The 54,966-nt window shown below is 69.6% G+C and carries 57 protein-coding genes (1 of these 57 only partly in view); 27 read left to right on the forward strand and 30 right to left on the reverse strand.

The features are described 5' to 3' along the window. Positions 1-119: 119 nt before the first annotated feature. Positions 120-1,133 carry an IS110 family transposase gene (locus ASG30_RS02175; RefSeq protein ID WP_055891975.1) on the forward strand — a complete coding sequence of 338 codons (1,014 nt, stop codon included), beginning with the start codon at positions 120-122 and terminating at the stop codon, positions 1,131-1,133. A 599-nt stretch (positions 1,134-1,732) separates the two neighbouring features. Here the strand turns inward: ASG30_RS02175 and rpoN are convergent. After that, positions 1,733-3,124, reverse strand: a complete 1,392-nt coding sequence (gene rpoN / locus ASG30_RS02180) for an RNA polymerase factor sigma-54 (protein ID WP_055891978.1) — start codon at positions 3,122-3,124, stop codon at positions 1,733-1,735. A gap of 323 nt (positions 3,125-3,447) precedes the next feature. Here rpoN and ASG30_RS02185 point away from each other — a divergent pair, with 323 nt between their 5' ends. The 6 genes from ASG30_RS02185 (at position 3,448) to ASG30_RS02210 (ending at position 10,065) form a co-directional block, all read left to right on the forward strand. Beyond that, positions 3,448-6,084, forward strand: coding sequence for a hybrid sensor histidine kinase/response regulator (locus tag ASG30_RS02185; protein ID WP_156385384.1), 2,637 nt, complete (start codon positions 3,448-3,450; stop codon positions 6,082-6,084). Positions 6,085-6,181: 97 nt separating this feature from the next. Further along, positions 6,182-7,609 carry a sigma-54-dependent transcriptional regulator gene (locus ASG30_RS02190; protein ID WP_055891984.1) on the forward strand — a complete coding sequence of 476 codons (1,428 nt, stop codon included), beginning with the start codon at positions 6,182-6,184 and terminating at the stop codon, positions 7,607-7,609. Positions 7,610-7,780: 171 nt separating this feature from the next. Next, positions 7,781-8,014, forward strand: a complete 234-nt coding sequence (locus tag ASG30_RS02195) for a KGG domain-containing protein (RefSeq protein ID WP_200947224.1) — start codon at positions 7,781-7,783, stop codon at positions 8,012-8,014. 113 nt (positions 8,015-8,127) lie between these two features. Continuing rightward, a complete protein-coding gene (locus ASG30_RS02200) occupies positions 8,128-8,430 on the forward strand; it encodes a hypothetical protein (protein ID WP_055891990.1) in 303 nt (100 codons plus the stop codon). Positions 8,431-8,527: 97 nt separating this feature from the next. Then, the gene (gene ku, locus ASG30_RS02205) at positions 8,528-9,574 is read left to right on the forward strand and encodes a non-homologous end joining protein Ku (protein WP_055891992.1); all 1,047 of its coding nucleotides are present in this window, start codon (positions 8,528-8,530) and stop codon (positions 9,572-9,574) included. Positions 9,575-9,576: 2 nt separating this feature from the next. Beyond that, positions 9,577-10,065: a hypothetical protein gene (locus tag ASG30_RS02210; protein WP_055891996.1), complete on the forward strand. Its 489-nt coding sequence runs from the start codon at positions 9,577-9,579 to the stop codon at positions 10,063-10,065. Between the two features lie 62 nt (positions 10,066-10,127). Here the strand turns inward: ASG30_RS02210 and ASG30_RS02215 are convergent, their stop codons facing one another. Beyond that, the gene (locus ASG30_RS02215; RefSeq protein WP_055891999.1) at positions 10,128-10,358 is read right to left on the reverse strand and encodes a hypothetical protein; all 231 of its coding nucleotides are present in this window, start codon (positions 10,356-10,358) and stop codon (positions 10,128-10,130) included. Between the two features lie 239 nt (positions 10,359-10,597). Here ASG30_RS02215 and ASG30_RS02220 point away from each other — a divergent pair, with 239 nt between their 5' ends. Further along, on the forward strand, positions 10,598-10,993 hold the full coding sequence (locus ASG30_RS02220; protein WP_055892003.1) for a TraR/DksA family transcriptional regulator: 396 nt from the start codon (positions 10,598-10,600) through the stop codon (positions 10,991-10,993). Positions 10,994-11,225: 232 nt separating this feature from the next. On the opposite strand, the gene ASG30_RS02225 is transcribed toward ASG30_RS02220, so the two are convergent. From ASG30_RS02225 to ASG30_RS02265, 9 genes are all read right to left on the reverse strand, one after another. Beyond that, complete coding sequence (locus ASG30_RS02225) at positions 11,226-12,128, reverse strand: sugar phosphate isomerase/epimerase family protein (protein ID WP_055892006.1); 903 nt, start codon at positions 12,126-12,128, stop codon at positions 11,226-11,228. Between the two features lie 46 nt (positions 12,129-12,174). Continuing rightward, on the reverse strand, positions 12,175-13,098 hold the full coding sequence (locus ASG30_RS02230; protein WP_055892009.1) for a 4-hydroxyphenylpyruvate dioxygenase: 924 nt from the start codon (positions 13,096-13,098) through the stop codon (positions 12,175-12,177). Between the two features lie 25 nt (positions 13,099-13,123). Then, on the reverse strand, positions 13,124-13,957 hold the full coding sequence (locus ASG30_RS02235) for a shikimate dehydrogenase family protein (protein ID WP_055892011.1): 834 nt from the start codon (positions 13,955-13,957) through the stop codon (positions 13,124-13,126). A gap of 43 nt (positions 13,958-14,000) precedes the next feature. Beyond that, positions 14,001-15,002, reverse strand: a complete 1,002-nt coding sequence (locus ASG30_RS02240; protein WP_055892014.1) for a TRAP transporter substrate-binding protein — start codon at positions 15,000-15,002, stop codon at positions 14,001-14,003. 37 nt (positions 15,003-15,039) lie between these two features. Beyond that, positions 15,040-16,320 (reverse strand): TRAP transporter large permease subunit, encoded by a 1,281-nt coding sequence (locus ASG30_RS02245; RefSeq protein ID WP_055892017.1) that lies wholly within the window; start codon positions 16,318-16,320, stop codon positions 15,040-15,042. Further along, on the reverse strand, positions 16,317-16,868 hold the full coding sequence (locus ASG30_RS02250) for a TRAP transporter small permease (protein ID WP_055892019.1): 552 nt from the start codon (positions 16,866-16,868) through the stop codon (positions 16,317-16,319). Before ASG30_RS02250 ends, ASG30_RS02245 begins: the two co-directional genes overlap by 4 nt. Before the next feature lie 101 nt (positions 16,869-16,969). After that, positions 16,970-17,680, reverse strand: coding sequence for a TetR/AcrR family transcriptional regulator (locus ASG30_RS02255; RefSeq protein WP_055892022.1), 711 nt, complete (start codon positions 17,678-17,680; stop codon positions 16,970-16,972). A 42-nt stretch (positions 17,681-17,722) separates the two neighbouring features. Further along, positions 17,723-18,166: a type II 3-dehydroquinate dehydratase gene (locus ASG30_RS02260; protein WP_055892024.1), complete on the reverse strand. Its 444-nt coding sequence runs from the start codon at positions 18,164-18,166 to the stop codon at positions 17,723-17,725. Continuing rightward, entirely contained in the window at positions 18,163-19,164 is a 1,002-nt protein-coding gene (locus tag ASG30_RS02265; protein WP_055892027.1) for a TRAP transporter substrate-binding protein, read from the reverse strand. The genes ASG30_RS02260 and ASG30_RS02265 overlap by 4 nt, the downstream gene beginning before the upstream one ends. A gap of 101 nt (positions 19,165-19,265) precedes the next feature. Between ASG30_RS02265 and ASG30_RS02270 the strand changes: the two genes are divergently transcribed. Genes ASG30_RS02270 through ASG30_RS02280 form a run of 3 tightly spaced genes read left to right on the forward strand, consistent with a single transcriptional unit; the run spans position 19,266 to position 22,022 of the window. Beyond that, positions 19,266-20,084, forward strand: a complete 819-nt coding sequence (locus ASG30_RS02270) for an IclR family transcriptional regulator (RefSeq protein ID WP_055892029.1) — start codon at positions 19,266-19,268, stop codon at positions 20,082-20,084. A gap of 13 nt (positions 20,085-20,097) precedes the next feature. Continuing rightward, a complete protein-coding gene (gene otnK, locus ASG30_RS02275; protein WP_055892032.1) occupies positions 20,098-21,372 on the forward strand; it encodes a 3-oxo-tetronate kinase in 1,275 nt (424 codons plus the stop codon). Next, positions 21,369-22,022: a class II aldolase/adducin family protein gene (locus ASG30_RS02280; protein ID WP_055892034.1), complete on the forward strand. Its 654-nt coding sequence runs from the start codon at positions 21,369-21,371 to the stop codon at positions 22,020-22,022. Before otnK ends, ASG30_RS02280 begins: the two co-directional genes overlap by 4 nt. Positions 22,023-22,130: 108 nt before the next feature. Here the strand turns inward: ASG30_RS02280 and ASG30_RS02285 are convergent, their stop codons facing one another. The 3 genes from ASG30_RS02285 to ASG30_RS02295 all read right to left on the reverse strand — a co-directional run bounded on the left by ASG30_RS02285 (position 22,131) and on the right by ASG30_RS02295 (position 23,246). Continuing rightward, positions 22,131-22,553 carry a hypothetical protein gene (locus ASG30_RS02285; protein WP_055892037.1) on the reverse strand — a complete coding sequence of 141 codons (423 nt, stop codon included), beginning with the start codon at positions 22,551-22,553 and terminating at the stop codon, positions 22,131-22,133. Then, positions 22,550-22,834 carry a hypothetical protein gene (locus ASG30_RS02290; protein WP_055892039.1) on the reverse strand — a complete coding sequence of 95 codons (285 nt, stop codon included), beginning with the start codon at positions 22,832-22,834 and terminating at the stop codon, positions 22,550-22,552. The genes ASG30_RS02285 and ASG30_RS02290 overlap by 4 nt, the downstream gene beginning before the upstream one ends. A gap of 100 nt (positions 22,835-22,934) precedes the next feature. Further along, entirely contained in the window at positions 22,935-23,246 is a 312-nt protein-coding gene (locus ASG30_RS02295; protein ID WP_055892041.1) for a hypothetical protein, read from the reverse strand. A 108-nt stretch (positions 23,247-23,354) separates the two neighbouring features. On the opposite strand from ASG30_RS02295, the gene ASG30_RS22330 reads away from it, so the two are divergent. Further along, positions 23,355-23,513: a hypothetical protein gene (locus tag ASG30_RS22330; protein ID WP_156385385.1), complete on the forward strand. Its 159-nt coding sequence runs from the start codon at positions 23,355-23,357 to the stop codon at positions 23,511-23,513. A gap of 118 nt (positions 23,514-23,631) precedes the next feature. Here ASG30_RS22330 and ASG30_RS22335 read toward each other — a convergent pair whose 3' ends face one another. The 3 genes from ASG30_RS22335 to ASG30_RS02305 all read right to left on the reverse strand — a co-directional run bounded on the left by ASG30_RS22335 (position 23,632) and on the right by ASG30_RS02305 (position 27,133). Continuing rightward, positions 23,632-23,805, reverse strand: coding sequence for a hypothetical protein (locus tag ASG30_RS22335; protein ID WP_156385386.1), 174 nt, complete (start codon positions 23,803-23,805; stop codon positions 23,632-23,634). Positions 23,806-24,188: 383 nt separating this feature from the next. Then, entirely contained in the window at positions 24,189-25,907 is a 1,719-nt protein-coding gene (locus tag ASG30_RS22340) for a hypothetical protein (protein WP_055892044.1), read from the reverse strand. Between the two features lie 380 nt (positions 25,908-26,287). Next, positions 26,288-27,133 carry an alpha/beta fold hydrolase gene (locus tag ASG30_RS02305; RefSeq protein WP_156385387.1) on the reverse strand — a complete coding sequence of 282 codons (846 nt, stop codon included), beginning with the start codon at positions 27,131-27,133 and terminating at the stop codon, positions 26,288-26,290. Between the two features lie 37 nt (positions 27,134-27,170). Here ASG30_RS02305 and ASG30_RS02310 point away from each other — a divergent pair, with 37 nt between their 5' ends. The 5 genes from ASG30_RS02310 to ASG30_RS02330 are packed head-to-tail and all read left to right on the forward strand — an operon-like array spanning position 27,171 to position 31,940. Beyond that, positions 27,171-27,977, forward strand: coding sequence for an IclR family transcriptional regulator (locus tag ASG30_RS02310; protein WP_055892047.1), 807 nt, complete (start codon positions 27,171-27,173; stop codon positions 27,975-27,977). Between the two features lie 56 nt (positions 27,978-28,033). Continuing rightward, positions 28,034-29,266: an alpha-hydroxy acid oxidase gene (locus tag ASG30_RS02315; RefSeq protein ID WP_055892050.1), complete on the forward strand. Its 1,233-nt coding sequence runs from the start codon at positions 28,034-28,036 to the stop codon at positions 29,264-29,266. Between the two features lie 51 nt (positions 29,267-29,317). Beyond that, positions 29,318-30,292: a Bug family tripartite tricarboxylate transporter substrate binding protein gene (locus tag ASG30_RS02320; protein WP_055892053.1), complete on the forward strand. Its 975-nt coding sequence runs from the start codon at positions 29,318-29,320 to the stop codon at positions 30,290-30,292. 8 nt (positions 30,293-30,300) lie between these two features. Beyond that, the gene (locus tag ASG30_RS02325) at positions 30,301-31,179 is read left to right on the forward strand and encodes a TauD/TfdA dioxygenase family protein (protein ID WP_055892056.1); all 879 of its coding nucleotides are present in this window, start codon (positions 30,301-30,303) and stop codon (positions 31,177-31,179) included. Then, positions 31,176-31,940 (forward strand): class II aldolase/adducin family protein, encoded by a 765-nt coding sequence (locus tag ASG30_RS02330; RefSeq protein WP_055892058.1) that lies wholly within the window; start codon positions 31,176-31,178, stop codon positions 31,938-31,940. The genes ASG30_RS02325 and ASG30_RS02330 overlap by 4 nt, the downstream gene beginning before the upstream one ends. Positions 31,941-32,083: 143 nt before the next feature. Here ASG30_RS02330 and ASG30_RS02335 read toward each other — a convergent pair whose 3' ends face one another. Beyond that, positions 32,084-32,836, reverse strand: coding sequence for an IclR family transcriptional regulator (locus ASG30_RS02335; RefSeq protein WP_055892059.1), 753 nt, complete (start codon positions 32,834-32,836; stop codon positions 32,084-32,086). Positions 32,837-32,967: 131 nt separating this feature from the next. Here ASG30_RS02335 and ASG30_RS02340 point away from each other — a divergent pair, with 131 nt between their 5' ends. The 8 genes from ASG30_RS02340 to ASG30_RS02375 are packed head-to-tail and all read left to right on the forward strand — an operon-like array spanning position 32,968 to position 40,791. Then, the gene (locus ASG30_RS02340; protein ID WP_235579723.1) at positions 32,968-33,762 is read left to right on the forward strand and encodes an enoyl-CoA hydratase/isomerase family protein; all 795 of its coding nucleotides are present in this window, start codon (positions 32,968-32,970) and stop codon (positions 33,760-33,762) included. Continuing rightward, a complete protein-coding gene (locus ASG30_RS02345; RefSeq protein ID WP_082521835.1) occupies positions 33,762-35,390 on the forward strand; it encodes an acyl-CoA mutase large subunit family protein in 1,629 nt (542 codons plus the stop codon). Before ASG30_RS02340 ends, ASG30_RS02345 begins: the two co-directional genes overlap by 1 nt. Continuing rightward, the gene (locus ASG30_RS02350; RefSeq protein ID WP_055892060.1) at positions 35,387-35,803 is read left to right on the forward strand and encodes a cobalamin B12-binding domain-containing protein; all 417 of its coding nucleotides are present in this window, start codon (positions 35,387-35,389) and stop codon (positions 35,801-35,803) included. Before ASG30_RS02345 ends, ASG30_RS02350 begins: the two co-directional genes overlap by 4 nt. After that, entirely contained in the window at positions 35,800-36,927 is a 1,128-nt protein-coding gene (locus ASG30_RS02355) for a CaiB/BaiF CoA transferase family protein (RefSeq protein WP_055892063.1), read from the forward strand. The genes ASG30_RS02350 and ASG30_RS02355 overlap by 4 nt, the downstream gene beginning before the upstream one ends. Positions 36,928-36,985: 58 nt before the next feature. Beyond that, positions 36,986-37,882, forward strand: a complete 897-nt coding sequence (locus tag ASG30_RS02360; RefSeq protein WP_055892066.1) for an ArgK/MeaB family GTPase — start codon at positions 36,986-36,988, stop codon at positions 37,880-37,882. 25 nt (positions 37,883-37,907) lie between these two features. After that, positions 37,908-38,873, forward strand: coding sequence for a Bug family tripartite tricarboxylate transporter substrate binding protein (locus ASG30_RS02365; protein ID WP_055892069.1), 966 nt, complete (start codon positions 37,908-37,910; stop codon positions 38,871-38,873). A gap of 10 nt (positions 38,874-38,883) precedes the next feature. Beyond that, positions 38,884-39,588, forward strand: coding sequence for a 4-carboxy-4-hydroxy-2-oxoadipate aldolase/oxaloacetate decarboxylase (locus ASG30_RS02370; RefSeq protein WP_055892071.1), 705 nt, complete (start codon positions 38,884-38,886; stop codon positions 39,586-39,588). Continuing rightward, complete coding sequence (locus ASG30_RS02375) at positions 39,589-40,791, forward strand: MFS transporter (RefSeq protein WP_055892074.1); 1,203 nt, start codon at positions 39,589-39,591, stop codon at positions 40,789-40,791. Positions 40,792-40,840: 49 nt separating this feature from the next. On the opposite strand, the gene ASG30_RS02380 is transcribed toward ASG30_RS02375, so the two are convergent. From ASG30_RS02380 to ASG30_RS02405, 6 genes are all read right to left on the reverse strand, one after another. Next, positions 40,841-43,315 carry a DUF4962 domain-containing protein gene (locus ASG30_RS02380; protein WP_156385388.1) on the reverse strand — a complete coding sequence of 825 codons (2,475 nt, stop codon included), beginning with the start codon at positions 43,313-43,315 and terminating at the stop codon, positions 40,841-40,843. A 111-nt stretch (positions 43,316-43,426) separates the two neighbouring features. After that, positions 43,427-44,332, reverse strand: coding sequence for a hypothetical protein (locus ASG30_RS22345; RefSeq protein WP_156385389.1), 906 nt, complete (start codon positions 44,330-44,332; stop codon positions 43,427-43,429). A 139-nt stretch (positions 44,333-44,471) separates the two neighbouring features. Further along, the gene (locus ASG30_RS02390) at positions 44,472-45,008 is read right to left on the reverse strand and encodes a hypothetical protein (protein ID WP_156385390.1); all 537 of its coding nucleotides are present in this window, start codon (positions 45,006-45,008) and stop codon (positions 44,472-44,474) included. A 118-nt stretch (positions 45,009-45,126) separates the two neighbouring features. Further along, positions 45,127-45,690: a GspH/FimT family pseudopilin gene (locus ASG30_RS02395; RefSeq protein ID WP_082521837.1), complete on the reverse strand. Its 564-nt coding sequence runs from the start codon at positions 45,688-45,690 to the stop codon at positions 45,127-45,129. Between the two features lie 18 nt (positions 45,691-45,708). Then, positions 45,709-46,092: a hypothetical protein gene (locus ASG30_RS02400; RefSeq protein ID WP_055892085.1), complete on the reverse strand. Its 384-nt coding sequence runs from the start codon at positions 46,090-46,092 to the stop codon at positions 45,709-45,711. Between the two features lie 114 nt (positions 46,093-46,206). Next, positions 46,207-46,725, reverse strand: coding sequence for a response regulator (locus ASG30_RS02405; RefSeq protein ID WP_235579724.1), 519 nt, complete (start codon positions 46,723-46,725; stop codon positions 46,207-46,209). 215 nt (positions 46,726-46,940) lie between these two features. Here ASG30_RS02405 and ASG30_RS02410 point away from each other — a divergent pair, with 215 nt between their 5' ends. After that, positions 46,941-47,879: a hypothetical protein gene (locus ASG30_RS02410; protein WP_055892092.1), complete on the forward strand. Its 939-nt coding sequence runs from the start codon at positions 46,941-46,943 to the stop codon at positions 47,877-47,879. Positions 47,880-47,947: 68 nt separating this feature from the next. Here ASG30_RS02410 and ASG30_RS02415 read toward each other — a convergent pair whose 3' ends face one another. Then, positions 47,948-49,765 carry a multicopper oxidase family protein gene (locus ASG30_RS02415; RefSeq protein ID WP_055892095.1) on the reverse strand — a complete coding sequence of 606 codons (1,818 nt, stop codon included), beginning with the start codon at positions 49,763-49,765 and terminating at the stop codon, positions 47,948-47,950. A gap of 70 nt (positions 49,766-49,835) precedes the next feature. Beyond that, positions 49,836-50,297 carry an SCO family protein gene (locus ASG30_RS02420; protein WP_235579725.1) on the reverse strand — a complete coding sequence of 154 codons (462 nt, stop codon included), beginning with the start codon at positions 50,295-50,297 and terminating at the stop codon, positions 49,836-49,838. Positions 50,298-50,718: 421 nt separating this feature from the next. On the opposite strand from ASG30_RS02420, the gene ASG30_RS02425 reads away from it, so the two are divergent. Next, positions 50,719-51,087, forward strand: coding sequence for a PA2779 family protein (locus ASG30_RS02425; protein WP_082521839.1), 369 nt, complete (start codon positions 50,719-50,721; stop codon positions 51,085-51,087). Positions 51,088-51,089: 2 nt separating this feature from the next. On the opposite strand, the gene ASG30_RS02430 is transcribed toward ASG30_RS02425, so the two are convergent. The 4 genes from ASG30_RS02430 to gdhA form a co-directional block, all read right to left on the reverse strand. Then, positions 51,090-51,392, reverse strand: a complete 303-nt coding sequence (locus ASG30_RS02430; protein WP_055892102.1) for a hypothetical protein — start codon at positions 51,390-51,392, stop codon at positions 51,090-51,092. Positions 51,393-51,676: 284 nt separating this feature from the next. Next, positions 51,677-53,083 carry a sigma-54-dependent transcriptional regulator gene (locus ASG30_RS02435; protein WP_055892105.1) on the reverse strand — a complete coding sequence of 469 codons (1,407 nt, stop codon included), beginning with the start codon at positions 53,081-53,083 and terminating at the stop codon, positions 51,677-51,679. Further along, on the reverse strand, positions 53,080-54,399 hold the full coding sequence (locus ASG30_RS02440) for a sensor histidine kinase (RefSeq protein WP_055892107.1): 1,320 nt from the start codon (positions 54,397-54,399) through the stop codon (positions 53,080-53,082). Before ASG30_RS02440 ends, ASG30_RS02435 begins: the two co-directional genes overlap by 4 nt. A gap of 140 nt (positions 54,400-54,539) precedes the next feature. Next, on the reverse strand, positions 54,540-54,966 hold the 3' portion of the coding sequence (gene gdhA, locus ASG30_RS02445) for an NADP-specific glutamate dehydrogenase (protein ID WP_055892111.1). The gene runs 917 nt beyond the window's last position; only the last 427 of its 1,344 coding nucleotides appear in the window; its start codon lies beyond the right edge, outside the window — the gene reads right to left on this strand; the stop codon is at positions 54,540-54,542.

A 54,966-nucleotide genomic window follows, 5' to 3' on the forward strand; every position in this document is an offset into this window, starting at 1 on the left:
GAGATGGCATGGACGCCTCCCGTCTTCGGCGCCGGTGCGACGAGGGGGGCCTCGCATCTGACGGCATCGAGTGCCAAAGTGGAATTCTGTTCGACCCACTTGCGAAGGAGGCCCCCGAGATGAATGCTACGACGTACGGTATGGATATTGCAAAGAATGTCTTCCAGCTTCACTGGGTCGATCCGGGCTCGGGCGAGATTCACCGCAAGAAGCTCGGCCGCGGCAAGGTCGTGGAGTTTTTTGCGCAGCGCGAGCCCGGCGTGGTGGCCATGGAGGCGTGCGCCGGTGCGCACCACTGGGCCCGGCAACTGCTCAGCCTGGGCCACCGCGTGGAGCTGCTGCCAGCTCACCAGGTGCGCGCCTTCGTCAGCCGCAACAAGGACGACGCTTGCGATGCCCGGGGAATCTGGCTGGCCACTCAACACCACGATGTGCGCAGGGTCCCGGTCAAGAGCGTCGAGCAGCAAGCTCAGCTGAGCGCGCACCGTGTGCGTTCGCATTGGGTCAGCGTGCGCACCGCCAGCGTGAACATGCTGCGCGGGCTGCTTTACGAGTTCGGCATCGCGCTGCCCAAGGGCAGGCCGGCAGGACTGCGGTGGATCGCCGACAACCGCGCCCACATCGAGGCACAGCTGCCGCCGGCGATGGTGCGGCTGCTGGACGATCAGTTGCAGGCGCTGCGCGAGCTCGAGCAGCACGCGCAGGCGATGGAGCAGCAGATCCGGCTGGACCGAAACAGCAACGAGACGGCCAGGAGGCTGGGCGCCGTGCCCGGCATCGGTCTGCTCGGCGCCACCGCTCTGGCCGCCACGCTGGGGGACGGCTCGGGTTGGCGCAACGCCCGCGAGTTCGCCTGTTGCCTGGGCCTGACTCCCCGCCACACGGGCACCGGCGGCAAGGTGCGCATGGGACCGATCAGCAAGCGCGGAGACGCCTACTTGCGCACGCTGCTGATCCACGGGGCGCGCAACCTCGTGCGGCTGGCCAATCCGCCGGACTGGATCGCCAAGCTGCTGCAGCGCCGACCCCACAACGTCGTGGCCACCGCCGTGGCGCACAAACTGGCGCGCATTGCCTGGGCCATGAGCGCCCACGGCACGCCCTACCAGTCGCGCTGGGCAAAAGCCAATTGATCGATCGACCACACGGACTGCCGCGTGGTCCCACTTGAGTGTGCAGGCGAGTCGATGAGGTGATGGCAACAGCGGTCAGACCGTGGGCCGGCCAAGCTGCGAAAAACTCAGGGCTTGCAGCCCGCCAGAGAGTAGAGCACCGGCCTCGCGAATGTCCATCAGGGCCCCGCAGCGGATCGGAAGGTCCGGACTGCATGACAGGCCGGATATAAGTCCGCAGTGAATCCGCCGAGTCAAAGCTTCGAAGAACCGCTTGCCACACGGGAGGCGTCCATATAAGTTTTTCCGCGAGGGCCCGCNGTGCTCTTCCGATCTCAGGGCCCCGCAGCGGATCGGAAGGTCCGGACTGCATGACAGGCCGGATATAAGTCCGCAGTGAATCCGCCGAGTCAAAGCTTCGAAGAACCGCTTGCCACACGGGAGGCGTCCATATAAGTTTTTCCGCGAGGGCCCGCACCACTCAAGCGATGCGCGCAGCACTGCGAGCGCCAGCGAAGCAGGCGAAGAGGCACAGCATGAGCCCCCCCGCCGGGGACCCCCTGCCGCAGGCCACGGACAGCAATAAGCAAAGAGACAAAGAGCCCGGAAAGCCGAGGGCCTCAGGCCCCCACCCCCGCCCGCCTCCGCTCCGCCGGCTCGATCTTCATCTGCTGCCGATACTTCGTCACCGTCCGCCGCGCCACCTTCAGCCCCTGGAAAGCCAGCTGCCTGGCGATCTCCACATCCGACATCGGCTGCACGCGGGATTCCGCCGCGAACATCTCCTGCATCAACCCGCGGATCGCCGTCGGCGAACACTCGCCGCCATTGGCCGTGGCCAGCCCGCGCGAGAAGAAGTACTTCAGCTCGTACACCCCCACCGGCGTGGCCATGAACTTGTTGTTGGTGACGCGCGAGACGGTGGACTCGTGCACGCCGACCTCCTGCGCGATCTCGCGCAAGGCCAGCGGCTTCATCGCCATCGCGCCATAGGCCAGGAAGCGGTGCTGGCGCTTGAGGATGGCCTGCGCCACCGCCAGGATGGTGGAAAAGCGCTGCTCCACGTTGCGCACCGTCCAGCGCGCTTCCTGCAGGTGGGCGCCCAGCTCGGTGTTCTCCGCGCTGCGGTGGCGCCGGAACATCTCGGCGTAGCTGCGGTTGAGCCGCACGCGCGGCACCACCGCTTCGTTGAGCATCGCCGTCCACTGCCCGCGCACCTTGCGCACGATCACGTCCGGCGTCACGTACTGCACCGAGGGCGCACCGAAGCGCCAGCCCGGCCGCGGGTCGAGCCGGCGGATCGCGGCGCAGGCGGCTTCCGCCTCCGCGACCGACACGGCCAGCCGGCGCGCCACCGCGGGCATGTCGCGGCTGGCCAGGCACTGCACGCAGTCGCGCAGGATGCGCGAGGCCACCGCGCGCTTGCGCTCGCAGTCGATCGCGGGCAGTTGCAGCCGCAGGCACTCGATCACGTCGCGCGCCGCCACGCCGGCCGGGTCCAGCGCCTGCACGCGGCGCAGGGCGACCACCAGCTCTTCGGGCTCCACCGGCGGCTCCATCGGCACCAGCGCGCCGATCTCCTGCAGCGGGGTGCGCAGGTAGCCGTCGTCCTCCAGCGATTCGATGAGCGCGGCGGCCAGCGTCCAGTCGCGCTCGGACAGCGTCAGCAGGTTGAGCTGGCCCAGCAGGTGGTCGGCCAGCGAGGTCTGCGCGGCCAGCGTGTCGAACACGCCGTCGCCGTCGACCATGCGCGCGCGCGAGATCGGCTCGGCGCCCCACCCGGCCGATTCGCCGCTGGCGTCCATGGCGCCCACGGGCTCGTCCCCCGCCGGCGACGGCAGGTCCGCCACCGCGGACTCGTCGGGCTCCAGGAAGGGGTTGTTGTCCAGGGCGTCGCGCACGACCTGCGAGAAATCGAGCGAGGACATCTGCAGCAGACGGACCGCGCGCTGCAGCCGCGGCGAGAGCGTCGTCTGCAACGTCGAACCGATCTGCAAGCTCAGCGTATGCATCGGGTTCATTCCTTGATGAGTCCAGGCCAGGTCGGCCGGTGCGCCACGGCAGCGCAAGTCGCATGCCGTCCCGTGCCCGCACCGCCGGCTGGTCACGTCTGAGACGCGCCGTCACGTCTGCTCGGCCGCCCCTGGCGACAGGGTAGGCAGGCGGCCCGGCGCCGTGTCCGGCTTTTCTGTAAATGTTGCGCAGCACCGTGCCCGACAGGCCGGCACCCGGTAGCGTTTGCTGCAAGGCAGCGGATACAAGCTGTTGCCGCACACTGCGCCAAAGGCTGAGCCGTACTACGCTGGGCCGTTGCGCTCCCCCCATCGCCGCCCCCATGTCCCCGGACCCACCACCCCCGACCGAACCGCAGCGGTACTGGCCGCGCGCGACGCTTCGGCGCTACCTGGTGGCGATGATCCTGCTGGCCACGCTGCCGCTGGCGGCGCTGGTGTGCTGGCAGATCCTGGCCGACGTGCGGGCCGAGCAGGGCCAGATCGAGGCCAACCTCTCGCGCTCCGCCTCCGCCCTTGCGCACGCTGTCGAGAGCGAGGTGCATGCATCGTTCGACGCGCTCGCCACGCTGTCCCATGCCGACCTGCTGCAGTCGCCGCAGCAATCGCTGGCCCGCCTGCTGCGCGAGCGGCCGCCGCGGCGCGACTGGCACAGCGTGTTCGTGCTGGACGCCGAAGGGCAGCTGCTGTTCGACTCCGGCGACTTGCAGGCCGGTGGGCCGGTCGCGGGCGAACTCGGGCAGCTGCATGAACGCGTGATGCGCGAGGGCCAGCCCGCCGTCTCGGGCCTGGTGCCGACACGCGCGCCCGAGGGACAGGCCGTGATGCTGGCGGTGCCGGTGGTGCGCGGCGGCGAAACCCGGCTGGTGCTGGGCGCACGCGTGGCCGGCAACGCCTGGCAGCGGCTGGCGGCCACGGCCAACAAGCCCGAGGCCGGCTACGCGCTGCTGCACGACGCGCGCCGGCAGCTGATCGGCTGGACGCTGTCGCCCGGGCCGCCGCTGGGCATGAGCCTGGGCGCGGACACCGTCGCCACGATCGAGGGCCGCTGGTCCGGCGTGCAGCGGCTCACGGGCGTCGACGGCCGCACGGTGTACGCCGCGTGGCAGCAGGTGCCGGCCTCGGGCTGGGGCGTGCAGGTGGCGATGCCGGCGCGGCCGATCGACGCGGCGCACCGCCAGGCCATCCTGGCCGCGCTCTCCACCAGCGGCGCCAGCCTGCTGCTCGGGGTGCTGCTGGCGGTGCTGGTCGCGCAGCGCGTCGCCGACCCGCTGCAGGCGCTGGCCCTGCGCGGCGCGGCGGGCCTGCTGGGGCGGGTCGCGGTGCGCGAAGTGGCCATGCTGCGCGATGCGCTGGAGGCCGCCGCGCGCCAGGACCGGCACGCGCGCCAGGCGCTGGAAGAAGACATCGCCAAGCGCAAGCTGGTCGAGGCGCAGCTGCTGGCCGCCCACGAGCAGTTGCAGGCCAGCCAGCGCCTGATCGACCTGGCGCAGGAAGCCGGGCGCGTGGGCTTCTTCCACTACCGCTTCGAGGCCGACCACCTCACCTGGACCCCGGCGCACTGCCAGCTGTTCGGCATCGCGTCACTGGAGCCGCCGCACCTGGCGCGCTGGTTCGAGCTGATGGCACCGTCCGAGCGCGAGGCGAACGAGCGCGACTTCTGGACCGCGTGCGCGCTGCGGCGGCAGACGCAGACGCTGGAGTACGACGTGCTGCGGCCCGGCGGCGACCGCCGCTGGCTGTCCAGCCGGGTGCTGCTGCGCTACGGCTCGGACGGCAAGCCGGAGCAGATGACCGGCTTCACGGTCGACATGACGGACCAGCGCGAGGCCGAACTGCACCGCGCCGAACTCACCGAGCAGGCCGTCGCCGCGCGGCAGGCGGCGGAGGCGGCCAGCCGCGCCAAGGACGAGTTCCTGTCCATGCTCGGCCATGAGTTGCGCAACCCGCTGGGCGCGATCTCGGCCGCCATCGACGTGCTGGACGCGGCCCCGGCCGGCAGCGACAGCGCCGGCGAGGCGCGCGCCATCATCGCCCGCCAGACCCGCAACCTGGCGCACATGATGGGCGACCTGCTCGACGTGGGCCGGGTGATCGCCGGCAAGATCCTGCTGGCGCGCCAGCCGGTCAACCTGGCGGCGGTGCTCGAGCGCGTGCGGCGCACGCTGCACCTCACCGGCGAGGCCGCCAGCCACGACCTGCGGCTGGACGTGGGCGACGCGTGGATCGACGGCGACGCGGTGCGCATGGAACAGGTGATGACCAACCTGGTGACCAACGCGATCAAGTACACGCCGGCCGGTCGCCGCATCGAGGTCACCGTCGGGCTGCGCGGCGATCGCGCGGTCTTCGAGGTGAAGGACTCCGGCATGGGCATCCCGGCCACGCTGCTGCCGCATGTCTTCGACCTGTTCGTGCAGGGCGAGCGCACCCTGGATCGCCGCGCCGGCGGCCTGGGCATCGGCCTCACGCTGGTCAAGCGGCTGGTGGAACTGCATGGCGGCACGGTGGTCGCCGAGAGCTCGGACGACGGCAGCCGCTTCACGGTGGAGCTGCCCGCCATCGCGCCGCCCACCCGGGCCGAGGGCGACACGCTGCCGCCGTCGCGCCGGCGCCGCGTGCTGGTGATCGAGGACAACGCCGACGTGCTGGCCGCGCTGCGGTCCAAGCTCGAGCTGGACGGCCACACGGTCAGCACGGCGGCCGACGGCGTGGAAGGGCTCACGCGCCTGCTGAGGCAGCAGCCGGAGGTTTCCATCGTCGACATCGGCCTGCCGGGGCTCACCGGCTACGAGGTGGCGCGGCACGCGCGGGCCGCGGGCTACGCGGGCCGGCTGATCGCCCTGTCGGGCTACGGGCAGGAGCGCGACCGCAGCGATGCGCTGGTGGCGGGGTTCGACGGCTACCTGATCAAGCCGGTGGACCGGGCCCAGTTGCGTGCGAGCCTGAGCGCGGAGTGAGATTTCGCCGAGCGTTACACCGGCGCCGGCCCCCGCGGGAGAATAATCAGCCCGGCATTCGCTGCAACGGCGGAGCAAGGTCGCCAGAGGGAGTTCGATGGGCCATGCATTGATCGTCGAGGACGATGCCGACGCGGCACGCATGATGGCGCAGCTGGTGGCCAACGAAGGCTTCTCGGCGGCCACCGCGCAGTCGCTGCGCGAGGCGCGCAAGCAGATGGCGCTGCAGCAGCCGGACGTGGTGCTGCTCGACCTGCGCCTTCCCGACGGCAACGGCATGACGCTGCTGGACGAGACCGACCTGATCGGCAATTCCGAAGTCGTGCTGATGACGGGCCACGCCAGCCTGGAGACCTCGATCCAGGCCCTGCGCTACGGCGCGGCCGACTACCTCATCAAGCCCGTCAGCGCCAAGCAGCTGCACAGCATCCTGTCGCGCGTGATGAAGCCCTCGATCCTGCAGGACGAGGTGCGCAGCCTGCACGACGACCTGGTGCGCACCGGCCGCTTCGGCCACCTGGTGGGCACTTCAGCGGCGATGGCGCTGATCTACGAGCAGGTGGCGCGCGTGGCCGGCACCTCGGTCACCGTGTTCGTCACCGGCGAGAGCGGCACCGGCAAGGAGCTGGTGGCGCGCACCGTCCACGACCTGAGCCGGCGCCGCGCCAAGCCTTTCCTGGCGGTGAACTGCGGCGCGATCTCGCCCAACCTGATCGAGAGCGAGATCTTCGGCCACGAGAAGGGCAGCTTCACCGGCGCCGAGCGCCAGCACCAGGGCTTCTTCGAGCGCGCCCACGGCGGCACGCTGTTCCTGGACGAGATCACCGAGATGCCGCTGGAGCTGCAGGTCAAGCTGCTGCGCGTGCTGGAGACCGGCACCTTCATGCGCGTGGGCTCCACCACGCCGCTGGAGACCGACGTGCGCGTGGTCGCGGCCGCCAACCGCGACCCGGCGCAGGCGGTGGCGCAGGGCAGGTTCCGCGAAGACCTGCTCTACCGGCTGAACGTCTTCCCGCTGGACCTGCCGCCGCTGCGCGACCGGCTGGAGGACCTGCCGCTGCTGGTCAAGCATTTCCTGCAGGAGATCGGCCAGCGCGAAGGCATGGTCAAGCGCGCCACGCCGCCGGCGCTGGAGCGCCTGGCGCAGTACCGCTGGCCCGGCAACGTGCGCGAGCTGCGCAACGTGCTGCAGCGGGCCTATGTGATGTCCACCGGGCCGGAGATCACCGAGCAGTGGCTGCCGCGCGACCCCGCGCAGGTGGCGGCAGCGCCGCTCACCGCTTCGCCGGCGCCGCGCCTGGCCACGATGCCGGAGGCGCCCGCCGCGGGCGCCCTGGACGGTGCGCAGGCGCACACACCCCGCCCCACCATCGAGGTCGCCGTGGGCACGCCGCTTTCCGCCATCGAGAAACAGGTGATCCTGGCCACGCTGGACCACTATGGCCACCACAAGGAACGGACCGCGGCGGCCCTGGGCGTGAGCCTCAAGACCCTCTACAACCGGCTGAAGGAATACGGCCTGTAAGCGGCCTTCGTTCCGCTGGCGCGCCCACGCCGCGCCAGCCTTTCTCTTCCCACCGATCAGCAGGCCGGATGAAGCGGGATTTCGCGGCGACGCCCACGGCCCGGGCACGCCCGTTGCCGGACAAGCGATGCCTGACGGCAACCAAACTCCATGACTGAAAGGACGGGCAACATGGCTTCCCTCGATTCTTCTCCCCAGAAGCAGGACCCCAGCACCGGATCGCGCCGCAGCCTGCGCGGTTTCGCGGCGATGGATCCCCAGCGCCAGCGCGAGATCGCCAGCCTCGGAGGCCGGGCCGCCCACCAGAGCGGGCACGCGCACGAATTCACCACCGAGGAAGCGCGCGCCGCCGGTAAGAAGCGGCATGCCGCGCGCGCCAACGGCGGCGCCCAGGGCACGCGTTGACGTGTTGGCGCCCGCCTGCGCGCGGGTAGGAATCCGCGGCACGCGCGAAGCCCCCTGCGCTGACAGGGAGGCGGTGGACCGCGGCCTAGCATGGCCGCAGCCACTGTCCTTCCATGACCACCACCACCACGCCCGCGACCCCTGAACTGCAAGAGGCCAGCCGCGCGTTGTGGCTGGCGACGCTGTCGCTGATGACGGCCTTCATGCAGACGCAGGCGCCGGCGCACCGGCTGCTGATGGCGCGCCGCATCGCGCGCAACTTCAAGACGCTGCGTTCGCAGGACTGCTTCTCGCCGGACTGCCGCCATCGTTTCGCGCGGCTCGAGTCGCGCTGGCAGGCGCAGGCCGAGCGGCTGGAAGGCCGGCCGCCGGCGTCGCCCGTGCGGCGCGTGCTGGGCCTGCTCGGTCTCGGCTGAGCCAGGCCGCGCCGTCGCGTGTACGCACGCGCTGACACCAGGCGGTGCGTGGTGCCGACAGCGCGCGTGCGTTCGCGTTCCCAGACTGCCTGATCAGATGGCCACTGCCAAGCGCTCCTCCTCGTCCACGCCCAAGGGCATGGCGCCCACCTCCACGCGTGCGCTGTGGAAGGGCGCGATCACGTTCGGGCTGGTGCACATCCCGATCGGCCTGTACTCGGCCACGGCCGAGAGCGGCGTCGACTTCGACTGGCTCGACAAGCGCAGCATGGACCCGGTGGGCTACAAGCGCGTCAACAAGAAGACCGGCAAGGAAATCGCCCGTGACGACATCGTCAAGGGCGTCAAGTGGCACGGCGGCGACTACGTAGTGCTCAGCCCGCAGGAGATCCAGGCCGCCTACCCACGCACCACCCAGACCATCGAGATCGAAGCCTTCGTCGATGCCGACGAGGTGCCGTTCGTGTACCTGGAGCGGCCCTACTACGTCGGGCCGGTCAACAAGGGCGACAAGGTCTACGCGCTGCTGCGCGAGGCGCTCAAGCAGACGAACAAGGTGGGCATCGCCCGCGTGGTGATCCAGACCAGGCAGCACCTGGCCGTGGTGATCCCCAACGGCCCGGCGCTGGTGCTCAACCTGCTGCGCTGGGGCGGCGAGATCCGCTCGTGGGAGGACCTGAAGCTGCCGCCCTCCGACGCCAAGTCCGCCGGCGTGAAGGAGTCCGAGCTCAAGATGGCCAGGCAGCTGATCGAGGGCATGACCGCGCACTGGAGCGCCGACCAGTTCCGCGATTCATTCAAGGAAGAGATCATGAAGCTGGTCGAGGCCAAGGCCGAAGCCGGCGACACCGAGCACGTCACGCCGGTGGAGGAAGCGCCCAGCGGCGGGTCCAACGTCATCGACCTGACCGACCTGCTCAAGCGCAGCCTGGCGGGCGGCGGGCGAGCCCCGCGCGAAGCCCCGGCGCCGGCAGCTGCACCGGCGGCCCGCAAGGGCGCCCGCAGCGCCGGGAAGACGGCGGCCAAGGCCGGCACCGACAAGCGCAAGCCGGCCGGCAAGTCCGCCACTGCCAAGTCCGCGAGCGCCAAGTCCGCGAGCGCCAAGTCCACGGCCGCCAAGACCCGCTCGCGCAAGGCGGCCTAGCCATGACCCTGATGCAGTACCACGCGCTGTGGGTCGCGCTCGCGCTGACCGGCATCGCCGTGGCCAGCGGCCTCCTGACCCGCCACCTGCGCCGACGCGACCTGCGGCGCCGGCAGGCCGAGGAAGCGCTGGAGGCGCTGGCCCGGTACTCGGAATGGCTGGCGGCTCAGCGCCGCGCCGTGTTCCAGGGCGAGCGGCCGCAGTCGCCCCTGGCCCAGCTGTGCCGAATCCAGCAGGCCGCCTTCCCCGAACTCGCCGGGGCCCTGGTCGCGCTGCTGCAGGTGCACGTGCTCATGCTGGACTTCCTGTGGCGGCAACAGGCGCTGCGCGACCGCGATCCCGAGGCCTGGCTGGTGTCGGACCACGACGGCCGCTTCCTGGCCTTGTGGCGCGAGCACGGCGTGGCGGTGCATGGGCTGGCCGAGCGGCTGCGCAGCGTGGCTGGCGGGCTGCTGGTCGACGCCGAGCCGGAGACCGTGTTCCCGGCCTGAGCCGCCGATCGGGCAAAAAAAAGCCCCGGCACGCGCCAGGGCTTGATTCGCGGGAGACGCGATCAGGCGTTGGGGCCGGAGCTGTCCGTGCCGGCCGGGCGCGTTTCGGCGGCACGGCGGGTGCGCACCTCGACGCTGCGGCGGGCGGCCGCGCGGGCCTCCTCGCGGGAGAACTGATGGGCCCGGCCCGCGGCGTGGGCCGTGCGGCCGCCGAGGGCGGCCACCTGGCGCATCTTCTCGGGGTCGAGCAGAGCGAAACCGCGCTTGCGAGGGGTATCCGTGGGCTGGGTCATTCGAGGCTCCTGGGTGGGGGGTGAAAGGTGCCCATCCTTGGCCAAGCTCAGCGGGGTCTGTGTAGGACAAAGCCTCACATGACCGTCGGCCCCCTTCGCGAGGCTGTCGGACGGCGTTGGAGAGGCTGTCGGCGGTCAACCATCCGACGCCACCGTGGGCGCCCCGGCGGGTCGCAAACGGACGTAACAGGCCGGCGCCGCGGCCCCCGCGCGCCGGGCTTCCTCCCCAAAATGGGCCGATGGACGGCAAGGCACTCACCCCGGCGCAGCGCTCCGAGCTGCAGCAGCTGATGGCGGGCCGCGAACAGGAGCTGGAGCAGTCGATGGCCGGCCTGCGCCAGGAACTCGCCACGCCCTCCTCCAGCGGCGGGGGCGAGGTGCGCGACTCCGTCGAGGACGGCGACGCCCGCATGGCGGTCAGCGTGGACCTGGTGCAGCTGCGCCGCCAGGAGGACGAGTTGCGCGACATCCGCCATGCCCGCGACCGAATGCGCGCCGGCGACTATGGCCGCTGCGAGGAATGCGACGAGCCGATCCCCTTCGAGCGGCTCAAGGCGCGCCCCGCCGCGCGGTTCTGCATCCGGCATGAAGAGGCCTGGGAGAAGGCGCATCCGGGGCCGACGGTGGCGGGTTGAGGGGCCGGCGCGCCGCTCCCTCCGCGCTCTCCCGTTCTCTCCTGTCATTCCCGCGGAGGCGGGAATCCAGTGCGTCCGCCTTCAGCGGACTGCCGGAAGCACTGGATCCCCGCCTTCTCGGGGATGACGGTGCCAAAAAATTTCGAACACCGCCGAGGGCAGGGCCCACCATGAGCCCGGGCCAGGCACCGCCTGCCGCGCGGGCGCACTGCCCAACGCAACACTGCCCAAATCAAGTCCGCAACCGCAACTGCCCCGGCAACGGCATCGACCGCCGCAGCACATCCTCCGCCAGCCACAGCGCCGACCGCCGCGCGCGCTCGGCCACCATCGGCAGCGGCATCTGCACGTAGTCGTCGTTGAACACCTCGAAGCTGTAGTCGCCCGCGTAGCCGAGCGCGTCGAGCTTCTGCACCAGCGACACGATCTGCGCCGTGTGCACGCCCTCGCCGGGGAACACGCGGTAGGTGCGCGCCGTGGCCATGCGCTCCTCGAAGGTGCGGGTCTCCTGCCACATGAAGTCCGACAGCTGCACCAGGAACACCTTGCCCGGGTCCACCTCGTCCAGCGCATCGAAAGACGTCCCCGCGGCCAGGATGTGGAAGGAATCCAGGCCCAGGCCGAGGTTGGGGCAGTCGGCGCGGCAGACCACGTCCCAGGCGGTGGTGAACTCGTTGACCGTGCGGCCCCAGGACAGGCCCTCGTAGGCGATGCGGATGCCGTGCGGCACGGCCAGCAGCGCCAGCTTGCGCAGGTCGCGCGCCAGGTGGTCCAGGTCCTGGCTGGCGTGCGTGCTGGTCGAGGAGCAGGCCAGCAGCACCTTGCAGCCGAGCGCGGCGCACATCTCCAGCATGGTCTTGGCGATGTCCACCTTGTACTGGTGCAGGTGCCCCGACAGCCCCTCGAAGTCGCGCAGCACCTGGAAGCCGGTGCCGCGCAGGCCGCTGGCATGCACCGCCCGCACCGCGGCCTGCCAGCCCTGCGGATGGCCCACCAGGTCGTTGGCCTTGAGCATCACCTGGCTGAAGCCGGCCTCGGCCATCGCGGCCAGCTTGGCCTCCAGCGGGCCGGCCAGCGTGATGGTGTCCATGCCGAACCCGGCGATGGCCCGCCTCTCGCTGCGGCGGTCGGTCATGCGAAAACCTCCGCGGTGCGAGCGCCTTCGGGCGGCCGGGCGGCGCTCACGCCCCGCCCCGCTCGCTGTGCACCAGCTCGAACACCACGCCGCCCAGGTAGGTCTTGGTGAGGGCGCCGCGGCGCTCGGTGTGGGCTGCCTCGGTCTCGACGAACTCCATGCCGAGCGCGCGCAGTGCCTTCACCGCGGCCAGCACGTCGGGCACGCCCAGGCCGATGCGCTGGAAGCGCTCGCGGCCGTCGTCCACGTCCAGGCCGGGCTCGATCAGCTGCAGCATGAAGCGGCTGTCGGGGTCGACCGAGGGCGCGCGCAGCAGCTTGCCCGAGGGCAGGATGCCGAAACGCTGCTCGTCGGGGATCACCTCCAGGCCGAACAGCTCGCGGTAGAACTCGATCCAGTCGTAGCTGCGCCCGGGGCCGATGTACTGCACCACGCCGAAGAAATGCTGGCCCGCCACCGCCGGCGGCCGCGGGTCCACCGAGGGGATGGGCACGAAGTCGACGTCGTAGATGGAGAACTCGCGCCAGCGGTCCACCAGGTAGATGCGGCTGCCGCCCGGGCCATGGATGGCGGGGATGTTGAGCTCCATCGCCTCGGGGTGCGTGGGCACCTCCCAGCCGCCGCGCTCCAGCACCCAGCGGTAGGCGCTGCGCGCATCGCGCACCCGCAGCGCGACGGCGCCGATGGCGGGCGCCTCGCGGCCCAGCGCAGCGCCCACGGACGGGTCGGCGTCGTGCGCGTTGACCACGATGTTCAGCCCGCCCTGCCGGTACAGCAGCACCTCGCGCGAGCGGTGCCGCGCCACCGGGCGGAAGCCCATCATCTCCAGCACGTGGCCGAGCGCCTGCGGGCTGGCCGTGGCGTACTCGATGAACTCCACGCCATCCAGGCCCACCGGGTTGGCCTCGTCGCTGAAGGACGCCTGCAGCGGCTCGCGCGCGTGGTCGGGTTGGAGAAGCAGGTCGCTCATGAAGACTCCCGTCGGGTCGGCCCGCTCAGTACTGCAGCCGGGCCAGCGAGCGAAGCGTCTGCGCGTCGGTCGTGGGCAGGCCGAAGAACTCGAGGTAGGCCGGGATCATCTCGAACAGCATGTCGGTGCCCACCTGCACCGGGCAGCCGCGCGCCTGGGCGGCGGCCAGGAAGGCGGTGGTCTCGGTCTTCATCACCACCTCGCCGACGAAGGTGCGGGGCGACAGCCGGTCCATGTCCATGGGCAGCGGATCGCCCGGGTTCATGCCCAGCGGCGTGGCGTTGACCGCCACGTCCATGCCGGCCGGGTCGGTGCTGCCGGTGGAGACCTGCACGGCCGGGTAGTGGGTGCGCAGCCGCTGCGCCAGCCCTTCCATGGTCCCGGCCTGCACGTCGAACAGCGCGATGGCGCCCACGCCCGCGCCGGCCAGCGACGCCGCGATGGCCGAGCCCACGCCGCCGCAGCCCACCACCAGGGCGCGCGCGCCCGCCAGTTGCACGCCCTTGCGGCGCAGCCCGCGCACGAAGCCCTCGCCGTCGAACATGTCGCCCACCAGCCGGCCGGCCGCATCGCGCCGGACGGCGTTGCAGGCGCCCGCCACGCGCACCGTGGGCGAGACCTCGTCCAGCAGGTCCACCACCGACACCTTGTGCGGCATGGTGATGAGCGCGCCGCGGATGTTCTCCAGCGAGAACAGGGCGCGCAGCACCTGCGGGAAAGCCTCGGCCTTGCACCCCATCGGCACGACCCGCGCATTGATGCCGGCCGACTCGAAGTAGGGGTTGTAGATCATGGGCGCCTTGAACGAGTGGGTGGGCCACCCGAGGTGCGCGATCACCTCGGTGTTGCCATCCACCACCGGGGGCGCGGACTGCCTTGCGTTCATGGCGCGCCGCCCTCGCCTACTTGCGGACCTTGTCCAGCTCGGCCATCACGGCCTTGACGGTGGCATCGCCCACCGAGGCGGAGTGCTTGGCGATCACCGGCTTCATCTTCTCGCGCAGCTTGGCCACCTCGGCGGCGGGCAGCTCGGTGACCTGCATGCCGTTCTTCTTCAGGTTGTCCAGGATGCCGGCGGCGGCGCTGCGCGACTGCTCGCGCTGGAACTTCGCCGATTCGGTGGCGGCGTCCTGGATCACCTTCTTCTCGTCGGCCGACAGGCCGTCCCAGAACTTCTTGCTCACCACCACCGACTGCGGGTTGTACTGGTGGTTGGTCAGGGCCAGGTGCTTCTGCACCTCGAACAGCTTGGCGCCCTGGATGGTGGCCACCGGGTTCTCCTGGCCGTCCACCGCCTTCTGCTCCAGCGCGGCGTACAGCTCCGGGAACGGCAGCGGCGTCGGGTTGGCGCCCAGCGCGCTGACCCAGTCGACGTTGATCGGGTTGGGGATCACGCGCAGCTTGAGGCCGGCGATGTCTTCCACCTTGGTGATCGGGCGGCGGCTGTTGGTGATGTTGCGAAAGCCCAGCTCGTAGTAGGCCACGCCGACCAGGCCCTTCTCCTGCAGCTTGTCGTGCAGCGACCTGCCGAACGCGCCGTCCACCACCGCATCGGCCTCCTTGGCGTCGCCGAACAGGAAGGGGAAGTCGTAGATGGCGAAGTCGCGCACCACGCTGGCGAAGATGCCCGAGTTCATCGAGGCCATCTCCAGCGTGCCGCCCTGCAGCGACGACAGGTTGGCCTGGTCGCTGCCCAGCGCGCCGCCGGGGAACACGTTGACCTTGAGCTTGCCGCCGGACTTCTGCTCCACCAGCTCGGCGAACTTCTCCATGCCCAGCACGATCGGGTGGCCCTTGGCGTTCTGGTTGGCGAACTTGATGGTCTTGGTCTGCGCGTGGACGCCGCCCGCGGCGGCCACGGCCACCGCGGCGGCCAGCAGGGTCTTGAGGAACAGTCGTTTCATGGCAGGTCTCCTGGGGATGGAAAGTGGTTCTGGAAGGTCAGTTGTAGAGCCAGCGCGCCGGCACCATGACCAGCTGCGGGAACAGCACCATCAGCAGCAGCACCGCGAACTGCGCGAGCATGAACGGCCACACGCCCCTGGTGACCTCGTCCATGCTGATCTTGCCGACGCCGGCGACGGTGCTGAGGATGGTGCCCACCGGCGGCGTGATCAGGCCGATGGAGTTGTTGATCATGAACAGCACGCCGAAATAGACCGGGTCGATGCCGGCGGCCTTGATGAGCGGCATCAGCACCGGCGTGAGGATCAGGATGGTGGGCGTCATGTCCATGGCCGTGCCCACCAGCATCGTCAGCAGCATGATGGCCAGCAGCAGCAGCGTGGGGTGGTCCAGCAGCGGCTGCAGCAGCGTGACGAGCTGCGCCGGCAGGGCGGCCACCGTGATCATCCAGGCCGACACCATGGCGGCCGCGACCAGGAACATCACCACCGCGGTGGTCTGGGCCGCGGCCAGGAACACGCCATACAGCTGCGACAGCTTCAATTCGCGGTACACGACGGTGGCCACCAACAGCGCGTACACCGCCGCGACCACGGCCGCCTCGGTGGGCGTGAAGATGCCGAACTTCAGGCCCACGATCACGATCACGGGCAGCCCCATGGCGAAGGTGGCGTCCTTCAGCGCGACCAGGATCTCGGCGCGGCTGGCGCGCGGCGGCGGCTCGATCTTCTCGCGCCGCACCAGCCACCACCAGGTGAACCAGAGGGCCGCGCCCAGCAGCACGCCGGGGAAGATGCCGGCGATGAACAGCTTGGAGATCGAGACGTTGGCGGCGACGCCGAACACCACGAAGCCGATGCTGGGCGGGATGATCGGACCCATGACCGCCGCGGCCGACAGCAGGCCGGCGGAGCGCGCCTTGTCGTAGCCGGAGCGAACCATCATCGGCAGCAGCAGCGCCGCCAGCGCGGCCGCGTCCGCCACCGCCGAACCCGACAGCGCCGACAGCAGCGCCGCGGCCAGAATGGCCACGTAGCCCAGGCCGCCGCGCACGTGGCCGACCAGCGCCATCGCCAGGTTGACGATGCGGCGCGACAGGCCGCCGGTGTTCATGATCTCGCCGGCCAGCATGAAGAAGGGCACGGCCAGCAGCGGGAAGCTGTTGGCACCCTCGATGGTGTTCTGGGCCAGGATCTGGGGATCGAAGCTGCCCAGGTGGAACATCAGGGCGGCGCCGCAGGCCAGCAGCGCGAAGGCGATGGGCAGGCCCAGCGCCATGGCGCCGAGCAGCGAACCGAGGAAGACGGCGATGGTCACGGCTTGCCCCCCTCGATGACGACCGGGCCGTGCGCCACTTCCTCTTCGGACTCGACGATGGCAACCAGCTGGTCCTCACGCAGGCGGCCGGTCACCAGCCGGGTGAACTCCAGGACGATGATGGCGCCCGCCAGCACGGCGAACACGATGCCGCTGGCGTACAGCCAGGCCATCGACGCTTCCATCACCGCGCTGGTGGTGCCGATGTTGATCACCGACTGCTGCCAGGCGCCCTGCCCCATCAGCCAGCACAGGTACAGCATGATCAGGTGGGTGGCGCCCAGGCACAGCTTCTTGCCGAACACGGGCAGCCGAGAGACCAGCACGTCGGTGCCCAGGTGGCCGTGGTTGCGCAACGCCACCACCGCGCCCAGGAAGGTCATCCAGACGAACAGCCAGCGCGAGAGCTCCTCGGAGACGGTGATCCCCGAGTTGAAGCCATAGCGCAGCACCACGTTGCCGAACACCATGATGACCATGAGGGCCAGGGCGGCCACCATGAGGAAGGCGAACAACCGGCACATCCGGTCGATGAGGGTGTCGAGCATGCGCGGTCTCCTGCAGTCCGGCGATTTTGTACGGACTGGTTAATTTTCGAGCCGAGGGAAACTACTGACACGCGCGCGGGCGTGGCCCGGCCGTGGGGTTTTTACTTGCGCACGAAGCGCACGACCATCTCCACCACGTTGGCGCGGCGGTGCGCGATGTAGGCCGGCGACAGCATGTCGAGCTTGAAGATCAGCCCGAAGGTGTGCCGGTTGGAGACGTTGAAGAAGCTCAGGGCCGAGATCGATGCGTGGATGTCCACCGGGTCCAGGCCCTTGCGAAAGAGGCCGGCCTTCACGCCGCGCTCGTACAGGTTGCGGATGGCCGCGATGGCCGGCACGTTCAGCTCCTGGATGCGGGGACTCTGCGCGAGGAACTGGCCGCGGTTGATGTTCTCGGACATCACCACGCGGATGTAGTACTCGTGGTGCAGGTGGTGGTCGAAGGTGAAGGCCACCAGCCGCCGCAGCGCGTCCTCCGGGTCCAGGTCCTGCAGGTGCAGCTGCGACTCGACGTCGCGCACCCGGCGGTAGGTCTCCTCCAGCACGGCGAGGTACAGGCCCTCCTTGCTGCCGAAGTAGTAGTAGATCATCCGCTTGCTGGTGCGGGTGAGCTCGGCGATGCGGTCGATGCGCGCGCCGGCCAGGCCGTGCTCGCCGAACTCCGCTTCGGCCACTTCGAGGATGTTCGCCCGGGTGCGTTCCGGGTCGTTGGTGCGGCCGGTCGGACGCTCGGCGGCGCGCGCCGGCCGCGCCTTCGGGTCCGCCTTCGCCGCCGGTTTCGCGCGCCGGGCCGATTGAACCGTTTCGTTCATTCATCGAGTATAGGTCGCGCCCCGGGCCGGGCGCGACCCTCCTCAGCGCGTGGCCTGGCGTGCGAGCGCGACCACCCCGCGCAGTCCCAGCAGGTAGGACTGCGGCCCCAGGCCCTGGATCGTGCCCTTGACCGCCGGCGAGATGATGGAGTGGCTGCGCCACGGCTCACGCGCCGCGATGTTGGACATGTGCACTTCCAGCACCGGGAAGGGCATGGCCTTGATCGCGTCGTGCAGGGGCACGCCGTGCTGGGTCAGCCCGGCCGGGTTGACCAGCGCACCCTGCGCCGAGTCGATGTGCTGGTGCAGGAAGTCCACCAGCACGCCCTCGTGGTTGGACTGCACCGTGGCCAGCTCGACCTGCAGTTCGCGCGCCAGCGTCGCGAGCATCTCGTCGATCTGCGCCAGCGTGGTCGTGCCGTAGATGTGCGGCTCGCGGCGGCCGAACAGGTTCAGGTTCGGCCCGTGCAGGACGAGGATCTTCATTTGCGGATGCGAGCCAGCTCGTCGTTGTACAGCTTCACGGTGGCGGGGTCGTAGCTGGCGGCGAACTTGTCGGTCACCGGCTTGGCGATCTCGCGCATGCGGGCCTGCTCGGCCGGCGTCACTTCGTTGAACTGCATGCCCTTGGCCTTGAGTTCTTCCACCGCCTTCTGCGCGGCGGCGCGGCTGGCCTGGCGCTGGTAGCCGCGGGCCTCGTTGAAGGCTTCCTGCATCATGCGCTGCTCGGCGGGCGACAGGCGGTCCCAGAAGCGCTTGCTCACCAGCACGATGTTGGCCGCGTAGACGTGGTTGGTGGCGCTGACGAACTTCTGCACTTCGAAGAACTTGTTGGACAGGATCACCGAGAACGGGTTCTCCTGGCCGTCCACGGCCTTGGACTCCAGCGCGCCGTACAGCTCGGCAAACGGCATCGGCACCGGGTTGGCCTTGAACGCCTTGAACGTCTCCAGGAACACCGGGTTGGGGATCACGCGGATCTTCAGGCCATCGAAGTCCTCGGGCCTGGTGATCGCGCGGCGGCTGTTGGTGGCGTTGCGAAAGCCCAGGTCCCAGTAGCCCAGCGCGACCAGGCCCTTCTCGGGCAGCTTGGCGATCAGCGCCTGGCCGAGCGGGCCGTCCAGCAGCGCATCGGCCTGCTGGAAGTTGCCGACCGAGAACGGGAAGTCGACCAGGCCGAACTCCTTGACGATGCCGGCCAGCGACGTGGTGGCCGGCGCGGTCATCTCCTGCACGCCGCCCTGCAGCGCGGACTGCTGCTGCATCTCGTTGCCCAGCTGGTTGGACGGGAACTCCTGCACCTTCAGCTTGCCGCCGCTCTTGGCGGCCAGCAGTTCGGCGAAGCGCTTGACGCCCATGCTCACCGGGTGGTCGGTGTTGTTCAGGTGACCGAACTTGATGACGCGTTCCTCCTGGGCGGAGGCGCCCAGGGCCGTGGCGGCCAGCGCGAGGCCGGCCAGGGTCTTGCGGAAAAGGGGATTCACGAAGGTTGTCTCCTCGAAAGAAATCGGCGGCGCCCGGATGGCGCTGCGGCATGATAGGAATCGAAACAGAACAGCGTTCCAGACTGGAATCCCTTTCCAACATGCAAAACGAAGCCGCCAGCGGGACCGTGAACCGCGCGCTGCGCATCCTCGAGACGCTGGCCGGCGAGCCCGAAGGCATGCCGCTCGCCTCGGTCGCTTCCGAGCTCGATCTGCCACGCAGCGCGACGCACCGCCTGCTCAACGAGCTGGTGCGCTGCGGCTACGTGCGGCAGCTGCGCGCGCAGGGCGACTACGCGCTCACCACCAAGCTGCCGGCGATCGGCCTGAGCTTCCTGGGCGGCGCCGGCATCGTCGACATCGCCCAGCCCATCATCGACCGGCTGGCCGAGACCTCGGGCGAGCTGGTGCGCCTGGCGCTGGTGGACGGCGACCGACTCACCTTCGTGGCCAAGGCGCAGGGCGCGCGCTCGGGCCTGCGCTACGACCCCGACATGGGCATCGACGTGCAGCTGTCCTGCAGCGCGGGCGGCCATGCCTGGCTGATGACGCTGTCGGAAGAGCGCGCCACCGAGCTGGTCGCCAGACAGGGCTTCGGCTCGCCCAAGGCCTTCGGGCCCAAGGCGCCCACCACCTTCAAGGCGCTGATGAAGCTGCTGGAGGAGGACCGCCGGCGCGGCTTTTCCACCATCGTGGAGATGTACTCGCCCGGCATGTCGGCGATGGCCGCGCCCGTGCTGCGCCGCGGCCACGACGCGGTGGGCGTCATCACCATCGCCGGCCCGCTGCAGAGGCTCACGCCCGACCGCATGCTGCAGCTGGGCCCGGCACTGACGTCGGCCGCGGCCGAACTCGCGATGGCCAGCAGCACCTCGCCGCTCTTCACGCAGCGCGCCCGCATGGCCGCGCCGTCGCGCTAGAGTGGCGGCCACGATGACCCAACCCCTGCTGCTCGGCTGCATCGCCGACGACTTCACCGGCGCCACCGACCTGGCCAACAACCTGGTGCGCGCCGGCATGCGCGCCGTGCAGACCATCGGCGTGCCGAAGGCGCCCATCGAGGACGTGGACGCGGTCGTGGTCGCACTCAAGTCGCGCACCATCCCGGCCCAGGAAGCGGTCGCGCAGTCGCTGGACGCGCTGCGCTGGTTGCGCGAGCAAGGCTGCAGGCAGATCTACTTCAAGGTCTGCTCCACCTTCGACTCCACCCCGGCCGGCAACATCGGACCGGTGGCCCAGGCGCTGGCCGACGCGCTCGGCGCCGACTTCGTTTGCGTGACGCCGGCCTTCCCCGAAAACGGCCGCACCGTCTACCAGGGCCACTTGTTCGTGGGCAGCGTGCTGCTGAGCGACTCGGGCATGCGCCACCACCCGCTCACGCCGATGACCGATGCCAACCTGGTGCGCGTGCTGCAGGCGCAGTGCCCGCAAAGCCGCGTGGGGCTGGTGCCGCACGAGGTGGTCGCGCGGGGGCCTGAAGCCATCGGCGAGCGCATCGCCGCGCTGCGGTCGCAAGGCGTGCGCTTCGGCATCGTCGATGCCGTCGGCAACCAGGACCTGATGGCGCTGGGCCGCGCCATCGCCGATGCGCCGCTGGTCGTCGCCGGTTCCGGCGTCGCCATCGCCCTGCCCGCCAACCACGGCCTGTCGCCCTCCTGCGACGCGGCGCGGCTGCCGCCGGGCGAAGGCGCGAGCGCCGTCGTGTCCGGCAGCTGCTCGTCGGCCACGCAGGAACAGGTGCGCGAGTTCATCGGCCGCGGATTGCCGGCCTTCGAGGTCGATGCGCTGCGCGTGGGCGCCGGCGGGGACGTCGCCGCCGAGGCCCTGCGCTGGGCCGACCAGCACCTGGGCCAGAAGCCGCTGCTGGTGTATTCCACGGCCTCGCCGGAGGCCGTGAAGGCCGTGCAGCAGTCGCTGGGCGGCACGCGCGCCGGCGAGCTGGTGGAGCGCACGCTGGCCGACATCGCCGCCGGCCTGGTGCGGCGCGGCGTGCGGCGCCTGGTGGTGGCGGGCGGCGAGACCTCGGGCGCGGCGGTGCAGGCGCTGGGCGTGCGCCAGCTGCGCATCGGCCCGCAGATCGATCCCGGCGTGCCCTGGTGCCACGCGCAAGCCGAAGCTTGCGGCGGCGCGGGCCTCCACCTGGCGCTCAAGTCGGGCAACTTCGGCACGCCGGATTTCCTCACCAAGGCTTTTGACCTCCTCCCATGAACGAAGACTTCGCACGCCGAGAGATCTGCCGCGTCGGCCGCAGCCTGTTCGAGCGCGGCTACGTGCACGCCACCGCCGGCAACATCAGCGTGAGGCTCGCCGACGGCAACTTCCTGATCACGCCCACCGACGCCTGCCTGGGCTTCCTCGAGCCGGACCGCCTGGCCAAGGTCGATGCGCAGGGCACGCAGGTCGGCGGCGACCGCGCCAGCAAGACCCTGGTGCTGCACCGGCGCATCTACGAGGCCGCGCCCGAAGCCGGCTGCGTGATCCACACGCACAGCACGCACTGCGTGGCGCTCACGCTGCAGCCCTGCGGACAGGAGCTGCTGCCGCCGATCACGCCCTACTTCGTGATGAAGGTCGGCCACGTGCCGGTGATCCCGTACCGCAGGCCCGGTGATCCCGAAGTGGGCGAGCTGGTCTCGCAGCAGATCGAGCGCTACCGCGACCGCGGCGCGCCGCTGCGCGCGGTGATGCTGGAGCGGCTGGGGCCGAACGTGTGGCACGAAACGCCGGCAGGGGCGACGGCGGTGCTGGAGGAGCTGGAAGAGACCGCGCGGCTGTGGGGAATGGCGCAGCCGAAGCCGCAGGGGTTGACGCAGGAGCAGCTGGAGCAGCTTCGCAGTGCGTTTGGTGCGGCCTGGTAGGTAAGGGGGAAGCACTGGATCCCCGCCTTCGCGGGGATGACGGCCCTTCCCGTCCGGGGATGACAGGCGTCGTCATTCCCGCGAAGGCGGGAATCCAGGGCTTCCGATTCACGCCTGCGACCGCGCCAGCTCGCAGGCCGCGTCGTACACCGCCGCGAGCTCACCCTCCGCCGGCAGCGCGAAGCGCGGGGACGGCACGCTGGACGCGTGGACCAGCCGCCCCCGGCTGTCGTACCCGAGCACGCCATGACCCTGCCCCACGCGCGTGCGGCAGTCCATCTGCAGGCGCGCCATCGTGCGATGCCACTTCGCTGTCACCGGCACCGACGCGTCCATCCGCGCCACCGTCTTGAGCGCCAGCCCGCGCACCCACAGCTCGACCGACGCGCCCCGCGCCTGCATCGTCGCCAGGTCCACTTGCAGGTCCGGCGCACCCGGCACCGCTTGCCAGTCCGACGCCGCACGCACCGGCCCCGCGGCGAGGCTGAGAACCAGTCCCGCCGCCGCAGCCAGCGCGTGCGCTGACTTCAAGGCTTGCGGCCCAGGATCTCGCCGATGCTGGCGCGCGGCTCCGCCAGCGGATCGGGCTCGCTCGCCGCGTCGGCGTCGGTGCGCTCCCGGCCGCGCTCGATGCCCGCATCGGCTTCGGGCGATGCCGGCATGCCGACTTCGGCGCCGCCGCCGGTGAGGCTGTGCGTGCCGACCGGCGCGCCGCCGCCCTTGCGCTTCTCGTCGGCCGGATGCCAGGGCTGGGCGTCCTTCTTCGCGTCGGGTCGTTCGGCGCGGCCACCATCGGAAGGGGTGTCTTTCATCGCTGCTCCTGTCGGGTTCGCGGGCGGGCGATCCGCCGCATGCAGGCGATTCTTCGCGGCGATGCGGGCGCAGCCTGTCGGCGCCGTACGCGGCGGCGGGTCAGTCGTGCTCCCGGCGGTGCGGGTGCTCCACCGCCTCGTTGGCGGCGCGACGGTCGAAGCTGAAGTCGTAGCGATCGCCCGGCGCCCCCTCGCCGCGCGCCATGCGCAAGCCGAGCGGTCGCACGCGTTGCGCGAAAGCGAGCACCTGCTCGCGGCTGTCGAGCGTGAACCGGGCCATCAGCTGCCCCGTGCGGCCGCGCACCGACACCTGCCATTCCCCGCGGCCGCCGGGCGCGGCGCGCCGGGCCTGGTGGATGGCTTCGAACACTTCGGTGACGGGGTCGCGGCGCGGCCAGGCGGACTGGTTCATCTCGCGGCCTCCAGGGCAGGCCGCGCCAATGGCTCAGGCAGGCGACTGACCTTGCGCATCGGGCACGTCCTACAAAACCATCCGGCCGGCATGGAGAGGATTCGCCGCATGACGACACCCGTCCAGGCTCACTTCAGCGACAGCTGGTGGAACGATTCCGGTCCCGTCGACGACCGGCAGCCGGGCGGCCTGGGACTGTGGGCACTGATCGTGCTGCTGTCCCTGGCGCCGGGCATGGGCGTGCTGCTCACCGTTCTGCTGGACTGACGAACGCCTCCAGGCGCCGCCATCTCGCGAAGGCGGGGACTCCGGGCGCGCGTGAAGCGCGCCGAGGCGGGAGCACTGGATTCCCGCCCTCGCGGGAATGACGGTGGGGGGGCATTGCCTAGTCGGCAGCACCGGTCCGGGGATCGGGCGCGTTCCAGTGCCAGTCCACATGCTCGAAATCGCTGTCGCGGAACGGCTCGGGCACTTGCTGCGCGGGCAGCAGGCGTTGCAGCAGCCCGGCCAGGCCGCGGCGGGGCGCAGGCGATGCGCGGAAATCGTCGTTGTCTTCCATGGATGAACCACTCCTTGCTGAGGCAGGCGCAAATGGTGGCCCGAGCCTGCTGGCTCGGCTGTAGGACGGCGACGGCATCGAAGAACAAGGGCCGCGGCGGAGACGGTTGGCATGCAACCCGCCGTAAGGTGTGTGAGTGCACGCCAGCATCGCGCCCGCATTTGCCTCTTTTTTCAGCAGAACGTCGCAAGCGAATGTCCACGCACGTTTGCCTCGAAAGCACAGGGCTTTCCCACAGAGTTGTCCACCGCGGCTGTGGGTTTCGTCCTACCTCTCCGTGGGCACCCGGCCTTCAGGCCGCGTGTTCCGGGGCGCCCCCCGCACGGAAGAGGTCTTGACACGACTTCTGCGCGCCGGCGTTGCAGGGCCGCATCGCGCGTGCTTCATCCGCGGCCGCAGCTGGCCAGCGTGGTGCGTTGCCACTGGACTTCGCGGGCAGCCCCTGCCGGCACTTCCTGGGCCACGAAGACACCGCCGTCGCGCAGCACGACGTCGCCGTTGACGTACGCCTTTCCGCGCTCCCAGTTCGCAGCGACGCACGGGAGCGCCTTGGGTTCGCTGCCGATGGGGGCCTGCGCTGCGGGTGCGGGAGCAGGCGGCGTCGGGGCTGCAGGGGCGGGCACGGTTGCATCGGCAGGCGGCACCGTGGGCGCAGCCGGTGGTGCCGGTGGGGGCGGCACTGGCGCAGGCGCAGGCGGCGGCGGCGGCGGTGGCGGTGGTGGCGGTGGCGGTGGCGGTGGCGGTAGCGGTGGCGGTGGCGGTGGCGCCGGTGGCGGCGGCGCAGGCGTGGGCGCCGGTGCAGCCGCTACAGGAGCGGGCGCAGGTGCCGGTGTCTCCGTCTTGCTTGGCTTGCCCGAGGTGCTGGAGTGTCCCGGCTTGTTCGGCTTCACCGAGCCTTGCCATTCGCGGCGGGGCGGGTCGGTGTTGCCGTGGCCGCTGTCTTTCGATGGGCCCTGGCTGTTCGTGTTGCTGCCCGGAGCGCCGCCGGCGTTGCCACCCGCGTTGCCCCCGACGATGCCACCCGCAGCAACGCTGCTGGGCCGGTACTCGACGCTTCGTCCCAGGCCCACGGCCGTCCCGGTGGCCGTGCCGGGCAGCACCTGGTAGTCGTAGACGCTGATGTCCCCGGTGCCGACCACCGGCTCGACGCCCAGCTCGGCGCTCACCACGTACTCGTTGCCCTCGGCCCACCGCTGGCCGCACGCATCGGTGCGCGTGGCCATGTAGTTGACGATGGCGGCCAGGTCGATCTCGCCGGCCCCCACCGGCAACACCTCCGGCACGAAGGCGACCAGCTTCCAGCCGGTCTTGCCATACGCGCCGCCCAGGGTTCCGAAGTTGTAGCGGCTGCAGCCATCGCCGTCCTTGGTGATGTACACGTGGTAGCGCTTGCCGGCGATCATGGCGTCGTGGTCGTACCAGCCCGGATTGCGGCCGCCGGCCGTGTGGTGCGCGCCGTAGTTCCCCCAGTGGTCCAGCGGGATCATGATCTCGTGCGTGATCGACGAGTTCAGCCAGCCGTCGTCCTGCCGCGCATCGGATTGCAGCCAGAGGTCGAAGGTGAGCTGGCCCTGCCCCGTGGGCTTCGCGTTGTGCTGGTAGGCCAGGCGGGCCTTCAGCGGCGGGATGGGCAGCTGCATCGGGAAGAGGCTTGCGCCCGGAGCGCCGGACGACGTGCGCGCAACGCCGGTGCCTTGCAGCAGTGCAGCGGTGTAGCTGGCATAGCCCGGCTTGCGACCGTACATCGCGGCGGGGTAGCCCTTGACCTCCGTGTCGCCCTCGGGCCATCGCCACTGCATGCGGAAGGCCACCTCGCCTGCGGCGCCGGTGGCCGCGCCCACCCCCTGGTAGAAGTCGTTGGGGCCGACCGAGCCCTGGCCCCAGCGGTTGTCGATCACCCAGTACGGATCGCCCGCGCTGCCGGCGCGCAGCCATCGGTCGTCGCCGAGCGCATCGACGCCCATGGCCGGCGCCTGGGCCATCGAACGCGCGGGAACCAGCGCCGCACAGGCGACCAGCACCACGGCCGCGCAATGGGTGTTGCTTCGCCGCGCCTTCGCGAGTCCACCCCGCCCCGGCAGGCCATCGGGTCTGCTGATCATGTCCACGACTCCTGTAGCTCCTGAGCCCAGTCTGCGATGGCGCCGCGCGGCGCTCCATCCTCTTTTCTCGGCGAAAGCGTTCCTCGCCGGCCCCGCGCCGCCCGCCGCGCGCCTCGTCACGGGGCAGGCGTGGGGCGCGCGTGCGGCTGCGGCGCGGATGCAACGGGGCAGGAGCGACCTCCGACGCTTGCGGCGTGTCCAGCTATGGATTGGCTAGCGCGCTCCGTGCATCCGCGCACGCAGTCACCGGCCGTTCGAGCGACCCGCACTGCAGTGGTGCCGCGCACCTCGACCCGCATCCCGCCGGTCACGGAATGCATGGAACGTAATCCTTCGAAAGCGCTACCGCGGCCGTTGCGGAGTCGATCCCCGCGAAGTCGTCACGCCGCCAGCGCGGAGAGCATGGCCTCGTTGAAGCGCTCCGCCGCCTCGAACTGCACCCAGTGGCCGGTGTCGGGGATCACCGTCATGCCACCGAACCGGGGGTTGGCGCACAGCGCGGCCTTCACCTGCGGCCACAGGCCGTCCATCAGCACATCCTCGCCGCCGTAGATCGCGCTGAAGGGGCACTGGAAGCCGCGGATCGCTTCCTGGAAAGCCGGCGTGGTCACCAGCCGCCGCCGGCGCATGCGGTCGCGCGTGACGTTGTGCGCCTGCAGCGAGAGCGCCACGTCGTCGATGGCCTGCGGCTGGTGCAGCATGATCGCGCCCAGGTTGTGGCGGTGGATGCGCAGGCGTTCCTGCGGCGTCGACGAGAGGCTCCACGGCTTGAGGTCGACGCCGCGGCCCCGCTGCAGCGGCACGACGGGCGCACCCACCAGCAGCAGGCGCGACACGCGCTGCGGCATCTGCGACGCGAGCAGCGCCGCCACCAGGCTGCCGAACGAGAAGGCGACGATGTCCACCGGCCGCTCGCCGACCAGGCGGGCCAGCCCCTCGGCCACGGGCGCCACCACCGCGTCGGCATCACCACCGCCGGGCGGGACGGACGACTCGCCGAAGCCCGGCAGGTCGGGCACCACGGCCATGCGGCCCGCCCCCACCACCGCCGGGATGTTGCGCAGCCAGTGCGTCCAGCTGCCGCTGCCGCCGTGGAGCAGCACGACGGGCTCGCCCTCGCCCCAGAGGCGCCAGGCGATGTGGCCGTCGCCGCAGGGCGTCTCGCGCCGCCGGGCCCGGTCTTCGAGGTCGCGCATCTCGCGCGGGAGTTCCATGTCGTGGTCCATCAGGCCTCCATGATAGGAACAGCGGGACAATGGCCCCATGGACATGCCCACCGGCACGCAGAGTCTCTCGCGCAGCATCCGGCTGCTGCGCGTGCTCGCCACGCGCGGCGAGATCGGCTGGCGCCTGTCGGACCTGGCCGCGGCTTGCGAGCTCGACAAGAGCACGGCCCACCGCATCCTGGCCGCGCTGCAGAAGGAGAGGCTGGTGCAGCAGCGCGCCGGCGACCGCCGCTACCTGCCGGGGCCGCTGCTGTTCGAGCTGGGCCTGTCGGTGCACGGGCAGCACGCCTTCCAGGACGTGGCGCGGGCGAGGCTGGCGCCCTGGTCGCGCCGCATGGACGGCAGCGCCCTGCTGCTGCTGCGCAGCGGGCACGAGTACGTCTGCAGCGTTCGCACCGGCCCCGCGCGGCTGCCGGGCCTGATGGTGGAACAGGGCACGCGGCGGCCGCTCTTCACCTCGGTCGGGGGCGTGGCGATCCTGCAGACGTTCGGCGACGACGAGGCCCGCGAGGTCCTGGCCAACAACGTCGAGCAGGAGACCGCCAAGCGCGGCACGGCGCGCCTGCCCCTGCTGGAGAAGATGCGCGAGCGCTCGGCCCAGCATGGCTTCGGCGTGAACCTGGGCGACGTGGTCGGCGGCGTGCATGCTTTCGCCGTGCCGCTGCGCGGGCCGGAGGGCACGGCCTTCGCGTCCGTGTGCCTGATCGGCACGGCGGAGCGCTTCCCGCCTTCGCGGCTGCTGGAAATCCATGAAGAGCTCACCCGCATCGCCGGCGAGCTGCAGCTGGAAGCGCAGCAGCTGCTCTTCGCGCCGGCGGCGCCGAACCAGAAGTCCAACATGTGAAACTTCATGCGCGGCCGCCCTTGGGTCGCGCGCGCCGCATCGATAACGTTGCGGCCATGAACATCCAGTCCGCGCACAACCTCGAGGACGTGCGGCAGATGGCGCGCCGCAAGCTGCCCCGCATCGCCTTCGATTTCATCGACGGCGGCGTCGACGACGAGCTGTGCCTGCGCCGCAACCGCGAAGCCTTCCAGCAGCACCGCCTGCTGCCCCGCTACCTGGTCGACGTCTCGAAAAGGGACCCGTCCACCGTGCTGCTGGGGCGGCGCTACTCGAGCCCCTTCGGCATCTCGCCCACCGGGCTGGCGGGCCTGTTCTGCCCCGACGCCGACCGCATGCTGGCCGAGGCGGCGGGCCAGGCCAACATCCCCTTCCTGCTCTCGAGCGCGAGCAACGGCGCGCTGGAGGACATCGCCCCGGTGGCGCCCGAGCACGTGTGGTTCCAGATGTACTGCACGAGCGACGAGAAAATCAACGCCGACCTGGTGCGGCGTGCGCGCGCCAGCGGCGTGCGGGTGCTGGTGGTGTCGGTGGACGTGCCGGTGAACTCCAACCGCGAGCGCAACAAGCGCAACGGCTTCAGCCGGCCCTTCCGCATGACGCCGGGCGTGGTGCTGGAAGCCCTGGCCCATCCCGCGTGGGTGCTGCGCTACCTGCAGACCGGCGGCATCCCGATGATGCGCAACTGGAAGCCGTATGCGCCCGAGGGCGCTTCGGCCGCGCAGGTGGCCGACCTCTACGGCACGCTGACGCCCGCGCCCATGGTGCATTGGGGCCACCTGCAGCGCATCCGCGAATCCTGGCCGGGGCCGCTGGTGGTCAAGGGCCTGATGCATCCGGAAGACGCGAAGCAGGCGGTGCGCATGGGCGTGGATGCGCTGGTCGTCTCCAACCACGGCGGGCGCCAGCTCGACGTCGCGCCCTCGCCGCTGGAGGTGCTGCCCGCGATCCGCAAGGCGGTGGGCGAGGACGTGGAGCTCATCCTGGACAGCGGCGTGCGGCGCGGCTCCGACATCGTGATCGCGCGCTGCCTGGGCGCGAAGTTCTCGATCTTCGGCCGGCCCACGCTGTTCGGCGCCGCGGCCGCGGGCGCCGAAGGCATCGAGCGGGTGATCCGGCTCGTGCGCAACGAGGTCGACATGGTGCTGGCGCAGATCGGCTGCGCGAACTTCGACGACCTGCATCAGGGTTTCCTCTGGGCCCCGGGCGCCGAGGCCGCGCCACCGCCCGCTGCCGCGGCACCGGAAGTCCAACATGTGGAACAACCGGTGGCCGTTCCCTTTCCGTGACCGGGGCGCGTCGCTAACGTATCCCTTCCCAGAAAGACAAGGAGACAAGCCGTGACTACTTTCGCAAGAAGGCCCATCCTCGGGCTGCTGGCGGCCGCGGCCGCCGCGCTGCTGCCGCTGGCGACGCTGGCGCAGTCGGACTACCCCAACCGGCCGGTGAAGATCATCGTGGCCTACCCGGCGGGCCAGAGCACGGACATCGCCACGCGCTACTTCGCGCAGAAGCTGACGCAGGCCATGGGCCAGAGCTTCGTGGTGGAGAACCGCCCGGGCGCCTCGGGGAACATCGGGACCGCCGTCGCGGCCAAGACCGCGCCCGACGGCTACACGCTGATCATGGGCGCGTCCGGCACGCATGCGATGAACCCGGCGCTGTTCGATAACCCGGGCTTCGACGCCGAGAAGGACTTCGACGCCATCATGCTGACGGCGCTGATCCCGTTCGCGATCTCGGCGGGGCCCAGCGCCAACATCAACTCGCTGACCGAACTCATCGCGCAGGCGCGGAACAAGGCGGGCAAGGTCGACGCGGCCATCCCCAGCGTCACCGGCCAGCTGGTGCTGGAGATGCTCAAGCAGCGCGACGTGCCGCTGTTCGGCGTGAAGTTCAAGGGCTCGGCCGACGCCATGACCGCGACGCTCGGCGGGCATGTGCCCGTGCTGATCGACACGGTCGCGGCCACGCGCACGCAGCTGGGCAGGATCAAGGTGCTGGCCGTCACGACGGCGCAGCCGATGGCCTCCATGCCCGGCGTGAAGACGGCCAGCGAACAGGGCCTGGCCAACTTCAACATCGCCGCGTGGAACGCATTGATGGCGCCCAAGGGCATCCCGCCCGAGATCCACGCGAAGCTGGCCACCGAGATGCGCAAGATCCTCGACCTGCCCGAGACGCAGAAGGCCCTGGGTGACCTGGGCTTCGAACGCGCGCCGGTCTACACGCAGGCCGAACTCAACGCCTGGCTGCGGGAGGAGCGCCGCAGCTATGCCCAGACCATCAAGTCCGCCCAGATGAAGCCCGAGTGAGACCCACCATGCCGAAGATCCGCACCTCCCCCCTGCACAGCAACTTCGCCGTGCAGGTCCACGCCCAGGTCATGGACCTGGTGAACGATCCCGATGCCATCGAGGAGCTCAAGGGCCTGTGGCAGAACTCGCCGGTGATGATCTTCCGGCGCCAGTCGCTGGAGGAATCGGAGCTGGTGCGCTTCACCGAGCACTTCGGCCGCTGCGAGACCACCGGCCGCAAGGACATCCAGTCGCCCTACCAGGAGCAGATCATCTACTTCAGCACGCTGAAGTACGCCGATGGCCGCTTCGTCGGCGGCTTCGCCGGCGGCGACGACGTGGACTGGCATTCGGACCAGACCTACCAGGTGCGCCCGGCCACCGGCGCCATGCTGTTCGGCACCGAGGTGCCGCGCGACGGCGGCGACATCTACTGGGCCGACCAGTACGGCGCCTGGGATCGCCTGCCCCAGGACATCCAGCAGCTGATCGAAGGCAAGACCGGCGTCTACCGCTACGCCAAGCGCTACGCCATGCTCAATGCGCTGGAGTTGAAGGACAAGGAGAAGGCCAACGCGATGCTCAGCCTGCCCGATGCGAAGCACAAGCTGGTGCTTACGCATCCGCGCACCGGCCGCAAGGCGCTGTACGCCGACCCGACCACGCTGGTGGCGATCGAGGGCCTGTCCGAGGCGGAGGCCGCGCGCGTCATGCCGGTCCTGTTCGAGGCCGGCGGCCATCCCTCGCTGGTGTACCGGCACAAGGTGCACAACGGCGACCTGCTGATGTGGGACAACGGCTGCACCATGCACCGGCGCGACGAGATGCGGCTGGACCAGCCGCGGCTGATGAAGCGCACCACCTTCCGCCTGTCGGCCAGCGACTACTGCGTGCCGCAGGCATGAAGCGCGACGCCGCGGTCCGCGACCTGGTCACCGACCAGGAGTGGCAGGCCCGCGTCGAGCTCGCGGCCTGCTACCGGCTCATGCCGCTCTACGGCATGAGCGACCTGATCTACAACCACATCACGTCGCGGGTGCCGGGCACGCAGGACCGCCTGCTGATCAATCCGTATGGTTTCCTGTATGAGGAGATCACGGCGTCCAGCCTGGTGACGATCGACCTGGCCGGCAACGTCGTCTTCAACCCGCACGACGACCACGGCATCAATGCCGCCGGCTACGTGATCCACAGCGCGGTGCACATGGCGCGCCACGACGTTGGCTGCGCCATGCACACGCACTCGCGCGCGGGCATGGCGGTGTCGGCCCTCAAGTGCGGGCTGCTGCCGCTGACGCAGACGGCCATGCGCTTCGCCGACATCGCCTACCACGACTACGAGGGGCCGGCGATCGACGAGGGCGAGCGCGAGCGGCTGGTGCGGGACCTGGGCGACTCCACCGCGATGGTCCTGCGCAACCATGGGCTGCTGGCCCTGGGCGCCGACGTGCCGCAGTGCTTCAACACCATGTACTGGCTGGAGATGGCCTGCCGGGCGCAGGTGGACGCGATGGCCTGCAATGCGGAGCTGCTGATCCCGGCGAAGGACGTGGTCGACAGAACCTGCCATCTCTACAAGCCGCACGTGCGTAGGCCGCACGGGGTGCTGGAGTGGCCGGCGATGCTGCGGCTGCTGGACCGGCGGGATCCTTCTTACAAGGAATAGGACAGAACACAGAGGCACAGAGGCACAGAGAAAAAGAAGAGGCATCCATCAACAAGACCTCCGTGTTCCTCTGTGCCTCTGTGCCTCTGTGCCTCTGTGCCTCTGTGTTCTGTCCCTCCGTGTAGTGCACGCAGGCTACCCATTCAGCCCCGGGACCACTGCCGCGAGATGAAGCTGCAAGTCGCCAGCAGCAGCTGCGCGTGCTCCGTCACGTTGCCTTCCATCCGGTGCCGGGGCCCGGCCACCGCCACGGCCAGCGTCTCCGAGTTCACCGACAGGAACGCCGACACCGCCCACACGTCCGGCACGTTCTCCCCCCGCGTGAGGAAGTAGCCCCGCCTGCGGCTCTCCAGGATGTCCGCGACCAGCGTGTCCCCGTCCGTGAGCGTCGCGCCCGTGATGGCCGGCAGCTCGCGGCCGGACAGCAGCGCGCGCAGTTCGGACTCCTTGAGGCTGCCCATCAGCGCCTTGCCGATGGCGCTGGAATGCAGCGGCTTGAACTCGCCCGGCTTGGCCGAATAGCGGATGGAGTGCGGGCTCTCCACCACCTGCAGGTAGATCACCGACTCGCCCTGCCGCTTGCCCAGGATCACCGTCTCGCGCGACGCATCGCGCAGGCGCTCCAGCATCGGCATCACGCGCTCGACGAACGGGTCCTTCTCGTGGATGGAGCGCGCCAGGTCGAAGAAGCGGCGCGTCGGGTACAGCGCGCGCGGGCGCGTCAGCGAGTAGAGGTAGCCGCGCGCGGTGAGCGTGCCCACGATGGCGTGGCAGCTGCTCTTGGGGATGCCGGTCATCTCCGCCAGGTCGGTCAGCGACAGCGGTTTCTGGACCTTGTCGAAGGCTTCGAAGATGTCGAGCACGCGCTCGACAGCGGTGACGGCGACGTTGCTCATCCTTGGCTTTGTTCAGCCCGCTGAACAAATCTCCTTGTGCTGCGTTCCGGAAGGGTTGCGCGATGCGCGTTGTTCGAGATATCGAACAACGGTTCTTTTCACCGAACCGCGACGAATCTAGCATGCCCGCCATGCAAGCCACCACGATGCAAGGAAGCGGCGAAAACATCCGCGTCCTGGAACGCAGCCCCGGCGCGGTCTGGATCACCGTCGACCGCGCCCAGAAGCACAACGCCCTGGCCCGCCCCGTCCTGAAGGAACTGGCCGCCGCCGTGCGCACCGCCGGTGCGCGCGAGGACGTGCGCTACCTGGTGGTCACCGGCGCGGGCGACAAGTACTTCGCCGCGGGCGGCGACCTGCGCGACCTGTCCAACGTTCGCGATGAAGCGGCCGTGATGGCGATGATGGAAGAAGCCGGCGCCGCGCTCGACGCCATCCGCCAATGCCCCGTGCCCGTGATCGCCTTCCTCAACGGCGATGCGATCGGTGGCGGCGCGGAGCTCGCGCTGGCCTGCGACATGCGCCTGCAAACGGCGCACGCGCGCATCGGCTACATCCAGGCCAAGCTGGCCATCACCTCCGCCTGGGGTGGCGGGCCCGACCTGTTCCAGCTCATCGGCCCGGCGCATGCGATGCGCATGATGAGCCGCTGCGAGCTGGTGGGCGCCGAGCAGGCGCTCGCCTGGGGCCTGGCCGACGCCGTGATCGGCGACGGGCCCGAGGGCGCCGACGCCAAGACTTTCTTCAAGCCGCTGGACGCCTGCGCGCCGCAGGTGCTGCGCGGCATCAAGGCCCAGGCCATCGTGGCCCGCCAGGGCCAGGGCTGGAAGGCGCACCGCGCGACCGAACAGCAGCACCTGGTTCGCACCTGGCTGCACGACGACCACTGGGCCGCCTCCGAAAAGCTTTTGTCCAAAGGTTCCTGATGAACGCGAGAGACCCCAATCCCCCCGCCACCGGGCTGGCCGAACCCGTGCTGGGCCCGCTGAGCCGCAGCGGCATTCCCGTGCCCACCGCCGTCGACGCCGGCGCCGTCAAGGCCGAGAACATCGGCAAGCCCGGCGAATACCCGTTCACGCGAGGCATCTTCCCGGACGGCTACCAGGGCCGGCTGTGGACCATCCGCCAGTACTCGGGCTTCGGCACCGCCGAGGAATCGAACGAGCGCTACAAGTTCCTGCTGGACCAGGGCCAGACCGGCCTGTCGGTGGCGCTGGACCTGCCCACGCAGTGCGGCTTCGATCCCACGCACCCGATGGCCCGGCCGGAGATCGGCAAGGTGGGCGTGTCGCTGTCCAACCTGAGCGAGGCCGAGATCCTGTTCAAGGACCTGGACCTGTCGAAGATCTCCACCTCGTTCACCATCAACGGCACGGCCGCGATCATCTACGCGATGTACCTGGCGGTGGCGGACAAGCAGGGCGTGCCGCGCAGCAAGCTCACCGGCACCATCCAGAACGACATCCTGAAGGAGTACGTGGCGCGCGGCACCTGGATCTTCCCGGTGCGGCCGTCGATGCGTCTGATCGCCGACTCCATCCTGTACTCCAACGACACCACGCCGCGCTTCAACCCGATCAGCATCGCGGGCGCGCACGTGCGCGATGCCGGCGCGACCGCCGCGGAGGAGATGGCGTACACGCTGGCCAACGGCCTGGCCTACGTCGACGAGCTGCAGCGCCGCGGCGGCGACGTGGAGAAGTTCGCCAAGCGGCTGTCGTTCTTCTTCTACGTGCACATGGACTTCTTCGACGAGATCGCGAAGTTCCGCGCCGGCCGGCGCCTGTGGGCGCGCTTCATGAAGGAGCGCTACGGCGCCAACGACCCCAAGGCGCAGCACTTCCGCTTCGGCGTGGTGTGCGGCGGCTCCTCGCTGGTGGCGCCGCAGCCCTACAACAACGCGGTGCGCGTGGCGGTGGAAACCATGGCCGCGGTGTTCGGCGGTGCGCAGTCCATCTTCACCTGCGCCTTCGACGAGGCCTTCCAGATCCCCACCGAGTTCTCGGCGGAGCTGGCGGTTCGCACGCAGCAGATGATCGCCTTCGAGTCGGGCATCGCCCGCACGGTGGACCCGCTGGGCGGCAGCTACTTCCTGGAGCAGCACACCGACCGCATGGAAGAGGCCATCCTGAAGGTGATGAACGAGATCGACGCCTACGGCGGCGTGGTCCCGGCCATCGAGGACGGCTGGATCCAGCTGCGCCTAGCCGAGCGCGGCCTGGAGCGCAAGCTGGACACCGACTCGGGCAAGAACGTCATCGTCGGCCAGAACCACTTCCGCAGGGAGGGCGAGCGGATCGGCGTGGGCGACGTGTTCAAGCTGGACCCCACCGTGGCGCAGCGCGCGCTGGAGAAGTTCCAGCGCACGCTGGACACTCGCAGCCAGGCCGCCGTCGATGCGTCGCTGGCCAGGCTGGCCGCGGCGGCCGCCAAGGACAGCGAGAACGTCATGCCCTACCTGGTGGACTGCTGCCATGCCTACGCCACCGTGGGCGAGATGGTCGCGTGCCTGAAGAAGGAATGGGGCGAATTCAAGGAGCCGGTGAATCTATGAACGACGTGAAAGAGGCCCGGCCGCTGGCGGGCAAGCGGATCCTGGTGGGCAAGCCGGGGCTGGACGGGCACGACATCGGCGCCAAGATCGTCGCGCTCACGCTGCGCGACGCCGGTGCCGAAGTGATCTACACCGGCCTGCGCCGCAGCCCGGCGCAGATCGCGCAGGTGGCGGTGGACGAAGGCGTGGACGCGGTCGGCCTGTCGATCCTCTCGGGCAGCCACAAGGAGCTGGTGGGCGACGTGATCGCCGAGCTGCGAGCCCACAAGGCCGGCGACGTGAAGGTGTTCGTCGGCGGCACCATCCCCGGCGAGGACCACGCCGCCCTGCACGAGCTGGGCGTGGCGGCGGTGTTCACGGCGGACATGCCGCTGGAGAGCGTGGTGTCGCAACTGGCGGCGAAGCTGGCATGAACGGTCCTCTCTCGGGCATCCGCATCATCGAGGTCGGCCACATGCTGGCCGGGCCCTATTGCGGCCTGCTGCTGGCCGACATGGGCGCCGAGGTGATCAAGGTGGAGCCGCCCGAGGGCGACATCGCCCGCAAGGTCAGCCCGCACTTCATCGGGCCCCACAACGCCTACTTCGCCAGCCTGAACCGCAACAAGAAGAGCGTGGTGCTGGACCTGGCGAGCACCGCGGGGCGGGCCGAACTGGAGTCGCTGGCCTCGTCGTCGCATGCGCTCATCACCAACCTGCGGCCATCCGCGATCAAGAAGCTCGGGCTCACCTACGCGGGCCTGAAGGCCTGCAACCCGAAGATCGTCTGCGTGGCGCTGACGGGGTATGGGCTGGACGGTCCTTACTCGGAGGCCCCGGCCTACGACTACGTGATCCAGGCGATCACCGGCGTGATGGCGCTCACCGGCGATCCTTCGTCGCCGCCGACCAAGGCCGGCTACTCGGCGGTCGACAACTCGGCGGGGATCATGGCGGCGATGGGCCTGCTGGCCAAGATCATCGAAGGCCGCGGCGGCCAGGTCGACGTGGCCATGTACGACGTGATGATGTCGCAGCTGAACTACCTGGCGGGCGCATCGCTCAACACCGGCGAAGTGGTGGAGCGGCTCGCGAATTCCTCGCACCCCTACATGGTGCCGGCGCAGATCTTCCCCACGGCCGACGGCTGGCTCACGCTCTTCATCACGCACGACAAGTTCTGGCAGACGTTCTGCACCGAGATCGGCCGGCCCGGCTGGGCGACCGACCCCGTGTTCGCCACCATGGCGGCGCGGCGCGAAAACCGCGCCCGGGTGCTGGCGGCCATCGGCGAAGTGTTGCTGCAGGCCGGCGCCGCCGAATGGGTGCGGCGGCTCGCACCGCTGGGCGTGGTGGCCTCCGAAGTGGGCACGCTGGCGCAGGCGCTCGAAGGCGACCTGGCCCGCTCGCGCGACCTGGTCGTGCCGCTGGGCGGGCCGAAGTCGCCGCTGCGTGCCGTGGGCGCGCCCCTGAAGTTCGACGGGTTCACGCCGGACTACGGCATGCCGCCGCTGCTGGACGAGCACCACCAGGAGGTGCTGGGGAAGGCGCTGGCATGAGCCGCCGGGCCGCTCCCAAGGCTCATGGCACCGCAGCGCGCAGCGCGGAGGTTATCCAATGAGCAAACCCCCGCTGGACCGACACGCCCTGGGCCGCCGGCTGTCGAAGCTGGCCAATGCCAGCACGGCGGACCTGGTGCGGCTGCAGCGCACCGAGCCCTGCGCCACGCCGGCGCGGCGCATCGGGCTGACCGGCCCGCCGGGCGCGGGCAAGAGCACGCTGGCCGGGCACCTGGCGCTGCACCGCGGCCGCGACCGGCGCCTGGGCGTGCTGGCGGTGGACCCGAGCAGCCCCAGGACCGGCGGCGCCATCCTGGGCGACCGCATCCGCATGGACGAGCTGGCCGGCAGCGCCGAGATCTACATCCGCTCGATCGGCTCGCGTTCGGCGAACGACGGGCTCTCGGACAACCTGCCCGAGATGCTGGACGCGATGGACGAGTTCAGCTTCGACGAGGTGCTGCTGGAGACGGTGGGCGTGGGCCAGGCCGAACACGCGGCCCGCGTGCAGGTGGACACGCTGGCGCTGGTGCTGCTGCCCGAGAGCGGCGACGTGGTGCAGGCGATGAAGGCCGGCATCATGGAGATGGCCGACCTCTTCGTGGTGAACAAGGCCGACCTGCCCGGCGCCCAGAAGATGGCCACCGACATCCAGCGCATCAGCGCCCTCTCGCGGCGCGCTGCGGATGCCTGGCGCCCGCCCGTGCTGCTGGTGTCGTCCTCCATGCCGGAGACGGTGTCGGCCCTCTCGGCCGCCATCGACCACCACCAGGCGTGGCTGGCCGGGACCGACCGCCGCACGGCGCTGCTGCAGGCGCGTGCGCGCTACCGGTTGCGGCGGCTGATCGAGCGGCGCACGGCCGATGCCGTGGCGGCGCTGGAGGCGAAGACGCTGGAGGCGCCGCTCGAGGAGCAGCTCGAGCGCGCCCTGCAGGCGATCCGGAATCCGGGCTGACCGACGAACACAAGGAGACAACGACATGCTCAAGCAGATCCGCCACTGGGCCGCGATCGCTGCGCTGGCCACTTTCGCCCTCGCGGGCCAGGCGCAGGACTTCCCGAACAAGCCCGTGAAGATCCTGGTGCCGCAGACGCCGGGCGGCGCGTCCGACGCGCTGGCGCGCATCGTGGCGCAGAAGCTCGGCGAGAAATGGGGCCAGCCGGTCGTGGTGGAGAACCGCGCCGGCGCGGGCGGCAACGTGGGCATGGAAGTGGTGGCCAACTCGCCGGCCGACGGCTACACGCTGCTCATGAGCTACGTCGGGACGCACGCGATCAACGGCGCGCTGTACAAGAAGCTGCCGTTCGACCCGGAGAAGGACTTCGCGCCCGTCGCCACGCTGGCCACCCTGCCCTTCGTGGTGGTGGCCAAGGCCGACTCGCCATTCAAGACCATCCCCGAGCTGATCGCCGCGGCGAAGAAGGGCCCCCTCACCTACGGGTCGGCCGGCAACGGTTCGGTGAACCACCTGCTGGGCGAGATGTTCAACTCCGCCGCGGGCGTGAAGCTGGTGCACGTGCCCTACCGCGGCGCCGCGCCGGCGATGCAGGACCTGATGGGCGGGCAGATCAACCTGGTGTTCACCAGCCTGCCTTCGGTGGCCGGCGCGATCAAGCAGGGCACGCTGCACCCGATCGCGGTCACGAGCGCCAAGCGCGCGGGATCCTTCGCCACCATCCCCACCGTGGCCGAGGCCGGCTTCAAGGACTTCGACGTCAACCCGTGGTTCGGCCTGTTCGCGCCGGCCAAGGTGCCGCCGCAGGTGATCCGCAAGATCAACGCGGACGTGAACGAGGTGCTCAAGTCAAAAGACGTGGTCGACAAGTTCGCCGCCCAGGGCGCCGAGCCCTACCTTACCGACCCGCAGCAATTCGCCGGCGTGCTGAAGGCGGACATCGCCAAGTGGAGCCAGGTCGTCAAGGCATCCGGCGCGTCCGTCGATTGAAAGGTTTGCAATGAGTCCCTCCAAGGTCTTCCTGAAGGTCAATCGCGTCGCGCCCGAAATCGTGGCGCAGGCGCGCGAGGTCACCGTGGCCGACGTGCACGAGGCCATGGGCCCGCCCGGCCGCGCGGCGCTGATGTCGTCGCGCATGCGCCCGCTCAAGGAAGGACAGAGGATCGCCGGACCGGCCGTCACCGCCTTCTGCTGGCCGGGTGACAACCTGATGATGCACCGCGCGCTGTACCTGGCCAAGCCGGGCGATGTGCTGGTGGTCGTGTGCCAGGCCGAACTCTCCGGCGCGCAGTGGGGCGACCTGGCGACGCGCTACGCGCTGCAGAAGGGCCTGGCGGGCGTGGTGGTGCAAGGCTGTGCACGCGACGTGGACCAGGTGCGCGCGCTCGGGCTGCCGGTGTGGTCCACCCACATCTGGCCGATCCACCCGGACAAGTCCGGCCACGGCTTCGTCAATGCGCCGGTGGTGTGCGAAGGGGTGAACGTGAAGCCGGGCGACCTCATCATCGCGGACGGCGACGGCGTGGTCTGCGTGCCGCGCGACGATGCCGCGCGCGTGGTCGCGGCCGCCCAGGCCAAGATGCGCAAGGAAGACGAGGCCGCCGAGAAGGTGCGCGCCGGCGCGGCCGTCTGGGACCTGAGCGGCGCCGCCGCGATCTACGCGGGGATGGAGATCGAAGAGGTCGATGCCGCTTACGATGACTGAATGATCCGACCCTCCACCGGCACGTGGACGGCCCTGGCGGTGACGCTGGCCGTGCAGGCGCTGGTTTCCATGGCCGTGTTGACCGTTCCCGCGATGGCGCCGGCCATGGCGCAGTCGCTCGGCGTCTCGCCCACGCTGATCGGCGCCTACGTCGCCGTGGTCTACATCGGGGCCATGCTCGCGAGCCTGCTCGGGGGGCCGCTGGTGATGCGCTGGGGCGCGATCCGCGTGAGCCAGGTGGGGCTGGTGGTGTGCGCGGCGGGGCTGGCGCTCCTGGCCGCGGCGCCCGGGCTCGCCTCGGCCCTGGTCGGCGCCTGGCTGATCGGGCTGGGCTACGGGCCGATCACGCCGGCCAGTTCGCACCTGCTGGCCAAGTCCACACCGCCGGACCGACGCTCATTGGTGTTCTCCATCAAGCAGGCCGGCGTGCCGCTCGGCGGCGTGATGGCCGGGGCGCTCGTGCCCGGGCTGCTGATCGTCGGCGGGACCGATGCCGCGCTGCTGGCCGTGGCCGCGGGCAACCTGCTGTGCGCCGTGATCGCCCAGCCGATCCGCGCGGAGCTCGATGCGGACCGGCAGCCGGGGCACTCGCTCGGGTTCGCCAACCTGGCCGGACCGGTGCGGCTGGTCACGTCGCATGCCGAACTCGCGCAGCTGGCTTCGTTCTCGTTCGTGTTCTCCGTGGTGCAGATGTGCCTGGCGGCGTACCTGGTGACCTACCTGCACTCGGCCCTGGGGTACAGCCTGGTGGTGGCGGGGGCGATGCTGTCGGCCTCGCAGGTGGGCGGTGTCGTGGGGCGGATCCTGTGGGGCTACATCGCGGACCGGTGGCTGGGCTCCCGGCGCATGCTGGCGGTGCTGGCCGTGCTGATGGCCCTGTGCTGCGGCGCCACTGCGGCCTTGCAGGCGGGCACACCGGTCGCGCTGGTGCTTGTGTTGATGGCCGTGTTCGGTGCGTCGGGCACGGGCTGGAACGGCGTGTACCTGGCGGAGATCGCGCGGCTCGCGCCCCCCGGGCAGGCGAGCGCCGCGACGGGCGGCGCGCTGTCCGTGACTTTCCTGGGGGTGGTGCTGGGGCCCGTGCTGTTCGGCACGCTGTCGGGCATGTTCGACAGCTATCGGGCCGGGTACCTGGTGCTGGCGTTGCCGACGGCGATCTGTGCGTGGCAGCTGCGCAGCGCGCGGCGGACGAAGACGGCTTGAGGGTGGTCGTGCATCGTGCGGCGGGGCGATCGCCCGCCGCACGATGCGGTCACGGCAGGCGGGTGACGCTGACCTGGCCGCCGGTCGTGATGGATGCCGACAGCAATCCGTCCGCCCCGACGAGGCCTGCGTCGATCACCGATCCACCGGGCTGCGTGATGGCATAGCGGCCCGGCACCAGGCCCGAGACGAGGAGCGCGTGCGTTCCCCCGTCGGCCACGCTGAAAACCACCTGCGGCACCGGTGCGCCCAGGGCGTCGTCGCGGAGCAGGACGAGCAGGCTCGCGCCGTCGTGAACCACCCGTGTGCCGACGAAGCCCGAGGTGCTGCCGATGGATTCCACGGTGGGGAGTGCCGGCGAGGCCTGGTCGGTGAAGCTCATGGCGTTCAGCAGCACGGTGGCCGGGCCGTCTGCGTCGAGTTCGAGGCCGAACCCGCCGATGGCGGGACTTCCACGGCCGAAGTAGTTGGATCGGCCCCTCAGCACGGGCACTTGCGGAGCCACTGTGGTGTGCACCATCCGCCCACCGGCCATCGCATCGACACAGCCCGCGCCGCCGAACATGCTTTCGCCGCACGGGGAAGCCGTGACGTACGTTCTCGGGTCCGCAGTGGCGAGGAAGTCTCCCCTGCTGTGGACCATGTACGTGACACTGTCCGCAGCGCCATTGGACGTGACGACCGAATCGCCGACCACGACGATGTGCTTGTAGTGGACGAGCAGGCGGTCGAACCGTTGCAGCGTGCGGCGCACACCGGAATCCTCTGACGTGCCATAGGCGGCTGCCGCATCCCCGATCACTGCGCGCAGGCCCGGGACGGCGGCCGATGCATGCACCGCTGCGATGCGGCCGTAGGCTGGATCGTTGGCACTGAAGCGCGGGTCGAGGATCGGCGTTCTCTGCCCCTCGCCGTTCACCAGCAAGGTGTTGTGGATCGCGGTGTCGTCGGCCAGGCCGCTGCCGCTCCAGTTGTTCAGGTCGGCGGCCTGCCAGCCCTTGTGCCAGACCACGAAGCTGTTCTGGTCGCGGTGCTGGTGGCTCGTGATCTGCGGGCCCTTGGCGCTGAAGAAGCTCACGGCCGTCGCATTGGCCGTCCAGTCGCTTCGCGAGTGGAACCACTGCGACGAGGCCGTGAACGTGGGCAGCACGGCTTCGGACGTGAAGTCCTGTTGCGCCCTGGTGGGCTCGTCGAACAGGAACTCGTGGATCCGCGCCCGACGGGTGCGCAGCACGCCGTCGGAGAGATCGCGCACCCAGTGCTGCGCCATCGCGCCGGCAGGCTGACCGGACAGGCCATCCGCCAGCATCGCCATCAGCGCGGCGTCGGCCGTGGTGACCGGCCCTTGGGCGTCGCTGGCGAGGTCACCCACCTGGACCAGCGTGGGCGGGTTGCTGGACGCGTTGTAAGCCGCGCCGCCGCGGTAGCCGTGCGAGCCGCGCTTGGAGAACATGTCCGGCTGCATCGAGTAGAGCTGGTAGCGCACCAGCTCGTCGGCGTAGTGGAGGCCCGGCGCCTTGAACAGGTCGAGCTTGCGGCCCACCGAGGCGTCCCGCAGCCACAACATCACTTCGACGAGGTCCTGCTTGGACTTGCGTCCATAGTGCGTGCCTTCGTGCCAGTAGCCGCCCTGCCCGTCGCCCTTCAGGTACGCGAAGATGGCGGGCCACTTCTCCTGCACGAGGAAGTTCCAGTTCCGCACCGCTGCGGGATCCTCGCCCCAGGTGGCGAGCGCCTGCAGGACGGTCGCGACGAGGTAGCCGTAGTGGTAGTTGTTTGCGGGATCGCTCAGGGCCCAGCCGCCGTCTTGGCGGTCATTCCAGATCCTGTCGACTGCCGTCCTCATGTACCCGCGATAGCTCTCCTTCTGGGATTCGGTCAGCCTGTCATGCAGCCAGTCGTACACGAGGGCGACGTTCTTGACGTAAAGGTGCGCGTACAGGAACTGCCCTGCCGCGAGGCAGCGGCCTGGATTGGCGAAATCGGTCGAGGGCAGATCGGTCGGGTAGCGGGCAACGCACGGCGGGGATCCCGGGGAAGCGTCGATGGGCTCGCTCGTCAGGCCCGCCACCATCAGGTCCGCGAACTGGATCGCCCGCTGGGCAAAAGCCTCTTCCCTCGTCACCACGAAGGCCAGGGCGAAGTGCCAGGCCTCGATGCCGTACTCGTGTCCGTCCGCCAGCGCGGCCTGGGCCTTGAGGAAGGGATAGGCGACTTCCCAGTTCTCGTCGGTCGAAGGTGCCCCGATGGAACCGTCGGGCAGGCGACCTGCCTTCGCCTGGAGAGCGCTCAATCGCTCTGGATCGATGGAGATTCTCGGGTGCTGGGCGCGCAGGCTGGCGGAGAGACAGCCGTCCGGCGACGCATGGACGATTGGCAATGCACCATCGACGATCGAGCAGGAGCTGCCGGTGACGGGATCAGGCTCCTGCGGCTCCGACGATCCGCCGCTTCCGCAGCCCCAGAGCGGCAATAAGAGAACCAGGCCCGCGACGAGACGAACCACCTTTGTTGCGCTTGACAAGATCTGCCTCCAGAACGGTCGACGGCGACCGTTCCGGAGAATCCCGGCGAAGGAGCGCGGCTTGAAGGCGCAAGGTCACTCAGGATTCGAACGCGGGGAGGCCCGGGAGCTTCACTGCGCAAACGTCATCCGACCGACGACGAGGCTGCGACGGTCGTCCGCCGGGCTGGTAGCGGTGTAATACGACGAGCCCGTCGACAAGCTCCATGTGTACCCGACGATCTTGCGCGTGCTGGCATCCGCGTAAAGCCGCATGGTGCCCAACCCGGCGCCGTTCTGGTCGGATCCGGATCCATCAGCCGCGGTTCCCTTGCGCGTATCACCGTCCCCGTGCGGCGAGCTCGTCGAATCGATGATCCGCAGCTCGTACTGAACCGTGTTTTCAATGATGGGCTTTGTGGCCTGGGAACGCTCGACGGGCGCGCCTGCAGCGATCATGGTGTGCCCTGTGCCACCACTGGTCTTGTCAAGATACTTGATGGCGACGAGGTCGCCGCGCTTGACGCTTGAAGCTGCTTCAATCCTCTGGAAGTTGTTCGTCGCCAGGATGTTGTCGTGGTACCGCGCCGAAGACGGCCCCGTGCTTCCCAGCCAGGTACTGATGCTCCCGGAAGAGAAAGCGAACGCCTTCATCAGCGAACGCGTGACAAATCCGGAGCAATCAGCGCGGCTGGCGTAGAAGCCCGCTCCATTCTCGGGCCAGCTCAGTGCCTGTTCTGAGTGCGCATAGAGATTGTTCTCGTCGAGCACATGGGTCGCGAGGCTCTCGGGCCAGAACGTCCAGTCCGCGATCGGGCCCGATCCCCCGCCATTGCCGGGCGGAATGGTGATGAACGTCGGTGGAACAAGATCCCGGTTTGCAGAATCGGCGTCTTCCGGAGGTATGAGCTCTGTGGAGACGCCCTCAGGGAGGGCCGCTTGATCGGTGCCGGAACCGGCGCCGGAGCCCCCTCCTCCGCAAGCGAGCAAAGAGGCGGCAACCAGAGCCATGAGAAAGGTCAGTGATGCACGAGCCATGGAGCGTTCTCCGCAAATGGTGGTGCCGTCGAGGCTAGGTCAGCACTTGTGGAACAAACAGTGCGGCCGTCACACGACCGTGGGGCCCGTGCTGCTGGCGAGCAGACAAACGGGAAACCGCCCTGGCCACGGAACAGCTTCAGAGCAAAGGCTGCGTCGGGCTGAAATCAGAGTGGCCGTCGCGCAGAACCGAGTGACGCTCACGCCCCGGGTCCAGCAACGCATCGCGGTCGATCGTCTTCGCCGGCCGAACCCCTGGCGCCGCGATCTCCGACCCCTTCGCGGAGCTTCCTTCCGATCGACCAGGAAGCTTGTGCAGGGAGATCGCCAGCCGCCAGCTCACGTCCCGGACCCATTGGGCGGACGTGGCATCCAGAAGTCGCATCCGCCGGACGAAACCCCGCTCGAGTTCCGTGAGCGAATGAACGAGTCGGCCGTCCCACTGCAGGAGCACGAGCCGCACGTGCAACTGCCTGGGTCCGCCGCGGCCTGCGGCGGGGAGCAACTCGAATCCGACCCAGTCCGCGGGGACCCGGGCACGTGCAAGCGTATCGCGCAACGAAAGCCAAACGATCTCCTTCACGACCGAGCCGCGCTGCTCACTGGGCTGCGGTCGCTCAGGTCGATTCGCTGCGCGCGGACTCCTCTCCTTCCTGAAGAGCGAAAACAGCTTCAAGGGCGATTTCTCCGGCGCAGGCGCGTCGTCGTCAGCAAACCTGGCTGCAAGACGAGAATCATCACGACGAGCAAGAGCGCACCCTGCTGCGGTCGGCGTCGGATGGAAGCAGATTGATTCAAGCTGGGCACCTTCCTGTCCTGGCCCTTCCGAGGATCGAGAGGCAGATCACCTTCTCGAACACACCGCGCGTCAGCAGGGAAGCGAATCGAATCTCATAAGGACCGCTGATCCCCACGACCGGACCAACAGGGCTGAACGTGATCGCAGCCACGCCAAGCGGCGTCTCGGAGGCCGCGTCGATGGCTCCGTTCGCACGTCCCGTGGTGATCACCCGATCAGGGCCGTCGATCACCCCCGCCGCCCCCTGGTCGACGAACACAACCCACCCGCCGGGCCATTCGGCGGAGCTGTCCGCGCATGCAGGCGAAGTCGCTTGCGGATCGGTGGATTTGCAGATCGTCACCTGAGCATTCAGGGTCAACGCTTCCATCCGCGCCGTGTGCATGGCCGCGACCAGGGCATCAGCTCCCGCCGACACGGATGTACGCACGAAGCAGTCCCGCAAGCTCGGGACGCCCAGGGCCAGGGCCATGCCCAGGAGCGTGAGTGCGATCAGCATTTCGACGAGCGTCAGGCCGTCGCCACGTCGCGGCAGCTCGGGTCTGCTCCTTGTTCTCATGGACAGGCAGTTGCTGGCTCACACCGTGGACATGCGCCAGTAGACGGCCTTGATGCGGATGGCGTAGCGCTCGAGCCTTCGATGCAGGTACTTCTCGAGCGTGGTCATCGCCCTGACGATCTCGCCGGTCTTCAGTGTCAGCGCCACGCAGAGGATCCATTCCTCCGAGCCCGCGAACAGCTCGCTTTCTGAGGATCCAGCGCTGGGGCACATGAGGAGGCGCAGCCGATACGACGGACGGTCGATGCCGCACCGCTCGAGGACGTCCTCCACTTCGTCCCGGATGATCTCTTCGCTTCCGATGATGCTGGTCGTCGATGCATCGGTGGGAGAGCGGGACCGGAACGGTCCCAGAAGCCACTCCCATGGCCTGCCCTTGCTGAACGCTTCCTGGTGCTGCATGGTCCCTCCTCTGGCACGAAAAGCAGACTGCCTTTCGAGCCGACTGTGAGCTTGCGGCACCCTCTCATCGTAGGAGCTAGGTCATCCGTGGGAATGCAGCTCCAGAAGCCAACTTCAGCTGTTCTCCTTGCCCGCTGCTGCGTTCGCGATGCTCGCCACTCTTGCCGCCCTGTGGACCCCCGTCAGGCGACCGAGCAGGAACTCCGGGTCCACGGGCTTGGTCAGGTGCAAGGCAAAGCCGGCGGCTCCGGACGCTGCGCGGAACTCATCGGCGCCATACCCCGTCACCGCGATGAACACGGAGCGGGACAAACCTTCCATACGCAGGCGCTGGGCGAGCTCATGGCCGCTCATGCAGGGCAGCCCGATGTCCAGGATGCACACATCGGGCGAGAAGTCCGGCGCCGCCTCCAGGGCGTCGAGAGGATGCGTACACGTCAGGACGGAGTAGCCATACATCCGCAGGAGGATCGCGAGGGACTCGATCACGTCCACGTTGTCGTCCACCAGGAGCACGCGCAGCGCGCGCTCCGAATGTCCTCCAGGCGACTCCATCACGCTCCCGAGACCCACGCAACCGGCACGGTGATCACACATCGACTGCTCCTGCAAAGATAGATTCGACGCGGCCATCATTGAATGTGTGCGGCAACTTGCGAGGTGCCGCCGGTCATCGCGTCCGGTAAGCGCGGGTAAGCCGCGCGCGCGGCTGGGCTCCACGCTGGAGCGGAGGAGACATGACTTCCTGTCTGGCGACAGGCAGCGATTCCGTGGACGGTCCCGGTCTTCCTGACCGGCCGTGGACCGCTCCGACCCGCGGGGCCAGGATGACCTAACCGCGAGGAACCATGATCACCGAGAACACCCGCAAATACGCACGTGTCATCGAGGCCTCCCAGCGCGTGCGATGGGAGATCGAAAGGGATGTCATCTGCGGCCGCACTTTCGACTACAGCCGCACATTCCTTCCCTCAGGCCTGTCCCTCGTCGACGAGATTCCCTTCCTCACCGACCCGGACCGGCGCTTCCTCTCCCAGGTCCAGGGACGCACCTATGCCTTCATGTTCGGCCTGGTGGAAAGGTTCATCGGCGCCAAGGCGCTCGAGGTCAGCCGGGACCACTGGCTGGGCGACCAGGTCGCGCTCGAAGCCCTGGTGCGCATGACCGACGAGGAACTCAAGCACCAGGCCCTGTTCCGCCGGCTCGACCAGATGATGAACGAGCGCATGCCCTCGGGCTACCGGCAGGTTGCGCAACCCAACGATGTCGGCCGCGCGGTGCTCGGCAAGAGCACCTGGGCCGTGCTCGCCCTGACACTCGACATCGAGCTGTTCACCCAGGCGCACTTCCGCGCCAGCATCGAGCACGGCGAGGACATCTGCCCGCTCTGGAAGGACGTGTTCCTGTTCCACTGGCGCGAGGAGTCGCAGCACGCCGTCCTGGACGAGCTCGAGCTGCTGCGCACCGACGCCGGCCTCACCCCGCCGCAGCGCGATGCCGCCGTCGGCGAACTGATCGAGCTGGTGGGTGCGATCGACGGCATCCTGCAGGCGCAGGCCAATGCCGACGTCGAGTACTTCGTCTCCAACGCCGCCAACCGCTTCAACCAGGTCGAGAAGGATCTCCTGCGCGCCGCCGTGCTGAAGGCCTACCGGTGGCAGTACATCACCTCCGGCGTGAGCGAACCGCGCTTCACCCGCGTCCTGTTCAGCCTGATCACGGAGCCGTCGGCCGCCCGCGTTCGCGAAGCGCTCCAGCCATTCATGTACGCCCGCCCCGCCCACTGAGCCCCCGCCGGCGCCTCGCCGCGGGCGCCCGGCTCCAGGCCCGGACCACCCGCGCCTGCGCCCTCCTCTCACACCACGTCGAACCGGGCCATCATCTGGTGGTCCTCGTGTTCGAGGTTGTGGCAATGGAAGACGAAGGGCCCCTTGTAGTTCTCGAACTTCACGTAGACATCTACCTCGCTGTTCGGTCCCAGCAGGATCGTGTCCTTCTTGGCCAGGCCGTCCCGCTCCAGGCTCTGGCCGACGTCCGTCCCGGTTCCGTCGAAAGGCGCCCTGCCGTTGCGCTTGAGCACCCGCATGAATTCATGGTGGACATGGACCGGGTGCCACCAGCCGCCCGACTTGTTGAGGAAGCGCCAGACCTCGCCGACGCCCAGCGCCGGATTGGCCGCGACACGGCGCAGGTCGCCCGCCAAGCGATCGTTGATCGCCCACTGCCCGTTGGTGCGCTCCAGCTCGAAAGTCCGCACCCGCGCCACGGCGATCTCCTGGGCGGTGGTCGCCAGGAACGGCCGCAGCTCGTTGGGCACCCGGCTCGGGTCGGGCACCGCCTCTTCCAGCACGAACTTGAGCACCTGGGTGCCGCGTGAGAGCTCGGGCCGCTCGAAAGTCCCCTTCGGACCCCGCCCATCCTCCTGCAGCGCGCGGTTGACCAGGTACAGCTCGCTGAACTGCGGGAAGGGGAACTGGCTGAAGTCGATCACCACTTCCACCCGCTCGGCCATCCCCAGCAGGAAGTTGGGGCGCCGCACCGGCCTGGACAGCAGGCCGCCCTCGGTGGCGATCTGCGTCATGGGGTAGCTGCGGCCGTTCCTGTCCTGCAGGAACAGGTGGTAGATGCGCGCGTTCGATCCGTTGAGGACGCGGAAGCGGTACTTGCGCCGCTTGACCGGCACGAACGGCTGCACCATCCCGTTGACCAGGTAGTGCTGGCCCAGGAAACCGTCGGTGTTGAACACGTCGTAGACCAGCTGGCCATTGGCGTCGAAGGTCTTCTCGTGCAGCACCAGCGGGATGTCGAACTCGCCGCTGGGCAACTGCAGCGCGAAAGGCGCGCCGGCCGCGTTGGTCTCGTCCCCCGTGTCGCGCGTGTGATCGACCAGCCCCGCCTGGTTGGGATCGCCGGGATCCAGCACCGGGTTGTCGTACACGAGGAAGAACCCCGCCAGGCCGCGGTAGACGTTCGGCGCCGTGAAATCGAGGATGTGGTCGTGGTACCAGAGCGTGGAGCCGCGCTCGTTGTGCTTGCCGTGGTTGCCGTCGGTGAAGAACCCCGGCTCCACCAGCGGATAGGCGTAGTCGAAGTGCTCGCCGCGCTCGAAAGTCACGTCGAACGGGGCGCCGCCGGGCAGGGTCATGTCCGTCGGGAAGCCGTCGAAACGGGCCGGCACGTGGGCGCCGTGCAGGTGCACGGTGGTGCGCGGCTCGCCGAAGCCGCGATGCTCCTGCGCCGAAGGCAGCTGGTTCTCGTGCCGAACGATGGTGCCGACGAATTCGTTGTGGTTGGACAGCGGCCGCTTGAACGTCGGCCCCAGCGCGAAGTTCCACGACCCGGCCGGCACGGTCCCATCGCGGTAGCCCCAGATCTCGGTGGCCGGCAGCTGCGAGTGCATCTTCACCGACCGCACTTCCGCGACGATGCGATAGAAGGTGGCCTTGCCCCGGGCCTGGGTCGGATCGACGTAGCGTGCCGCCTCGGGATCGAGGTCGGCAAAAGGCAGCTGGTTGGGCGCCCAGTCCACCGGGTTCGGGGCGGGGGGCAGCGGCAGCCGGTCGACGAAGGGCGTCAGCGTGCGCGGCTGCGCGCGCAGCGCCGGCCACGACAGCAGGGCTGCTCCGGCCGAGCCGCCCAGGCCGAGTTGGAACAATGCGCGCCTGGTGATCATGGCGATCTCCTGCTGAAAGACATGGCCGCGCCCGGAGCGCGCCGCGCAGCCCTGGCGGCGCCGCAGGCCGTCAGGCCCAGCGGGTGATGCTCTCGAAGATCCGCTGCGGATCGGCCAGCGCCGAAACCCGGCCCCACCGCCCCCGGGACTCGTTGCCGTACACCACCATCCCGGTGTGCTGCGTCTTGTCGCGGTCGAGCTCGGGGTCGCGTTCGAAGGCGCCCAGGTGCCGTCGCAACCGGGTGATGTCCTTCGAGCGCCCGGTGAAGAACTGCCACCCCGACCGCGCCCCGAAGGTTCGCGCGTACGCCTTCAGGATATTCGGCGTGTCGCGCTCGGGGTCGACGCTGATCGAGGCCATGCGCACCTCGCGCCCCAGCCGTTCGCCCAGCAGCGCCTGCACCCGCACCAGGTTCGCCGTGGTGGAGGGGCAGATGTCGGAGCACTGCGCGTACATGAAGTTGATCGCGATGACATGGCGGCCGCGGACCAGGTCCTCGTAGAAGCGGACCGGCACGTTGTCCTGGTTCACCAGCACGACTTTCGGCAGATCGTCCGGCCCCGGGGGGGATGCACTGGGCACGGCCCCGGCGGACCCATGCAGGGCCCAGGGTGCCAACGCGACGACCGCACCCCATCGCCGCCGTCGCAGAAGCACGGTGTGTTCCCGAACCAGGCCTGGTGCTTCAGCGCACGGTGGTGCTCCCATGGCGGCCCCCGAAAAAGCACCGTGAGTTTGCTGCGCGCTTTGCGACACACAAGCGCGTTTGTGTTATCCGATTGAAAACGGATAAGGGAGACGGTACGCGCATAGCGTCCGGACTACCCTCTTGTGGTTAGTCCGGCGGCCGGCGTGACCCGCTTGTCCATCGGCCGCTGCCTGACCGCAGCACGCCCGCTCGGGACCGGCGCTGGCTATAGTCTTGCTCCCACTTCAACCACAAGAGCCGAGCATGCAAACACTGTCACGCTTCCTTCGCCACTGCTGCTGGGGTGTCGTCGCCGCGATGGCGCTCCAGGCGCCGCTCGCGCAGGCCGAACTCCTGGGGCCCGAGGCCGCAGCCGTCGCCGGCGGCCAGAGCCGGGAGGAACTCGATCGGGCGAAGGTGCTGCACTTCCTGGAGAGCGCCAGCCTGCAGGAGCGGATGCGCACGCTCGGCGTGGACGGGCTCAACGCGAGCGCCCGGGTCAAGGCCATGACCCAGGAGGAAGTCCATGCGCTGGCTCAACGCATCGACAGCATGCCCGCGGGCGGCGCGCTGAGCGACCGCGACCTCGTCATCATCCTGCTGGTGACGCTGCTGCTGGTCGTGGTCCTCTGAGATCAGCCGGGCGCCGGGGGTTCGCCCTCGCCGCCCGGGTCCAGGCTGCCGGACTGCAGGGCCCGGTACAGCCCGCCGACCAGGTTGGCGGCCGCCGCCGGGCTGAAGCGCAGCGCCGTCGACACCAGCTCACCGCAGATCATCCGGTGGTAGGTGAGGGTCACGCCGCCCTCCGGCGTGGTCTCGATCTGCATCGGCGTGTCCGCTCCGATCTCGATCTCGATCTGCCCGAACGGTCCGGGCACGATGTCGTCATCCGGTTCGGGCAACTCGTTCACGTATCGCTCCAGTGCGACGACTTGCATGGGGGTCTCCTTCCGCTTGGTCGATCGGGGCCGGCTCAAGGCAGGCTGAAGCCCGGCGGGAAGCGGGGCTTCCGTCGGTAGCGGGACAGGGGTGGCGTTCTCATCGGCGGGTCTCCTCTAAGGGGACCCAGCGTCGTGCACGGCGCGTGCCAGTGTCGACGAGGGGAAGAACCCTGCGCGGCCACATGGCCACGGCGCTTCGCGCCTTGTCGCGTTTGCGGCTGCGTGGCCGGGCACACGGTGAAAAGCCCCGGCGGCTGGGGCAATTGCCCCACCGGCCGCTTTCAGTGGATGCCCGGTGGCGGCTTCAGGTCGAGCTTCTCGATGCGATAGCGCAGGGTGTCGCGCGACAGGCCGAGCAGCTTGGCCGCGCGCGTCACGTTCCAGTGGGTGCGCATCAGGGCCTGCAGCATGAGCGTGCCTTCGAACTCCTCCAGCACCAGGCCCTGCTCGGGCAGCATCGCGGGCTCGGGGGTGTCCATCTGGCGCATGCCGAGCGCGGCCATCGGCGACAGCACCAGCCGCTCCGGCCCGATCTCGTTGTTGCGCGCCATCAGCACGGCCTGCTCCATGCAGTTGCGCAGCTCCCGCACGTTGCCCGGCCAGCTGTAGCCGGCCAGCAGCTCCTCGCTGCTCGCGGAGAGGAAAACGTCCGGCCGGCCGTAGCGTTCGCCATGCAGGCGCACGAAGTGGCGCGCCAGCCGCAGGATGTCGGCGCCGCGCTCGCGCAGCGGCGGCACGCGGATCAGCACGATGCGCAGGCGGAAGTACAGGTCGCCGCGGAACCGGCCGGCCGCCACCAGCCGCTCCAGGTCCTGGTTGGTGGCCGCGACGATGCGCACGTTGCTGCGGTGCTCGCGCACGCCGCCCAGGCGGCGCGTGACGCGGTCCTCGATCAGCTTCAGCAGCTTGGACTGCGCCGGCAGGTCCAGCTCGCCGATCTCGTCGAGGAACAGCGTGCCCTCCTCCGCCAGTTCGACCAGGCCGCGCTTGCGCTCGCGCGCGTCGGTGAACGCGCCACGCTCGAAGCCGAACAGCTCCGACTCGACGAGCGCCGCCGGGATCGATGCGCAGTTCAACTCGATGAAGGGCCCGTCGCGACGCGGCCCGCCTTCGTGGATGGCGCGCGCCACCAGCTCCTTGCCGGTCCCGGTCTCGCCCGTGATCAGCACCGACGGCCGGTCACGGTCGCGCAGGGCGTGCTCGGCCTCCAGCAGCCGCCGCAGCAGCTCCTTCATCCCCTGCATGGGCGCCGACTCGCCCAGCAGCTTGTCCAGCCCCGCGCGGCCGGCAGTGGACTGCGCGGCGGGCGGCGGGCGCACCGCCGGCGCGACGCGCACCGCCTTCTCCACCGTCTGCCTCAGGTCGCTCAGCGCGATCGGCTTGGAGAGGTAGTCGCAGGCGCCGGACTTCATCGCCTCCACCGCGATGTCCACGCTGCCGTGGCCGGTGATCATGATCGGCTTGACCCCGGGGTGGTCGCTGCGCAGGCGCCGCAGCAGCTCCAGGCCGTCCATGCCCGGCAGGCTGTAGTCGACCAGCACCACCTCCGGCGGCGCGTCGGCGATCTGCAGCAGCGCGGTGCCGGCCTCGGGCGCGGTCCGCGCCTCCCAGCCGTGCTGGCGCAGGTACGTTGCCATGTTCTTGGCCAGCGTGGCGTTGTCTTCGACGATCAGGACGGAGCGGTTCATCGGGCGATCGGGAGTTCGACGTTCACCGTCGCGCCGCCTGCGCTCCGGCTCACCAGCTCGATGGTGCCGCCGAAGCGCTCGACGATGCGCTTGGTGAGGGGCAAGCCCAGGCCGAGGCCGGTGCGCTTGGTCGATTTGCGCGGAACGAAGGCGTTCTGCAGGCCTGCCGGCGTGAAGCCGATGCCGGTGTCGCTGACGCTCACGCGCAGCCGACCGGCACTCGCCAGCGATGTGGTGAGGCGGACTTCTCCGCCGTTGGGCATGGCTTCCATGGCATTGGTCAGCAGGCAGTTGAACACCTGGGTCAGCAGCGCGTGGTCGGCACGCACCGTGATGCCGGCCTGCACCGCGTCGGTCGACACGTGGATGTCGCGCTTGGCGAAGACGCTGGCAAACCCGTTCAGGCTGTCGTCCAGGACCTGCGAGACCCGCACGTTCTCCGGCTCACCCGATTCCGGCACCGCGTAAGCCAGCAGGTCGCGCACCCAGCGCTCCAGACGGTCCACCTCGTCGACGATGTCCCCGCTCGCGTCGCGCACCTCGTCGGCGGGGTGTTCCAGGTTCAGCTCGGCGCTCGAGCGGATCGACGCCAGCGGGTTGCGGATGCCGTGCGCCACCGCCGAGGCCATCGCGCCGAGCGCGGCCAGCGTCTCGTTCTGCACCAGGCTGGCCTGCTGCGCCTGGATGATGCCCTCGGCCCGCCGCACGACCCACACCAGCACGCCATAGAGGAAGATGCCGCCGCCCAGGCCGCTCAGCCAGATCAGCTGCAGGCCCTCGTTGATGGACTCGGACAGGGCGCGCGAACTCTTGTAGACCTCGACCACCCCGATCACGTTGCCGTTGCTGCGCACCGGCAGGTAGTTCTCGACGATCGACTTGTGCTGCCCGTTCAGGGCGACGTGCTCGGGCTTGTGCCGCAGGTCCTCCAGCGACACCTCGAGCTTTCCGCCCAGCGCCGCCTCGAGTTCCGGGTTGTGGTCGAAGCGCCGGCCGATCAGCTTCGGGTCGCTCGACCAGATGATGGTGCGCTCGCTGGAAAAGACATTCGCCCGCAGCACGTTCGGCATGGCGGCGATGCGGGTGAAGAACTCCACCACGTTGCGGTCGGCGGCGCGGCGGCCGGTGAAGTAGTCCGCCGCCTGCTGCACGTCGACCACGCTCTGCACGAACTCCATGCTCACGATGGCGTCCTGCCGCAGAAGGTTCTGGACCATGAAGCGCGAGAGGAAGAACGACGAGGCCACGCTGACCGCGGCCGTCAGGAGCAGCCCGAGGATCGCGAACCGGCGCGTCAGCTTGAAGGGGTTCTGCATGGGCAGCTCACATGAGCCATGTGCCCAATATGCCCGCGCCCCGCGGCGCTGCCCACCGGATGTTTGTTGCGACTTGGACGCAAGTGTTACGGGAGGATCACCGGGCTCATCGGTGGTCCTCATCCGTAATTACGGGCTCATCAGACCACGCCCTGCGCCAGCATCGCGTCGGCCACCTTCACGAAGCCGGCGATGTTGGCGCCGTCCACGTAGCTGACGCGGCCGTCGCCGCGCTGGCCGTGCTGCACGCAGGCGGCATGGATGCCGCGCATGATGTCCAGCAGGCGCGCGTCGACCTCCTCGCGGGGCCACGACAGGCGCATCGCGTTCTGGCTCATCTCCAGGCCGGAGGTCGCCACGCCGCCCGCGTTGCTGGCCTTGCCGGGGGCGTAGAGCACCCCGGCGTCCTCGAACACCTTGATCGCGCCCAGCGTCGACGGCATGTTGGCGCCCTCGGCCACGCAGATCACGCCGTTCTTCACCAGCGTGCGCGCGTCGTCCTCGTCCAGCTCGTTCTGCGTCGCGCAGGGCAGGGCCACGTCGACCTTGACGCCCCAGGGTTTGGCG

It is taken from the genome of Ramlibacter sp. Leaf400 (assembly GCF_001424545.1).
In the GTDB taxonomy this organism is placed as follows: Bacteria; Pseudomonadota; Gammaproteobacteria; order Burkholderiales; family Burkholderiaceae_C; genus Ramlibacter.

Bases quoted from the DNA above. Each gene is read 5' to 3' on its own strand.
- ASG30_RS02175 (WP_055891975.1), top strand. From the start codon at position 120: ATGAATGCTACGACGTACGGTATGGATATTGCAAAGAATGTCTTCCAG.
- rpoN (WP_055891978.1), bottom strand. From the start codon at position 3,124: ATGCATACGCTGAGCTTGCAGATCGGTTCGACGTTGCAGACGACGCTC.
- ASG30_RS02185 (WP_156385384.1), top strand. From the start codon at position 3,448: ATGTCCCCGGACCCACCACCCCCGACCGAACCGCAGCGGTACTGGCCG.
- ASG30_RS02190 (WP_055891984.1), top strand. From the start codon at position 6,182: ATGGGCCATGCATTGATCGTCGAGGACGATGCCGACGCGGCACGCATG.
- ASG30_RS02195 (WP_200947224.1), top strand. From the start codon at position 7,781: ATGGCTTCCCTCGATTCTTCTCCCCAGAAGCAGGACCCCAGCACCGGA.
- ASG30_RS02200 (WP_055891990.1), top strand. From the start codon at position 8,128: ATGACCACCACCACCACGCCCGCGACCCCTGAACTGCAAGAGGCCAGC.
- ku (WP_055891992.1), top strand. From the start codon at position 8,528: ATGGCCACTGCCAAGCGCTCCTCCTCGTCCACGCCCAAGGGCATGGCG.
- ASG30_RS02210 (WP_055891996.1), top strand. From the start codon at position 9,577: ATGACCCTGATGCAGTACCACGCGCTGTGGGTCGCGCTCGCGCTGACC.
- ASG30_RS02215 (WP_055891999.1), bottom strand. From the start codon at position 10,358: ATGACCCAGCCCACGGATACCCCTCGCAAGCGCGGTTTCGCTCTGCTC.
- ASG30_RS02220 (WP_055892003.1), top strand. From the start codon at position 10,598: ATGGACGGCAAGGCACTCACCCCGGCGCAGCGCTCCGAGCTGCAGCAG.
- ASG30_RS02225 (WP_055892006.1), bottom strand. From the start codon at position 12,128: ATGACCGACCGCCGCAGCGAGAGGCGGGCCATCGCCGGGTTCGGCATG.
- ASG30_RS02230 (WP_055892009.1), bottom strand. From the start codon at position 13,098: ATGAGCGACCTGCTTCTCCAACCCGACCACGCGCGCGAGCCGCTGCAG.
- ASG30_RS02240 (WP_055892014.1), bottom strand. From the start codon at position 15,002: ATGAAACGACTGTTCCTCAAGACCCTGCTGGCCGCCGCGGTGGCCGTG.
- ASG30_RS02250 (WP_055892019.1), bottom strand. From the start codon at position 16,868: ATGCTCGACACCCTCATCGACCGGATGTGCCGGTTGTTCGCCTTCCTC.
- ASG30_RS02255 (WP_055892022.1), bottom strand. From the start codon at position 17,680: ATGAACGAAACGGTTCAATCGGCCCGGCGCGCGAAACCGGCGGCGAAG.
- ASG30_RS02260 (WP_055892024.1), bottom strand. From the start codon at position 18,166: ATGAAGATCCTCGTCCTGCACGGGCCGAACCTGAACCTGTTCGGCCGC.
- ASG30_RS02270 (WP_055892029.1), top strand. From the start codon at position 19,266: ATGCAAAACGAAGCCGCCAGCGGGACCGTGAACCGCGCGCTGCGCATC.
- otnK (WP_055892032.1), top strand. From the start codon at position 20,098: ATGACCCAACCCCTGCTGCTCGGCTGCATCGCCGACGACTTCACCGGC.
- ASG30_RS02280 (WP_055892034.1), top strand. From the start codon at position 21,369: ATGAACGAAGACTTCGCACGCCGAGAGATCTGCCGCGTCGGCCGCAGC.
- ASG30_RS02290 (WP_055892039.1), bottom strand. From the start codon at position 22,834: ATGAAAGACACCCCTTCCGATGGTGGCCGCGCCGAACGACCCGACGCG.
- ASG30_RS02295 (WP_055892041.1), bottom strand. From the start codon at position 23,246: ATGAACCAGTCCGCCTGGCCGCGCCGCGACCCCGTCACCGAAGTGTTC.
- ASG30_RS22330 (WP_156385385.1), top strand. From the start codon at position 23,355: ATGACGACACCCGTCCAGGCTCACTTCAGCGACAGCTGGTGGAACGAT.
- ASG30_RS22335 (WP_156385386.1), bottom strand. From the start codon at position 23,805: ATGGAAGACAACGACGATTTCCGCGCATCGCCTGCGCCCCGCCGCGGC.
- ASG30_RS22340 (WP_055892044.1), bottom strand. From the start codon at position 25,907: ATGATCAGCAGACCCGATGGCCTGCCGGGGCGGGGTGGACTCGCGAAG.
- ASG30_RS02305 (WP_156385387.1), bottom strand. From the start codon at position 27,133: ATGGACCACGACATGGAACTCCCGCGCGAGATGCGCGACCTCGAAGAC.
- ASG30_RS02310 (WP_055892047.1), top strand. From the start codon at position 27,171: ATGGACATGCCCACCGGCACGCAGAGTCTCTCGCGCAGCATCCGGCTG.
- ASG30_RS02315 (WP_055892050.1), top strand. From the start codon at position 28,034: ATGAACATCCAGTCCGCGCACAACCTCGAGGACGTGCGGCAGATGGCG.
- ASG30_RS02325 (WP_055892056.1), top strand. From the start codon at position 30,301: ATGCCGAAGATCCGCACCTCCCCCCTGCACAGCAACTTCGCCGTGCAG.
- ASG30_RS02330 (WP_055892058.1), top strand. From the start codon at position 31,176: ATGAAGCGCGACGCCGCGGTCCGCGACCTGGTCACCGACCAGGAGTGG.
- ASG30_RS02335 (WP_055892059.1), bottom strand. From the start codon at position 32,836: ATGAGCAACGTCGCCGTCACCGCTGTCGAGCGCGTGCTCGACATCTTC.
- ASG30_RS02340 (WP_235579723.1), top strand. From the start codon at position 32,968: ATGCAAGCCACCACGATGCAAGGAAGCGGCGAAAACATCCGCGTCCTG.
- ASG30_RS02345 (WP_082521835.1), top strand. From the start codon at position 33,762: ATGAACGCGAGAGACCCCAATCCCCCCGCCACCGGGCTGGCCGAACCC.
- ASG30_RS02350 (WP_055892060.1), top strand. From the start codon at position 35,387: ATGAACGACGTGAAAGAGGCCCGGCCGCTGGCGGGCAAGCGGATCCTG.
- ASG30_RS02355 (WP_055892063.1), top strand. From the start codon at position 35,800: ATGAACGGTCCTCTCTCGGGCATCCGCATCATCGAGGTCGGCCACATG.
- ASG30_RS02360 (WP_055892066.1), top strand. From the start codon at position 36,986: ATGAGCAAACCCCCGCTGGACCGACACGCCCTGGGCCGCCGGCTGTCG.
- ASG30_RS02365 (WP_055892069.1), top strand. From the start codon at position 37,908: ATGCTCAAGCAGATCCGCCACTGGGCCGCGATCGCTGCGCTGGCCACT.
- ASG30_RS02370 (WP_055892071.1), top strand. From the start codon at position 38,884: ATGAGTCCCTCCAAGGTCTTCCTGAAGGTCAATCGCGTCGCGCCCGAA.
- ASG30_RS02375 (WP_055892074.1), top strand. From the start codon at position 39,589: ATGATCCGACCCTCCACCGGCACGTGGACGGCCCTGGCGGTGACGCTG.
- ASG30_RS22345 (WP_156385389.1), bottom strand. From the start codon at position 44,332: ATGGCTCGTGCATCACTGACCTTTCTCATGGCTCTGGTTGCCGCCTCT.
- ASG30_RS02395 (WP_082521837.1), bottom strand. From the start codon at position 45,690: ATGAGAACAAGGAGCAGACCCGAGCTGCCGCGACGTGGCGACGGCCTG.
- ASG30_RS02400 (WP_055892085.1), bottom strand. From the start codon at position 46,092: ATGCAGCACCAGGAAGCGTTCAGCAAGGGCAGGCCATGGGAGTGGCTT.
- ASG30_RS02405 (WP_235579724.1), bottom strand. From the start codon at position 46,725: ATGGCCGCGTCGAATCTATCTTTGCAGGAGCAGTCGATGTGTGATCAC.
- ASG30_RS02410 (WP_055892092.1), top strand. From the start codon at position 46,941: ATGATCACCGAGAACACCCGCAAATACGCACGTGTCATCGAGGCCTCC.
- ASG30_RS02415 (WP_055892095.1), bottom strand. From the start codon at position 49,765: ATGATCACCAGGCGCGCATTGTTCCAACTCGGCCTGGGCGGCTCGGCC.
- ASG30_RS02425 (WP_082521839.1), top strand. From the start codon at position 50,719: ATGCAAACACTGTCACGCTTCCTTCGCCACTGCTGCTGGGGTGTCGTC.
- ASG30_RS02430 (WP_055892102.1), bottom strand. From the start codon at position 51,392: ATGCAAGTCGTCGCACTGGAGCGATACGTGAACGAGTTGCCCGAACCG.
- ASG30_RS02435 (WP_055892105.1), bottom strand. From the start codon at position 53,083: ATGAACCGCTCCGTCCTGATCGTCGAAGACAACGCCACGCTGGCCAAG.
- ASG30_RS02440 (WP_055892107.1), bottom strand. From the start codon at position 54,399: ATGCAGAACCCCTTCAAGCTGACGCGCCGGTTCGCGATCCTCGGGCTG.